At 64.3% G+C, this 56554-nt stretch carries 54 protein-coding genes (1 of these 54 cut by a window edge); 30 read left to right on the forward strand and 24 right to left on the reverse strand.

Translation table 11 applies throughout. From position 1 onward, the window contains the following. Positions 1 to 39: 39 nt before the first annotated feature. The gene (locus B4L76_RS09940; RefSeq protein WP_296232147.1) at positions 40 to 801 is read right to left on the reverse strand and encodes a YdcF family protein; all 762 of its coding nucleotides are present in this window, start codon (positions 799 to 801) and stop codon (positions 40 to 42) included. Between the two features lie 136 nt (positions 802 to 937). Beyond that, positions 938 to 1252, reverse strand: coding sequence for a hypothetical protein (locus B4L76_RS09945; protein ID WP_170032865.1), 315 nt, complete (start codon positions 1250 to 1252; stop codon positions 938 to 940). Positions 1253 to 1479: 227 nt separating this feature from the next. On the opposite strand from B4L76_RS09945, the gene leuS reads away from it, so the two are divergent. The 5 genes from leuS to B4L76_RS09970 all read left to right on the forward strand — a co-directional run bounded on the left by leuS (position 1480) and on the right by B4L76_RS09970 (position 7551). Then, positions 1480 to 4086, forward strand: coding sequence for a leucine--tRNA ligase (leuS, locus tag B4L76_RS09950; RefSeq protein WP_296232148.1), 2607 nt, complete (start codon positions 1480 to 1482; stop codon positions 4084 to 4086). A 61-nt stretch (positions 4087 to 4147) separates the two neighbouring features. Continuing rightward, positions 4148 to 4753: an LPS assembly lipoprotein LptE gene (gene lptE, locus B4L76_RS09955; protein ID WP_296232149.1), complete on the forward strand. Its 606-nt coding sequence runs from the start codon at positions 4148 to 4150 to the stop codon at positions 4751 to 4753. 39 nt (positions 4754 to 4792) lie between these two features. Then, a complete protein-coding gene (holA, locus tag B4L76_RS09960; RefSeq protein ID WP_296232150.1) occupies positions 4793 to 5830 on the forward strand; it encodes a DNA polymerase III subunit delta in 1038 nt (345 codons plus the stop codon). Between the two features lie 179 nt (positions 5831 to 6009). Beyond that, positions 6010 to 6174 (forward strand): alternative ribosome rescue factor ArfA, encoded by a 165-nt coding sequence (gene arfA / locus B4L76_RS09965; RefSeq protein ID WP_296232151.1) that lies wholly within the window; start codon positions 6010 to 6012, stop codon positions 6172 to 6174. A gap of 60 nt (positions 6175 to 6234) precedes the next feature. Next, entirely contained in the window at positions 6235 to 7551 is a 1317-nt protein-coding gene (locus B4L76_RS09970) for a lytic murein transglycosylase (protein ID WP_296232152.1), read from the forward strand. A gap of 33 nt (positions 7552 to 7584) precedes the next feature. Here B4L76_RS09970 and B4L76_RS09975 read toward each other — a convergent pair whose 3' ends face one another. The 13 genes from B4L76_RS09975 to B4L76_RS10035 all read right to left on the reverse strand — a co-directional run bounded on the left by B4L76_RS09975 (position 7585) and on the right by B4L76_RS10035 (position 20013). Then, entirely contained in the window at positions 7585 to 8487 is a 903-nt protein-coding gene (locus B4L76_RS09975; protein WP_414707185.1) for a S66 peptidase family protein, read from the reverse strand. A gap of 168 nt (positions 8488 to 8655) precedes the next feature. Next, positions 8656 to 9672: a lipoyl synthase gene (gene lipA / locus B4L76_RS09980; RefSeq protein ID WP_296232155.1), complete on the reverse strand. Its 1017-nt coding sequence runs from the start codon at positions 9670 to 9672 to the stop codon at positions 8656 to 8658. Between the two features lie 2 nt (positions 9673 to 9674). After that, positions 9675 to 10322 carry a lipoyl(octanoyl) transferase LipB gene (lipB, locus tag B4L76_RS09985; RefSeq protein ID WP_296232156.1) on the reverse strand — a complete coding sequence of 216 codons (648 nt, stop codon included), beginning with the start codon at positions 10320 to 10322 and terminating at the stop codon, positions 9675 to 9677. Beyond that, complete coding sequence (locus B4L76_RS09990) at positions 10322 to 10597, reverse strand: DUF493 domain-containing protein (protein WP_186686585.1); 276 nt, start codon at positions 10595 to 10597, stop codon at positions 10322 to 10324. Before B4L76_RS09990 ends, lipB begins: the two co-directional genes overlap by 1 nt. Before the next feature lie 73 nt (positions 10598 to 10670). Next, complete coding sequence (locus B4L76_RS09995) at positions 10671 to 11831, reverse strand: D-alanyl-D-alanine carboxypeptidase family protein (RefSeq protein ID WP_296232157.1); 1161 nt, start codon at positions 11829 to 11831, stop codon at positions 10671 to 10673. Positions 11832 to 12059: 228 nt separating this feature from the next. Next, positions 12060 to 13064, reverse strand: a complete 1005-nt coding sequence (locus B4L76_RS10000) for a septal ring lytic transglycosylase RlpA family protein (protein WP_296232158.1) — start codon at positions 13062 to 13064, stop codon at positions 12060 to 12062. Then, a complete protein-coding gene (gene mltB / locus B4L76_RS10005) occupies positions 13064 to 14074 on the reverse strand; it encodes a lytic murein transglycosylase B (protein WP_296232160.1) in 1011 nt (336 codons plus the stop codon). The genes B4L76_RS10000 and mltB overlap by 1 nt, the downstream gene beginning before the upstream one ends. 17 nt (positions 14075 to 14091) lie before the next feature. After that, entirely contained in the window at positions 14092 to 15195 is a 1104-nt protein-coding gene (gene rodA, locus B4L76_RS10010) for a rod shape-determining protein RodA (RefSeq protein WP_225780751.1), read from the reverse strand. A gap of 38 nt (positions 15196 to 15233) precedes the next feature. Beyond that, entirely contained in the window at positions 15234 to 17123 is a 1890-nt protein-coding gene (gene mrdA / locus B4L76_RS10015) for a penicillin-binding protein 2 (RefSeq protein ID WP_296232162.1), read from the reverse strand. A gap of 16 nt (positions 17124 to 17139) precedes the next feature. After that, on the reverse strand, positions 17140 to 17607 hold the full coding sequence (rlmH, locus tag B4L76_RS10020; RefSeq protein ID WP_296232165.1) for a 23S rRNA (pseudouridine(1915)-N(3))-methyltransferase RlmH: 468 nt from the start codon (positions 17605 to 17607) through the stop codon (positions 17140 to 17142). Between the two features lie 10 nt (positions 17608 to 17617). Beyond that, a complete protein-coding gene (rsfS, locus tag B4L76_RS10025) occupies positions 17618 to 18037 on the reverse strand; it encodes a ribosome silencing factor (RefSeq protein WP_170032886.1) in 420 nt (139 codons plus the stop codon). A 43-nt stretch (positions 18038 to 18080) separates the two neighbouring features. Further along, positions 18081 to 18740 carry a nicotinate-nucleotide adenylyltransferase gene (gene nadD / locus B4L76_RS10030; RefSeq protein WP_296232166.1) on the reverse strand — a complete coding sequence of 220 codons (660 nt, stop codon included), beginning with the start codon at positions 18738 to 18740 and terminating at the stop codon, positions 18081 to 18083. Position 18741: 1 nt separating this feature from the next. Beyond that, positions 18742 to 20013 (reverse strand): glutamate-5-semialdehyde dehydrogenase, encoded by a 1272-nt coding sequence (locus tag B4L76_RS10035; RefSeq protein WP_296232167.1) that lies wholly within the window; start codon positions 20011 to 20013, stop codon positions 18742 to 18744. 248 nt (positions 20014 to 20261) lie between these two features. On the opposite strand from B4L76_RS10035, the gene B4L76_RS10040 reads away from it, so the two are divergent. Both B4L76_RS10040 and B4L76_RS10045 read left to right on the forward strand, forming a co-directional pair. Beyond that, positions 20262 to 20930 (forward strand): DNA-3-methyladenine glycosylase, encoded by a 669-nt coding sequence (locus tag B4L76_RS10040; protein ID WP_296232168.1) that lies wholly within the window; start codon positions 20262 to 20264, stop codon positions 20928 to 20930. Between the two features lie 3 nt (positions 20931 to 20933). Further along, entirely contained in the window at positions 20934 to 22250 is a 1317-nt protein-coding gene (locus tag B4L76_RS10045; protein ID WP_296232169.1) for a bifunctional DedA family/phosphatase PAP2 family protein, read from the forward strand. 57 nt (positions 22251 to 22307) lie between these two features. On the opposite strand, the gene B4L76_RS10050 is transcribed toward B4L76_RS10045, so the two are convergent. Genes B4L76_RS10050 through B4L76_RS10060 form a run of 3 tightly spaced genes read right to left on the reverse strand, consistent with a single transcriptional unit; the run spans position 22308 to position 23983 of the window. Then, the gene (locus B4L76_RS10050) at positions 22308 to 22898 is read right to left on the reverse strand and encodes an LON peptidase substrate-binding domain-containing protein (protein WP_296232170.1); all 591 of its coding nucleotides are present in this window, start codon (positions 22896 to 22898) and stop codon (positions 22308 to 22310) included. A gap of 9 nt (positions 22899 to 22907) precedes the next feature. Continuing rightward, the gene (locus B4L76_RS10055) at positions 22908 to 23624 is read right to left on the reverse strand and encodes an LrgB family protein (protein WP_296232171.1); all 717 of its coding nucleotides are present in this window, start codon (positions 23622 to 23624) and stop codon (positions 22908 to 22910) included. Beyond that, positions 23621 to 23983, reverse strand: coding sequence for a CidA/LrgA family protein (locus tag B4L76_RS10060; RefSeq protein ID WP_296232173.1), 363 nt, complete (start codon positions 23981 to 23983; stop codon positions 23621 to 23623). The genes B4L76_RS10055 and B4L76_RS10060 overlap by 4 nt, the downstream gene beginning before the upstream one ends. A 144-nt stretch (positions 23984 to 24127) precedes the next feature. On the opposite strand from B4L76_RS10060, the gene B4L76_RS10065 reads away from it, so the two are divergent. The 9 genes from B4L76_RS10065 to B4L76_RS10105 all read left to right on the forward strand — a co-directional run bounded on the left by B4L76_RS10065 (position 24128) and on the right by B4L76_RS10105 (position 35345). Next, on the forward strand, positions 24128 to 24583 hold the full coding sequence (locus B4L76_RS10065) for a MaoC family dehydratase (RefSeq protein ID WP_296232175.1): 456 nt from the start codon (positions 24128 to 24130) through the stop codon (positions 24581 to 24583). A gap of 123 nt (positions 24584 to 24706) precedes the next feature. After that, positions 24707 to 25585 carry a 50S ribosomal protein L11 methyltransferase gene (gene prmA / locus B4L76_RS10070; protein WP_186686556.1) on the forward strand — a complete coding sequence of 293 codons (879 nt, stop codon included), beginning with the start codon at positions 24707 to 24709 and terminating at the stop codon, positions 25583 to 25585. 42 nt (positions 25586 to 25627) lie between these two features. Further along, positions 25628 to 26977, forward strand: a complete 1350-nt coding sequence (locus B4L76_RS10075; protein ID WP_296232176.1) for a DUF3426 domain-containing protein — start codon at positions 25628 to 25630, stop codon at positions 26975 to 26977. Between the two features lie 243 nt (positions 26978 to 27220). Continuing rightward, complete coding sequence (gene dusB, locus B4L76_RS10080; protein WP_296232178.1) at positions 27221 to 28234, forward strand: tRNA dihydrouridine synthase DusB; 1014 nt, start codon at positions 27221 to 27223, stop codon at positions 28232 to 28234. Continuing rightward, complete coding sequence (gene fis / locus B4L76_RS10085) at positions 28231 to 28551, forward strand: DNA-binding transcriptional regulator Fis (protein WP_012274390.1); 321 nt, start codon at positions 28231 to 28233, stop codon at positions 28549 to 28551. The genes dusB and fis overlap by 4 nt, the downstream gene beginning before the upstream one ends. Positions 28552 to 28632: 81 nt before the next feature. Then, entirely contained in the window at positions 28633 to 30240 is a 1608-nt protein-coding gene (gene purH / locus B4L76_RS10090) for a bifunctional phosphoribosylaminoimidazolecarboxamide formyltransferase/IMP cyclohydrolase (protein ID WP_296232185.1), read from the forward strand. Between the two features lie 135 nt (positions 30241 to 30375). Next, positions 30376 to 31671 (forward strand): phosphoribosylamine--glycine ligase, encoded by a 1296-nt coding sequence (gene purD, locus B4L76_RS10095; protein WP_296232186.1) that lies wholly within the window; start codon positions 30376 to 30378, stop codon positions 31669 to 31671. A 150-nt stretch (positions 31672 to 31821) separates the two neighbouring features. Then, positions 31822 to 34593: a hybrid sensor histidine kinase/response regulator gene (locus B4L76_RS10100; protein ID WP_296232187.1), complete on the forward strand. Its 2772-nt coding sequence runs from the start codon at positions 31822 to 31824 to the stop codon at positions 34591 to 34593. 158 nt (positions 34594 to 34751) lie between these two features. Continuing rightward, the gene (locus tag B4L76_RS10105) at positions 34752 to 35345 is read left to right on the forward strand and encodes a MarC family protein (RefSeq protein WP_296232218.1); all 594 of its coding nucleotides are present in this window, start codon (positions 34752 to 34754) and stop codon (positions 35343 to 35345) included. A 148-nt stretch (positions 35346 to 35493) separates the two neighbouring features. Here B4L76_RS10105 and B4L76_RS10110 read toward each other — a convergent pair whose 3' ends face one another. From B4L76_RS10110 to cobG, 6 genes are all read right to left on the reverse strand, one after another. After that, a complete protein-coding gene (locus B4L76_RS10110) occupies positions 35494 to 36168 on the reverse strand; it encodes a hypothetical protein (protein WP_296232188.1) in 675 nt (224 codons plus the stop codon). Between the two features lie 60 nt (positions 36169 to 36228). Beyond that, positions 36229 to 36909, reverse strand: coding sequence for a hypothetical protein (locus B4L76_RS10115; RefSeq protein ID WP_296232189.1), 681 nt, complete (start codon positions 36907 to 36909; stop codon positions 36229 to 36231). Positions 36910 to 37001: 92 nt separating this feature from the next. Then, positions 37002 to 38684 (reverse strand): precorrin-3B C(17)-methyltransferase, encoded by a 1683-nt coding sequence (gene cobJ / locus B4L76_RS10120; protein WP_296232190.1) that lies wholly within the window; start codon positions 38682 to 38684, stop codon positions 37002 to 37004. A gap of 2 nt (positions 38685 to 38686) precedes the next feature. After that, complete coding sequence (locus tag B4L76_RS10125; protein ID WP_296232191.1) at positions 38687 to 39421, reverse strand: precorrin-2 C(20)-methyltransferase; 735 nt, start codon at positions 39419 to 39421, stop codon at positions 38687 to 38689. Further along, positions 39418 to 40044: a precorrin-8X methylmutase gene (locus tag B4L76_RS10130; protein WP_296232193.1), complete on the reverse strand. Its 627-nt coding sequence runs from the start codon at positions 40042 to 40044 to the stop codon at positions 39418 to 39420. Before B4L76_RS10130 ends, B4L76_RS10125 begins: the two co-directional genes overlap by 4 nt. Continuing rightward, entirely contained in the window at positions 40037 to 41368 is a 1332-nt protein-coding gene (gene cobG, locus B4L76_RS10135) for a precorrin-3B synthase (RefSeq protein WP_296232220.1), read from the reverse strand. Before cobG ends, B4L76_RS10130 begins: the two co-directional genes overlap by 8 nt. A gap of 145 nt (positions 41369 to 41513) precedes the next feature. Here cobG and cbiE point away from each other — a divergent pair, with 145 nt between their 5' ends. From cbiE to urtC, 14 genes are all read left to right on the forward strand, one after another. Next, positions 41514 to 42725, forward strand: coding sequence for a precorrin-6y C5,15-methyltransferase (decarboxylating) subunit CbiE (gene cbiE, locus B4L76_RS10140; RefSeq protein ID WP_296232194.1), 1212 nt, complete (start codon positions 41514 to 41516; stop codon positions 42723 to 42725). Beyond that, positions 42718 to 43812, forward strand: coding sequence for a cobalt-precorrin-5B (C(1))-methyltransferase (locus tag B4L76_RS10145; RefSeq protein ID WP_296232195.1), 1095 nt, complete (start codon positions 42718 to 42720; stop codon positions 43810 to 43812). Before cbiE ends, B4L76_RS10145 begins: the two co-directional genes overlap by 8 nt. Beyond that, the gene (locus B4L76_RS10150; protein ID WP_296232198.1) at positions 43809 to 44528 is read left to right on the forward strand and encodes a cobalt-precorrin-6A reductase; all 720 of its coding nucleotides are present in this window, start codon (positions 43809 to 43811) and stop codon (positions 44526 to 44528) included. The genes B4L76_RS10145 and B4L76_RS10150 overlap by 4 nt, the downstream gene beginning before the upstream one ends. Positions 44529 to 44684: 156 nt before the next feature. Next, positions 44685 to 45119, forward strand: coding sequence for an NfeD family protein (locus B4L76_RS10155; RefSeq protein ID WP_296232200.1), 435 nt, complete (start codon positions 44685 to 44687; stop codon positions 45117 to 45119). 26 nt (positions 45120 to 45145) lie between these two features. Next, positions 45146 to 46000, forward strand: a complete 855-nt coding sequence (locus B4L76_RS10160; protein ID WP_296232201.1) for an SPFH domain-containing protein — start codon at positions 45146 to 45148, stop codon at positions 45998 to 46000. Positions 46001 to 46203: 203 nt separating this feature from the next. Next, the gene (locus B4L76_RS10165) at positions 46204 to 46593 is read left to right on the forward strand and encodes a DUF2946 domain-containing protein (protein ID WP_296232202.1); all 390 of its coding nucleotides are present in this window, start codon (positions 46204 to 46206) and stop codon (positions 46591 to 46593) included. Between the two features lie 48 nt (positions 46594 to 46641). Further along, positions 46642 to 47127: a copper chaperone PCu(A)C gene (locus B4L76_RS10170; protein WP_296232203.1), complete on the forward strand. Its 486-nt coding sequence runs from the start codon at positions 46642 to 46644 to the stop codon at positions 47125 to 47127. A gap of 26 nt (positions 47128 to 47153) precedes the next feature. Further along, on the forward strand, positions 47154 to 47582 hold the full coding sequence (locus tag B4L76_RS10175) for a DUF2946 domain-containing protein (protein WP_296232204.1): 429 nt from the start codon (positions 47154 to 47156) through the stop codon (positions 47580 to 47582). 66 nt (positions 47583 to 47648) lie between these two features. Next, complete coding sequence (locus B4L76_RS10180; protein WP_296232205.1) at positions 47649 to 49715, forward strand: TonB-dependent copper receptor; 2067 nt, start codon at positions 47649 to 47651, stop codon at positions 49713 to 49715. 60 nt (positions 49716 to 49775) lie between these two features. After that, positions 49776 to 51143, forward strand: a complete 1368-nt coding sequence (locus B4L76_RS10185; RefSeq protein WP_296232206.1) for a PepSY-associated TM helix domain-containing protein — start codon at positions 49776 to 49778, stop codon at positions 51141 to 51143. A gap of 185 nt (positions 51144 to 51328) precedes the next feature. After that, positions 51329 to 52735, forward strand: coding sequence for a D-serine/D-alanine/glycine transporter (cycA, locus tag B4L76_RS10190; protein WP_296232207.1), 1407 nt, complete (start codon positions 51329 to 51331; stop codon positions 52733 to 52735). Positions 52736 to 52921: 186 nt separating this feature from the next. Further along, positions 52922 to 54187: an urea ABC transporter substrate-binding protein gene (gene urtA / locus B4L76_RS10195; RefSeq protein WP_296232208.1), complete on the forward strand. Its 1266-nt coding sequence runs from the start codon at positions 52922 to 52924 to the stop codon at positions 54185 to 54187. Positions 54188 to 54307: 120 nt separating this feature from the next. Continuing rightward, positions 54308 to 55795: an urea ABC transporter permease subunit UrtB gene (gene urtB / locus B4L76_RS10200; RefSeq protein ID WP_296232209.1), complete on the forward strand. Its 1488-nt coding sequence runs from the start codon at positions 54308 to 54310 to the stop codon at positions 55793 to 55795. Further along, positions 55795 to 56554: the 5' portion of an urea ABC transporter permease subunit UrtC gene (gene urtC / locus B4L76_RS10205; protein WP_296232211.1), read on the forward strand. The gene runs 320 nt beyond the window's last position; the window shows 760 of its 1080 coding nt (coding positions 1–760); it begins with the start codon at positions 55795 to 55797; its stop codon lies off the right edge, out of view. The genes urtB and urtC overlap by 1 nt, the downstream gene beginning before the upstream one ends.

Raw genomic sequence — 56554 nt, forward strand, 5'->3', positions numbered from 1 at the left:
GGGTTACCCGCGAAGAGGCCGGTACACGCAGTACAAGGCTCAGTAGAACAGCCGATATCCCACCAACCCCACCACCTCGTTGAGCAACTGCCCGCTCTGCCACAGCGCCCGGCTTTCCGGCAGCAAGCCGGCAAACGGCCGCGCATGATCACGCCCGAGGAAGCCGACCGGCGCCGGCACCACCTGGAACCCCGCCTGCTCGAAACTCCAGCGCGAGCGCTGCATGTGCCACGCCTGGGTCACCACGACCACCCGGCGTATCCCCAACGGCTGCAGCACCTTGGCCGACAGTTGGGCATTCTCCCAGGTCGTACGGCTGCCCTCCTCCCGCCATTTCACCTCGACGCCGAAATCTTCCCGCAGGTAGTCCGCCATCAACTGCGCCTCGCTCGGTGGCGAGCCATAGTGCAAGCCGCCACTGGTCAGCACCGGCAGGCCCGAGGCCTTGGCCAGCCGTGCGGCAAAGCGCATGCGTTCCAAGGCGATGGCCGTGGGCTGGTCACTACCGCCCCAGGCCGGGTCGCCGCGTTCACGCCCAGCTCCCAGCACCACGATGGCATCTGCCCGGCTTGCCAGCCCCGCCCAGTCATTCAATGCCAGCGGCGGCTCCGTTTCCAGCACACGCGCCGTTTGCTGCATGACCAGCGGCAAGCTCATCGACCATAGGCCGGCCAGGCCCACCACAAAGCACAACGCAGCCAGCCGCGGCCGGCGCGCACGCAGCCACCACGCCGCCAACAGCAGCAGGAACAGGATGCCCGGCGGCATCAACCATTGTTTGATGAAGAATCGAACAGCCATCGGCCACACCTCCTGGTCAGGCGTGCAGCCTAGAAGGATCGACGCCGGTCAACAAGGCTGCCGCCGGCGCCGATCATGATATGTGCAAGGTTGAAAGAACCGGCGCCCTATAGCCTGCGCCTGGCGTCCTGAACGGCTAGCGATGCGGCAGCGTCCTGGATCTCGCCGAACTGGCGGGGCGTTTCTTGTCCTTGAGCCAGATGATCTTGGCCGATGTCGGCTCCGCTTGTGGGTAACTGCCGACACAGGCGTTGTGGCGCTCCGGGAGGGAATCCAGGTAGGCCTTGATCAGTTCGAACTCCGCATGGCTCAGGCCACGCAACTCCAGTTCGGCTGGCATTTCGTCGCGCAATCGCACCGAGGTCCTGGCCACTTCCAGTGCCAGGCCAAGCCGGTCGATCAGGCGTTCGTATAGCTCCGGTTTGATTGCGGGTAGCTGCGTCTCTCCCATCCGTTCACCTCATTGAAGATAAGAATATCTCCCCCCACACCTGAGCTTAGCGTTGTTGCGAAAAGCAGCCGTGTGCCGCGACCAGCGGGCATAAGCAACGAAGGTTTCCCACGATGCGCGGCGCTGCTGTATGCTACGGCGTTCACTCTAAATGAAGCCGGAGTGCCGGACGCAGCGAGGTTCCGCTGCCTGGAACAAGGTCTCTTTCCTCTCAGCAAAAAGTAGCCATGCACGAACAATACACGCCCCGTGATATCGAAGCCGCCGCCCAGAAGTTCTGGGACGAGCAACAATCGTTCGCTGTTACCGAACAGCCAGGCAAGGACACCTACTACTGCCTGTCGATGTTCCCGTACCCGAGCGGCAAGCTACACATGGGCCACGTGCGCAACTACACCATCGGTGACGTGATTGCCCGCTACCAGCGCATGCTGGGCAAGAACGTGCTGCAGCCGATGGGCTGGGACGCTTTCGGCATGCCCGCGGAAAACGCGGCGATGAAGAACAACGTTGCTCCGGCCAAGTGGACGTACGAAAACATCGACTACATGAAGACCCAGCTCAAGAGCCTGGGCCTGGCCATCGACTGGGCACGTGAAGTCACCACCTGCAAGCCGGACTACTACCGCTGGGAGCAGTGGTTGTTCACCCGCCTGTTCGAGAAAGGCATCATCTACCGCAAGAACGGCACCGTGAACTGGGACCCGGCGGACCAGACCGTACTGGCCAACGAGCAGGTCATCGATGGTCGCGGCTGGCGTTCGGGCGCGCTGATCGAGAAGCGCGAGATCCCGATGTACTACTTCCGCATCACCGACTACGCCGACGAGCTGCTGGAGAGCCTCGACGAGCTGCCGGGCTGGCCTGAACAGGTCAAGACCATGCAGCGCAACTGGATCGGCAAGTCGCGCGGCATGGAAGTGCAGTTCCCCTACGACCAGGCGAGCATTGGCCACGCAGGTACGCTCAAGGTCTTCACCACCCGCCCCGACACGCTGATGGGCGCTACCTACGTCGCGGTCGCCGCCGAGCACCCGCTGGCCACCCAGGCCGCCCAGGGCAACCCGGCGCTGCAGGCGTTCATTGACGAATGCAAGAGCGGCAGCGTTGCCGAAGCCGACATGGCCACCCAGGAGAAGAAGGGCATGGCCACTGCCCTGCTGGTCGAGCACCCGCTCACCGGCGAGAAGCTGCCGGTGTGGGTCGCCAACTACGTGCTGATGCACTACGGTGACGGCGCTGTAATGGCCGTGCCGGCCCACGACGAGCGTGACTTCGAGTTCGCTCACAAGTACAACCTGCCGGTCAAGGCGGTGGTGCGCACCAGCGCGGGCGACGAAGTCGGCAGCGAATGGCTGGCCGCCTATGGCGAACATGGCCAACTGATCAATTCCGGCGAGTTCGATGGCCTGGATTTCGCCGGCGCCTTCGACGCCATCGAAGCGGCCCTGATCCGCAAGGAGCTGGGCAAGTCGCGTACCCAGTTCCGCCTGCGCGACTGGGGTATCAGCCGCCAGCGCTACTGGGGCTGCCCGATCCCGATCATCCACTGCCCGTCCTGCGGCGACGTACCGGTGCCGGAAGACCAGCTGCCGGTCACCCTGCCGGAGAACGTGGTGCCGGATGGCGCCGGTTCGCCGCTGGCGCGCATGCCGGAATTCTACGAATGCAGCTGCCCGAAATGTGGCGCCGCAGCCAAGCGCGAAACCGACACCATGGACACCTTCGTCGAATCGTCCTGGTACTTCGCCCGCTACGCCTCGCCGAACTACGAAGGTGGCATGGTCGACCCGAAAGCGGCCAACCACTGGTTGCCGGTCGACCAGTACATCGGTGGTATCGAGCACGCGATCCTGCACTTGTTGTACGCGCGCTTCTTCCACAAGCTGATGCGTGACGAAGGCCTGGTCACCTCGAACGAGCCGTTCAAGAACCTGCTGACCCAGGGCATGGTCGTCGCAGAAACCTACTACCGTGTGGCCAGCAACGGCGGCAAGGACTGGTTCAACCCGGCGGATGTCGAGGTCGAGCGCGATGCCAAGGCCAAGATCATCGGTGCGCGCCTGAAAACCGACGGCCTGCCGGTGGAAATCGGCGGCACCGAGAAGATGTCGAAGTCGAAGAACAACGGCGTCGACCCGCAATCGATGATCGACCAGTACGGCGCCGACACCTGCCGCCTGTTCATGATGTTCGCCTCGCCACCCGACATGAGCCTGGAATGGTCCGACTCCGGCGTCGAGGGGGCCAGCCGCTTCCTGCGTCGCGTCTGGCGTCTGGCCCAGGCTCACGTCGCCCAGGGCCTGCCGGGCAAGCTGGACGTCGCCGCCCTGGACGATGCGCAAAAGGTCATCCGTCGCGCCATCCACGCCGCCATCAAGCAGGCCAGCACCGATATCGGCCAGTACCACAAGTTCAACACCGCCATCGCCCAGGTGATGACCGTGATGAACGTACTGGAAAAGGCCCCGCAGGCCACCGAGCAGGACCGCGCCCTGCTGCACGAAGGCCTTGAAGCCGTCACCTTGCTGCTGGCCCCGATCACCCCGCACATCTCCCACGAGCTGTGGCAACAGCTGGGTCACCAGCAGGCGGTCATCGACGCCAGCTGGCCAGCCGTCGACGAAGCGGCCCTGGTTCAGGACAGCGTCACCCTGGTGGTGCAGGTAAACGGCAAGCTGCGTGGCCAGGTGGAAATGCCGGCCGCCGCCAGCCGTGAAGAAATCGAAGCAGCCGCGCGCAGCAATGAGAACGTCCTGCGCTTCATCGATGGCCTGACCATCCGCAAGGTCATCGTGGTACCGGGCAAGCTGGTCAACATCGTCGCCAACTGATGGCAACGCCCGCCCGCAGCCATTGCGGGCGGGCGGAACAGGCCCACAAGGGAGCAACAACATGATCAAACGCAATTTGCTGGTAATTGGCCTGGCGGCCATGCTCAGCGCCTGCGGTTTCCAGCTGCGCGGCACCGGCTCCACCGAGCTGAGCGTGAAGGAAATGGACGTCAGCGCACGCAACGCCTACGGCCCGACCGTGGTCCAGCTGCGTGAAACGCTGGAACGCAACGGCGTCAACGTGCACGCCGGCGCACCGTACCGCCTGGTGCTGACCAACGAGCAGGAGCGCGAGCGCTCGGCGACCTACAACAGCGGCAACCGTACCGCCGAGTACGAGCTGACCACCGTGCTGAACTACAGCATCCAGGGCCTGAACAACCTGGAGCTGACGAGCGACAAGCTGGAAGTGCGCAAGATCTACCTGCGTGACGGCTCGAACATCACCGGTTCGGAGCAGGAAGCCAACCGCGCCCGTGAAGAAATGCGCCGCGATCTGGTCAATGCAATGGTGGCTCGCCTGCAGCTGCTGACCCCGTCGCAACTGGACGAACTGCAGCGTCAAGCCGATGAGCGTGCCAAGGCCGAAGCCGCCGCGCTGGAAGCTGCCCGCCGCCAGCAGGCCGAAACGCCTCAGCAGTCGCCACTGGAAGTACCGGGCAACTAAGCCCGAACGGGGTACCTTCGGGTACCCCGCCTGCTCGCCATGAAGCTCGCCCCCGCCCAACTCAACAAGCACCTGCAAGGCGCGCTGGCACCGGTCTACGTGGTCAGTGGCGACGACCCGCTGCTGTGCCAGGAAGCCGCCGACGCCATCCGTAACGCCGCACGCCAGCAGGGCTTCGACGAACGCCAGGTGTTCAGTGCCGACGCCAACTTCGACTGGGGCACCCTGCTCCAGGCCGGCGCCAGCCTGTCGCTGTTCGCCCAGCGGCGCCTGCTGGAACTGCGGCTACCCTCTGGCAAGCCCGGTGACAAGGGTGCCGCTGCACTGATGGAGTACTGCGCCAACCCCGCCGACGACACCCTGCTGTTGGTCAGCCTGCCCAAGCTCGATGGCAGCGCGCAGAAGACCAAGTGGGGCAAGGCGCTGATAGAAGGCCCTCATTGCCAGTTCATCCAGATCTGGCCGGTGGATGTGCAGCAGCTGCCGCAGTGGATCAACCAGCGCCTGCAACAGGCCGGCCTGTCGGCACAGCGTGACGCTGTCGAGCTGATAGCTGCGCGCGTCGAAGGCAACCTGCTGGCGGCCGCGCAGGAAATCGAGAAGCTCAAGCTGCTGGCCGAAGGCAACCAGATTACCGTGGAGACCGTGCAGGCCGCTGTCGCTGACAGCGCCCGTTTCGATGTCTTCGGCCTGGTCGATGCCATTCTCAATGGCGAAGCTGCGCACGCGCTGCGCATGCTCGAAGGCTTGCGTGGTGAAGGCGTGGAGCCCCCGGTGATTCTCTGGGCGCTGGCCCGTGAACTGCGTCAACTGGCCGGGCTGGCGCAGCAGTTCAGCCAGGGCGTGCCGCTGGACAAGGCCTTCAGCCAGGCCCGTCCGCCGATCTGGGACAAACGCCGCCCCCTGGTCAGCAAAGCCCTGCAGCGCCTGTCGGCACAGCGCTGGGCGCAGTTGCTGCAGGACGCCCAGCGTATCGATGCGCAGATCAAGGGGCAGGCCGAGGGCTCGCCGTGGACCGGCCTGGCGCGGCTGTCGCTGTTGATGGCTGGACAGCGGCTGGCGCTTCCCCCCGAGTAATCGGGGCCGCTTCGCGCCCCATCGCAACACAAGGCCGCTCCTGCAGGGCTCCGCGATCCCTTGTCGCGATGGACTGCAAAGCAGCCCCAGCCTCTCGACCATATACACAATCAATTGGCCCCTGATTATCCGGGGCCCTACAGTGCGCGGCGAAACCCACCCAACCGGGGAACCCCGCCATGAGCAAACCGCTGAAAAAGCACGGTCCCAACAAGGCCAAGTCCATCGTCGCCCAGCCCCTGTTCCGCTGCCGCCAGGAACGACCGGACAAGGGCAAAGGCAGCTACCGCCGCGAAGCCTTCCAATCGAGAGATTGGGAGGCTTTCTACTTTTTGGCCGCATGAAAGCATCGCAAGCGCAGGCATGATATGGTCGTCACCTGACCTGCAATTCTGGATCTGTGCATGCTTCTCAGTCTTCTCCCCCGCTGGAAAACCCGTCAGCTGATCGCGGCCTCCAGCTTCATTCTGCTCGTCGCCTGCGCGGAAAAACCCACCGCCGCCGATGCCCTGCCGCTGGCCCCCGCCCAGCCCGCCCCGGTGGTAACCCTGCCCGGCACCACGCCCGACGTCAGCACTGAAATCCAGCCTCTGCAAACCTTCGCACAATGGCAAGCCGACTTCCGCCCGCAAGCCCTGCAAGCCGGTATCGCGCCGGATACCTTCGACCGTGCGTTCCTTGGCATTACCCCTGACATGGACGTGATCAAGGCCGACCGCAGTCAGCCGGAGTTCACCCGTCCGGTGTGGGAATATCTCGAAGGCGCCCTGTCACCGCTGCGCGTACGCAACGGCAAGAAGCTGCTGGAACAGCATGCAGACCTGCTTACGCTCATCGAACAGCGCTATGGCGTCGACCGCCAGGTGCTGGTCGCCGTGTGGGGAATGGAAAGCAACTTCGGCCAGTTCCAGGGCAACAAGTCGGTCATCCGCTCGCTGGCTACCCTGGCCTATGAAGGGCGTCGCCCGCAATTTGCCCAGGACCAGCTGATCGCTGCGCTGCAGATCATCCAGCATGGCGATATCCAGCCTGAAGCCATGCGTGGCTCGTGGGCCGGCGCCATGGGCCAGACCCAGTTCATCCCGACCACCTATAACACCCATGCCGTGGACTTCGACGGCGACGGCCGCCGTGACATCTGGAACAGCACCGCGGATGCCCTGGCCTCCACCGCGCACTACCTGCAGAGCTCGGGCTGGAAACGTGGCCAGCCTTGGGGCTTCGAAGTGCAGGTGCCGCCAGGCTTCGATTACTGGCAAGCCGACGGCTCGCTGCGCAAGCCGGTGAGCGACTGGCTGGCGCTGGGCGTGAAACTGCCTGCGGGCACCCAGCTGCCGGTGGGCAGCAACCAGCTGTCTGCCGCCCTGCTGCTGCCGGCGGGCGCGCGTGGGCCGGCGTTCCTGGTGCTGGACAACTTCCGCGCCATTCTCAAGTACAACAACTCGTCGTCCTATGCGCTGGCGGTAAGCCTGCTGGGGGATCGCTTCACTGGCTGGGGTTTCATCGCCGGCAGCTGGCCGAAGGAAGACCTGCCACTTAGCCGCAGCGAGCGCATGGAGTTGCAGAACCTGCTGAACAGCAAGGGGCATGAAGCGGGGAACCCTGACGGTATCATTGGCGCCAATACCCGCAAGGCGATCCGTAATGCCCAGCAGGGACTGGGGTGGCCAGCGGATGGATATCCGACCCACAAGCTGCTTGAGAGCCTGCGTCAGCAGTGAGAGTCCTGGGGCCGCCGTGCGGCCCCGGCAATCTCAAGCCCTGAACAGATCCTGCTCCAACACCAATGTTTGTTCAACACTATCCAGCCGCACCCTGGCCCCCAGCGGCAAGCACACATTCGGATCACAATGGCCACTGCGCCACCCGGCCAGCACCGGCACACCCTGCGGCCCGAAGATATCCTGCAGCAACGGCGTCAGTGCCGCCGTGGTAATACCGGCAAAGTCCCCCACCAGCACGCCCCTGATCCCTTCCAGCTTGCCCGCCAGGCGCAGCTGGGTCAGCAGACGGTCCACCCGGTACAACGGTTCGTTGACGTCCTCAATGAACAAGATACAGCCCTGTGTCTCCAGTTCGGCAATCGTCCCGAGGGTCGCTCCCAGCATCGACAGGTTGCCACCTAGCAGCGGCCCGCTGGCCACGCCCGGCAGCACGCTGGTCAAAGCGAAGTTCGCCGGGTGTGCGATCGGCGCGCCGCTGCGCAGCTGCCCGCCCAGTTGCGCCAGCAGCGAAGCCTCGGTCGGCTGCAGCTTGGCCCCTAGCAGGTCGGCATTGAGCATTGCGCCATGGAAGGTGAGCAGCCCGGTGCTGCGGTAAATGGCCGTGTGCAATGCGGTGATGTCACTGTATCCGATCAACGGCTTGGGGTTGTGCCGGATCAGCTCGAAATCGAGCTGGTCGAGCAGGCGCATGCTGCCGTACCCACCCCGCATGCACAGGATGGCGTCGATAGTCGGGTCGGCAAAGGCGTCATGCAGGTCCTGCAGCCGCTGCCGGTCCGCCCCCGCCAGGTAGCCCTGGGCCTGGAGGGTGCCTGGGTAGATCCGGCACCGGTAGCCACGGTCGGCAAACCAGCGGGTGGCCTTCTGGGTATCCAGCCGAGCCGGGCCAGCAGGCGCGACGATGGCAAAACAGGCATTGTCTGGCAGCGCCATCGGCAAACAGGGTTCGTTACGCTCAAGGCAATTCACATGCAACTCCTTGCGGGTCGAGGGAGCGTCATTCTGCGCGCCGGGGCCTAACCCTGCGATCGGGAAGCTCCATCAACAAAAATGCCGATGCCGCCTTTCGGCGCGCATCGGCATGTGTGGCCCACGCTTTGATCAGAGCTTGATCTTGGCTTCGTGAGCCTGCTGGTCGGCGTGGTACGAAGAACGCACCAGCGGCCCGGAAGCGACGTTCTTGAAGCCCATCTTGTAACCTTCCTCGGCGAACCAGGCGAAGGTGTCCGGATGGACGAAACGCTGCACCGGCAGGTGACTGCGCGATGGTTGCAGGTACTGGCCGAGGGTGAGCATGTCAATGTCATGTTCACGCATGCGGTGCATCACTTCGATTACCTCGTCGTCGGTCTCGCCCAGACCCAGCATCAGGCCCGACTTGGTCGGAACGTGCGGTACCAATTGCTTGAACTTCTGCAGCAGGTCCAGCGACCAGTCGTAGTCCGAACCCGGACGCGCGGCCTTGTACAGGCGCGGTACGGTCTCGAGGTTGTGGTTGAACACATCCGGCGGCTCTTGCGCGGTGATTTCCAGGGCAACGTCCATGCGGCCACGGTAGTCCGGCACCAGGGTTTCCAGCTGTACGCCCGGCGAAAGCGCGCGGATTTCGCGGATGCAGTCAGCGAAGTGCTGGGCCCCACCGTCGCGCAGGTCGTCGCGGTCCACCGAAGTGATCACCACATACTTAAGGCGCAGGTCGGCGATGGCGATGGCCAGGTTCTTCGGCTCATCCTGGTCCAGCGGCTTCGGCCGGCCATGACCGACGTCGCAGAACGGGCAGCGGCGGGTGCAGATGTCACCCATGATCATGAAGGTCGCGGTACCGCCGGAGAAGCACTCGCCCAGGTTCGGGCAGGACGCCTCTTCGCATACGCTATGCAGCTTGTGCTTGCGCAGCAGTTGCTTGATGCGGTCCACCTCGGGCGAGACCGGGATGCGCACGCGGATCCAGTCGGGCTTCTTCGGCAGCTCGTCGGTGGGGATGATCTTCACCGGGATGCGCGCCACCTTCTCGGCACCACGCAACTTGACCCCGGCTTCCACCTTTTTCGGCGCTGGGCGCGCGGTGGCATCCTGGGTAGGTATCAGGTTCGGCACGGCTTCTTGCACAGTTGTCATATTCAGTCGATTCCGCCCGTGAGGGTCGTCTGCTCAGCGTAGTCGAGGTGCTTGACCAGCTGTCCGCGCAGCCTTGTCCTGACCTCGTCGAGTTCGATCGGACCTGCCAGGTCGCGCAGCTGGGTCATCGCCAGCCCCGCATAGCCGCAGGGGTTGATTCGGCGGAATGGCGCAAGGTCCATGTCCACGTTCAGGGCAAGGCCGTGGAACGAACGGCCATTGCGGATTCGCAGGCCGAGGGAGGCGATTTTCGCTCCGTCGACATAGACGCCCGGGGCATCGGGCTTGGCCGCAGCCTGGACATCATAACTGGCGAGCAGGTCGATGAGGGTCTGCTCGATACGGCTGACCAGCTCACGCACGCCAAACCCCAGCCGACGCACATCCAGCAGCAGGTAGGCCACCAGTTGCCCGGGGCCATGGTAGGTCACCTGGCCACCGCGGTCGGTCTGTACCACCGGGATGTCGCCCGGCACCAACAGGTGCTCGGCCTTGCCGGCCTGGCCCTGGGTGAAGACTGCGGGGTGCTCGACCAGCCAGATTTCATCCTGGCTGTCCGGGCTGCGCTGCTCGGTGAAACGCCGCATGGCCTCCAGCACCGGTTCATACGGCTGCAGGCCAAGCTCGCGGAAACCGAGGCAGGTGGACATCAGAGCACCATTTTCACGATGCCGGTAGCGCGCAGGGCGCTGTTGATATCGTGCAGCTGGTTCTCGCTTTCGGCAACGATGTGCAGTTGCACGGTGGTGTACTTGCCTTCCTTGCTCTGGCGCTCGGCCAGCGTGGCAAGGTCGACCTTGGCGTGCTTGCTGAGGATCTCGATCACGGTGTCACGGAAACCGACCACGGTATCGCCGATGACCTTGATCGGGTAATCGTCGCAGGGGAATTCGATCTTGTGCGACTTGACGTCTGGTTCGCTCATGGCGGAAACGGCCTCGTAAGCCGTGGCAACAACAACGCCCCCGCAGGATACGCGGGGGCATGCAGGTCACGTATCAGTTGAACAACCCGTAGAAGAATAGACGGATGCTATCCCACATACGGCGGAAGAAACCACCTTCCTCGACGCCGTCAAGGGCAATCAGGTCGGCGCTGTGAACCACTTTCTCGTCCAGTTTGACTTCCACTTTGCCGATCACGTCACCTTTGGCAATCGGTGCAGTGAGTTGCGGGTTCATGGTCATCGAAGCCACCAGACGTTTAAGCTGTCCTTTAGGCATGGTCATGGTCAGGTCTTCGGCCAGGCCAGCTTTGACCTCGCCGGTGGCGCCTTTCCAGACTGGCGCCTTGGTCAGCTCGGTGCCTTTCTGGTAGAAGGTCTGGGTTTCGAAGAAGCGGAAGCCGTAGGTCAGCAGCTTCTGGGTCTCTGCCGCACGCGACTGCTCGCTGTTGGTGCCGAATACCACGGCGATCAGGCGCTGGCCGTCGCGAACGGCCGAAGCCACCATGCAGTAGCCGGCTTCTTCGGTGTGGCCGGTCTTCAGGCCGTCTACCGTCTTGTCACGCCACAGCAGCAGGTTGCGGTTCGGCTGCTTGATGTTGTTCCAGAAGAATTCCTTCTGCGAATAGATGGCGTAGTGGGCCGGGTCGACATTGATGATCGCGCGGGCCAGGGTCGCCATGTCATGTGCCGACGAGTAGTGGTCCGGATGAGGCAGACCGGTCGGGTTCATGAAGTGGCTGTTGCTCATGCCCAGGTCGGCAGCAGTCTTGTTCATCATGTCGGCGAAGGCGTCTTCGCTGCCGGCGATGTGCTCGGCCAGGGCGACCGAGGCGTCGTTGCCGGACTGGATGATGATGCCGTGCAGCAGGTCGCTGACGGTCACCTGGCTGCCCACCTTGATGAACATGCGCGAACCGCCGGTACGCCAGGCGTTTTCGCTGACGGTAACCGGATCGTTTTCGCCGATCTGGCCGCGACGGATGTCCAGGGTGGCGATGTAGGCGGTCATCAGCTTGGTCAGGCTGGCCGGCGGCAGGCGCTCGTCACCGTTGTTCTCGACCAGCACGTTGCCGCTGGACGCGTCCATGAGTACGTAGGACTTGGCTGCCAGTTGCGGTGGTGCCGGTGTCATCTGCTCAGCCGCGAAGGCGGCCGGCGTGATCATCAGCAGTACGGGCAGGCAAAGTCGTTTGGCAAGGTTGGTGATGTTCATCCGTCTCTCGAAAATCGCTAATGGTCTGAATTTCCCTGGGCAAGATCATGTGCCCAGCGCCAGTCAGTCTAGTTTTGTGGCCGTAGGCCTGGCCCGGCAAAATGCGGCGTTATGTCGCTGCGGGCAAAAGCCGACATTGTACATGCCTGCGTCCGGCAATTCATGACAAAACCGACAGCTTGGTATTGCCTTCTTTTGCGGGTGCGCCCGGCAAAGAAGGCAATACGGTCAGTCGGCAGTGACCAGCTTGGCCTGCCCCAGGTTCGCCAGACGGATGCTGTCCTGCGCCTGCTGGATCTCGCCCTGGCTGCTGATCGGCCCGAGACGCACACGGTGCAAGGTCTGCTGGTTGCGCACGATCGAGCTGATGAACACCGGCGCACTCACCATGCTGCTGAGCTTGGAGCGCAGCAGTTCGGCGGCGTCCGGGTTGGCGAAGGCGCCCACCTGCAGGAAGCTGCCACCATTGTTGCCGGCCGGCACGTTATTGCCGCCAACCTGCACCGGCACCACAGGTGCTGCGTGCTGTTGCGGCGGTGGCGTCCATTGCTCGACGCGCCCGGTGCTGGCCGGGATCGCCTGGGTCTGGGCCACTTGCGGCTCTTTCAGCACCATTGGCGGCGTCTGGCCACGTTGCGCCCACCATTGCTGCGGGTCGATGCCCTCGACGCGCACGTGCGCCGTACCGATCTCGGCGTAACCGAGTTTTTTCGCCGCGGCGTAGGACAGGTCGATGATGCGATCGGAATAGAACGGCCCCCGGTCGTTCACCCGCAGGATCACGCTGCGTCCGTTGGCCAGGTTGGTTACCTTCACGTAGGCCGGCAGCGGCAGGGTCTTGTGCGCCGCACTCATGCCGTACAGGTCGTAAAGCTCGCCGTTGGCGGTGTTCTGGCCGTGGAATTTGGTGCCATACCATGACGCAGTCCCCTCGGCGCGGTAGTTGCGCGCGTCCTGCATCGGGTAGTAGGTCTTGCCCAGCACCGTGTAGGGGTTGGCCTTGTAGTTGCCGGTGTGCACCGTCGGTGTGGCATCGGGGATCTTGCTCACATCCACGTCCCACCACGGCGCACCGTCCTTGTGTGCCCGGTTGATGTCCAGGCCTGGCTGGGTGCGCACCACATTACCGCTGCCTTGCTGGGCCGGGCGATTGGAAGAACAACTGGCCAGCAGCACGCCCACGGTGATACAGGTCAGCAGCTTGAAAGCGTTGGTAGAGATGATTGCGCGCATTACTTGACGCCCCGTGCTTGAACCAGCTGTTCCGATAGCTGATGCACCGCCATGGCATACATCACGCTGCGGTTGTAGCGAGTGATCGCGTAGAAGTTCTTCAGCCCCATCCAGTATTCGGGGCCATTGTCGCCCTCGAGACGGAAGGCGGTCACAGGCAGATCATCGCGCAACGAATCATGAACCGACCAGCCAAGCGCGCGCAACTCCCCTACCGTCTTCACCGGCTCGATGCCGGTGGTCAGGCCCTCGTCGGCCCGCCCGCCGTCGACCCAGGCGCGGCTGACCACGCCTTCGCCGGCCACCCAGCCGTGGCGCTTGAAGTAGCTGGCAACGCTGCCGATGGCATCGTCCGGGTTGTTCCAGATATTGATGTGGCCGTCGCCGTCGAAGTCCACCGCAAAGTTGCGGAAGCTGCTCGGCATGAACTGCGGCAAGCCCATGGCCCCGGCGTAGGAGCCTTTGAGCGTCAACGGGTCGAGCTGCTCCTCGCGTGACAGCAGCAGGAACTCGCGCAGCTCCTTGCGGAAGAACTCGGCCCGTGGCGGGTAATCGAAGCCCAGGGTCGACAGGGCGTCGATCACCCGGTAGTTGCCGGTGTTACGACCGAAGAAGGTTTCCACGCCAATGATCGCGACAATGTACTGCGCCGGCACGCCGTATTCCTGCTCGGCACGGGCCAGGGCCGCCTCGTGCTGGCGCCAGAAATCCACGCCACGGGCGATGCGCGCATCGGTGATGAACATCGGCCGGTAGTCCTTCCACGGCTTTACCCGTTCGGCCGGGCGCGAAATGGCATCGAGGATCGCCTGCTTGCGTTGCACCTCACCGAATACAGCCCTCAACTGTTCGGGGGCAAAGCCATAGTCACGGCCCATTTCGCCAATGAACTGGGCCACCTGCGGCGAGTCCCCATAGTCGCCGGCATGGGCCACCTGTACAGCGCCGAACAGGCCCACCGCGCCGATCCACGGCGCACAACGGGCAGCCCAGTTACGCACTGCTTGCATGAAATTCTTCACCTTATTCAAACCTGTGCGATCCATTTGCGGTGCGTGTGGATCGACATCAGAACGCCAAACGCTGACAGCAGCGTCACCAACGAAGTTCCGCCATAGCTGATGAAGGGCAGCGGCACGCCCACCACGGGCAGAAGGCCGCTGACCATTCCGATATTGACGAACACATATACAAAGAAGGTCATGGTCAGGCTGCCGGCCAGCAGCTTGCCGAACAGGGTCTGCGCCTGGGCAGTGATCATCAGGCCGCGGCCAATCAGCAGCAGGTAGACAATCAGCAACAGGCAGATGCCGACCAGCCCGAATTCCTCGCCGAGCACGGCAATGATGAAGTCGGTATGGCTTTCCGGCAGGAAGTCCAGGTGCGACTGGGTACCCAGCAGCCAGCCCTTGCCGAACACGCCGCCCGAGCCGATCGCCGCCTTGGACTGGATGATGTTCCAGCCGGTGCCCAACGGGTCGCTCTCCGGATCGAGGAAGGTCAGCACCCGCTGCTTCTGGTAGTCGTGCATGACGAAGAACCACATCGCTACCGCCACCGGGACCGCCGCCGCCAGCACGCTGAGGATCCAGCGCCAGCGCAGCCCGCCCATGAACAGCACGAAGGCGCCGGAGGCGAGAATCAGCAGCGCGGTACCCAGGTCGGGCTGGCGCACGATGAGGATGAACGGCACGCCAATCAGCACCAGGCTGATCGCCACGTGCTTGAGATGCGGCGGCAAGGTACGCTTGGACAGGTACCAGGCGATGGTCGCCGGCATGATGATCTTCATGAATTCGGAGGGCTGGAAGCGAATCACCCCGGGAATGTTGATCCAGCGCGTGGCCCCCATGGCGTTGTGGCCCATCACGTCCACCACCACCAGCAGCATCACCCCGACCAGGTAGGCCAGCGGCACCCAGCGTGCCATGAACCGAGGCTCCAGCTGGGCAATGACGAACATCGAAGCGAGGCCGATGCCGAATGAGGTGGCCTGCTTGAGCAGCAGGTCCCAGTTCTTGCCACTGGCCGAGTACAGCACGAACAGGCTGCCCGCCGCGAGGGTCAGCAGAATGACCAGCAAAGGACCGTCGACATGAATGCGCTGCAGAAAGCTGGCGCGCCGACGCATCACATCCTCGCTGGAGAGCATGCGGTCGAAATTGTTCATCACAGGGCGGATTCCTGGGTAACGGTGGCGGGCGCGAACTCGGGCTTGAGCCGGCCGTTTTCGTCGAGCAGCCAGGCGTCCATCACCTGACGTACCACCGGTGCGGCGACGCCCGAGCCCGACTCACCGTTCTCGACCATCACCGATACCACGATTTTCGGGTCGTCGGCCGGAGCGAAGGCGACGAACAGAGCATGGTCGCGGTGGCGTTCCTGGAGCTTGTTGCGGTCGTATTTCTCGCCCTGCTTGATCGCCACCACCTGGGCGGTACCGCTCTTCCCGGCAATGCGGTACTGCGCACCGATGGCCGCCTTGCGCGCGGTACCGCGTGCGTTGTGCATCACCTGCTCCATGCCATGGGTGACCTTGGCCCAGTCGGACTTGTCACGCAGCACGATGTTGTCCATGGGGTTTTCGTCCACCGGTGGCTGGCCTTCGATGGTCTTGGCCAGGTGCGGGCGGTTCCACACCCCCTTGTTGGCGATAAGCGCGGTGGCCTGGGCCAGTTGCAACGGCGTGGCCTGCATGTAGCCCTGGCCGATACCGAGGATCAGGGTTTCGCCGGGGAACCAGGCCTGACGGCGCGTGGCGCGCTTCCATTCACGCGACGGCATGAGCCCGGCGGATTCCTCGAACATGTCCAGGGAAACCCGCTGGCCGATGCCGAACTTGTTCATGTAGCTGGACAACCGGTCGATGCCCATCTTGTGCGCCAGGTCGTAGAAGTAGGTGTCGTTGGAGCGCATGATCGCGGTGTCCAGGTCGACCCAGCCATCGCCGCTGCGGTTCCAGTTGCGGTACTTGTGGTCGTAGTTCGGCAGTTGGTAATAGCCCGGGTCGAACACCCGGCTACCGGCATTGACCACGCCACTGTCCAGGCCGGCAATGGCCACGGCCGGCTTGATCGTCGAACCCGGCGGGTACAGGCCGCGCAGCACGCGGTTGAACAGCGGCCGGTCGATCGAGTCGCGCAGCTCGGCATAGGCCTTGAAACCAATGCCGGTGACGAACAGGTTGGGGTCGAAGCTGGGCTGGCTGACCATCGCCAGCACTTCGCCGGTACGCGGATCAAGCGCCACCACCGCACCGCGCCGGCCACCCAGGGCAGCCTCGGCGGCTTCCTGCAGCTTGATGTCGAGGCTCAGCACAATGTCCTTGCCCGGTTTCGGGTCGGTACGCTTGAGCACGCGCAACACCCGGCCACGGGCGTTGGTCTCGACTTCCTCGTAGCCGACCTGGCCGTGCAGGGCATCTTCGTAGAACCGCTCGATGCCGGTCTTGCCAATGTGGTGGGTGCCGCTGTAGTTCACCGGGTCGAGCGTTTTCAGCTCCTTCTCGTTGATCCGCCCCACGTACCCCACCGAATGCGCAAAGTGCGCGCCCTGAGGGTAGTGGCGCACCAGCTGGGCCACCACTTCCACCCCCGGCAGGCGGAACTGGTTCACGGCCACCCGGGCGATCTGCTCTTCGTTGAGCTCGAACAGGATCGGCACCGGCTCGAACGGCCGACGACCCTGGCGCATGCGCTTCTCGAACAGGGCGCGGTCGTCCGGGGTCAGCTCGAGCACTTCGACGATGTTGTCCAGCACTTCCTGCCAGTTGCCCGCACGCTCGCGCGTTACGGACAGGCTGAAGCTGGGACGGTTGTCGGCAACGATCACCCCGTTACGGTCGAAGATCAGCCCGCGGGTCGGCGGGATCGGCTGCACATGCACCCGGTTGTTCTCCGAGAGTGTCGAGTGGTAGTCGTACTGGATGATCTGCAGGTAGTACAGCCGCGCGATCAGCACGCAGACAAGCATGACGATCGCCACCGCGCCGACCACGACGCGGTTGCGCACCAGGCGGGCGTCTTTCTCATGGTCCTTGAGACGGATCGGCTGCGACATCGGGCTGCTTAGAGGTTCATTTGTGATAAGGATGCCCGGACAACACGGTCCAGGCGCGGTAGATCTGCTCGCCGATGAGTATCCTTACCAACGGGTGCGGCAGGGTCAACGGCGACAGCGACCAGCGTTGCTCGGCGCGGGCACAGACCTCAGGCGCCAGGCCCTCCGGGCCGCCCACCATCAGATTCACCGTGCGCGCATCCAGGCGCCAGCGGTCCAGCTCTGTCGCCAGTTGCTCGGTACTCCAGGGCTTGCCATGGACTTCGAGGGTGACGATGCGCTCCCCCGGCTGAACCTTGCTCAGCATGGCCTCGCCCTCCTGACGAATCAGGCGGGTGACATCGGCATTCTTGCCCCGGGTATTCAGCGGGATTTCCACCAGCTCCAGCGACAGCTCGGCGGGCAGGCGCTTGGCATACTCGTGCCAGCCTTCCTCGACCCACTTCGGCATGCGCGAGCCGACCGCGATCAGGCGCAGACGCACAGCGCTATCCTTATTCCCGGTCCTTGAGCTTTTCGGAGTACTCGTGGGCCTGGTCAGGGCTGTGGTGCTTGCCATCAGCGGCACGGCTTTGCTCGGCTCCTTGCCACAGGCGTTCCAGATCGTAGAACTGGCGGGCAGCGGCGGTCATCATGTGCACGATGACGTCGTTCAGGTCCAGCAACACCCAATCGCTGTCGCCCTTGCCTTCTTCGCCCAATGGCTGGGCGCCCTTGGCCTTGACCGCTTCGCGAACCTTTTCCAGCATCGCGTTGATCTGACGGTTGGAGGTACCGGTGGCAATGATCATGTAATCAGTCAGGCTGTGCTTATCGCGGACGTCGATGACCTGGATGTCCTGGGCCTTGACGTCTTCCAGCGCTGCCTTGGTCAGGGCAACCAGTTCTTCGCCGTGGATTTTCTGCTTGGTCATATAAAACTCGTTCAACTCGTTGGATGAGGCGCCAGAGGCACCGTCAGTTAGGCGCACGATACAGTTCGTGCGCCTCGATGTAGGCCAGTACGGCGTCCGGCACCAGGAACCTCACCGACTTGCCGCTGGCCAGCAGCTGTCGGATCTGTGTAGCCGACACCGCAAGCGGCGTCTGCCAGACGAACGAAATGTTTCCCGCCGGGCCGGACATGGCGGTGGGATCGCTCTCCGAGCGCGCAGCCAGCAGGTTGCGTAGCTCGTCAGGGGGTTCGACGTCGGCATCCGGGCGTTGCAGTACCAGGATGTGACAGTGTTGCAGCAATTCTTCCCAGCGGTGCCAGGCGGGCAGGGCGCAAAAGGCATCCCAGCCCAGCACCAGGAACAGCTGGTCGTTGGCGCCGAGCTCGGCACGGATCGACTCCAGCGTATCGATGGTGTACGAGGGCTTGTCGCGCGCCAGCTCACGGGCATCCACGCTCAGGCAGGGCACGCCCTGCACGGCGCCTTGCACCATGGCCAGGCGGTCCTTGGCAGCCACTTGCGGGGTGTCGCGGTGCGGCGGCCTGGCATTGGGCAACAGGCGCAGCTCGTCCAGCCCCATGAACTCGGCTACTTCCAGCGCGCTGCGCAGGTGGCCGATGTGCACGGGGTCGAAGGTGCCGCCTAGAATGCCGATGCGCCGGACTGCCTGGGCCTTGCTCAATTCAGCAGGACTCCTGGCCGCGCAGCTGGCCGTCGCCGATCACCACATACTTCTCGCAGGTCAGGCCTTCCAGGCCGACCGGGCCGCGCGCATGCAGCTTGTCGGTGGAAATACCGATCTCGGCACCCAGGCCGTACTCGAAGCCGTCGGCGAAGCAGGTAGGGGTATTGAGCATGACCGACGCCGAGTCGACTTCGGCCATGAACTGGCGAGCTTCGCCCTGGTGCTCGCTGATGATCGAATCGGTGTGGTGCGAGCCATAGTGGTTGATGTGTTCGATGGCCTGGTCCAGGCCATCGACCACGCGGATCGACAGGATCGCATCCAGGTATTCGGTGTGCCAGTCGGCCTCGGTGGCCGGCCTGGCGTCGATGATCGCCCGGGTGCGCTCGCAGCCACGCAGCTCGACGCCCTTCTGCTGGAAGCGGCGGGCCATTTCTGGCAGGAAACGCTCGGCCATCTGCTGGTCGACCAGGAGGGTTTCCATGGCACCACAAATGCCGTAGCGGTAGGTCTTGGCGTTGAACGCCACGCGCCAGGCCTTGTCCAGGTCGGCATGCTGGCTGACATAGATATGGCAGATGCCATCCAGGTGCTTGATCACCGGTACGCGGGCATCACGGCTGATGCGTTCGATCAGGCCTCGGCCACCGCGTGGCACGATGACGTCGACGTACTCCGGCATGCTGATCAGGGCACCCACGGCCTCGCGGTCGGTGGTCTCGACCACCTGCACCACCGCCGCCGGCAGGCCGGCTGCCGCAAGGCCACGCTGGATGCAGGTGGCAATCGCGCGATTGGAATGGATGGCTTCGGAGCCGCCACGCAGGATGGTCGCGTTGCCCGACTTCAGGCACAGACTGGCGGCATCTATGGTCACGTTCGGACGCGATTCGTAGATGATCCCGATCACCCCCAGCGGCGTACGCATCTTGCCCACCTGAATACCCGAAGGGCGGTAGCTCATGTCGCGGATGGCACCGACCGGGTCCGGCAGGCTGGCGACCTGGCGCAGGCCGGTGATCATGCCATCGATACGCGCCGGGGTGAGTGCCAGACGGTCGAGCAGTGCCGGCTCCAGGCCGTTGGCGCGACCGGCAGCCAGATCCAGCTCGTTGGCAGCGGTCAGCTCGGCACGGGCGGCATCCAGCGCGTCGGCGGCAGCCTGCAGGGCGCGGTTCTTCTGCGCAGTGCTGGCGCGACCGATCACCCGGGAAGCCTCGCGGGCAGCGCGACCCAGGCGGGTCATATAGTCAAGAACGGACTCAGTCATGGGTTCGATGTCTTGGCGAAGGGGAAATCGGCTGATTATAACTGCCGCGCAGGTGTACGCCCAGCGGTGGCTGGCGGATGGTCGAAAATGGGCGGGGTTATCGGGTAGAAAAGATGTAACAGGGTTATCGAAAATCTTCCCCCTGTTACCGGCAACGAGGCCGGAGCTATCGACATCGCATCCGATTCAGCCTCGATTAAGCCATTCATTGCTATCATCCCCGCCTTCCCCAGCCGCGAACTGCCCGCATGCCAGCACTGCCCGACAGCTTCTTCGATCGCGACGCCCAGATCCTGGCCAAGGCCTTGCTGGGCAAAGTCATTCGTCACCGCCACGGCAACCTGTGGCTGGCCGCACGGATCATCGAGACCGAGGCCTATTACCTCACCGACAAAGGCAGCCACGCCTCGCTCGGCTACACCGAAAAGCGCAAGGCGCTGTTCCTCGATGGCGGGCACATCTACATGTACTACGCGCGTGGCGGCGACTCGCTGAACTTCAGTGCACACGGGCCGGGCAACGCGGTGCTGATCAAGTCCGCCTATCCTTGGCAGGATGCGATCTCAGGACCGAACAGCCTGGCGCAGATGCAACTGAACAACCCCGACGCCAGCGGCAACCTGCGCCCGGCCGAGCGCCTGTGCGCCGGGCAGACGCTGCTGTGCCGCGCCCTCGGCCTGAAAGTGCCGCAGTGGGACGCCCAGCGCTTCGACCCCGAACGCCTGTACGTGGAGGACTGCAGCATCGCCGTGCCGCGGGTCATCCAGACGGCCCGCCTGGGCATCCCGCATGGCCGCGACGAGCATCTGCCCTACCGTTTCGTCGACGCCGGGTACGCCCGTTTCTGCACGCGGAACCCGTTGCGTCGAGGCCAAGTCGAAGGCCGCGACTTCTTCATTCTCGAACAAGGAAGCTGAACCATGGGCCAATGGCTTGACAGCCTGACCGGCTGGCTCAGCGCCAACCCGCAGTGGCTTGGCCTGGCAATTTTCCTGGTGGCGTGCATCGAATGCCTGGCCATTGCCGGCATCATCGTGCCAGGCACCATCCTGTTGTTCGCGGTCGCGGTGCTGGCCGGCAGCGGCACCTTCAGCCTGGGCGAAACGCTGCTGCTGGGCTTTCTCGGCGGCCTGCTCGGCGACGCCGTGTCCTATGCAGTGGGCAAGCATTTCCACCAGAACATCCGCCGCCTGCCGTTGCTGCGTCACCACCCGGAATGGATCGGCAGCGCCGAAACCTATTTCCAGCGCTACGGCATCGCCAGCCTGCTGGTGGGACGCTTCATCGGGCCGTTGCGCCCCATGCTGCCGATGGTCGCCGGCATGTTCGACATGCCGCTGCCGCGCTTCATCGCCGTCAGCCTGGTGGCCGGCGCGGGCTGGTCGGTGGCCTACCTGCTGCCCGGCTGGGCCACGGGTGCAGCCATGCGCCTGCCATTGCCGGAAGGCTTCTGGCTGGATGCCGGCATCATCGCCGGCACCCTGGCAGTGACCATCGGCTTGAGCCTGAACACCAGCATTCGCGACCAACGCCACGGCACCCGCCTGATCGCCGGCATGAGTTTCGTCGCCCTGGCCGGGGTGTTCCTGGGCTGGCCCTACCTGCACGAATTCGACCAAGGCGTGATGACACTGGTACAGGAGCACCGCAGCCAGGCAATCGATGGCGCCGTGGTGTTGGTGACCCGGCTGGGCGATTTCCGCACCCAGCTGGTCCTGGGCGGCCTGCTGACCGGCCTGCTGCTGCTTGCCCGGCAGTGGCGCCACGCGCTGTTTGCCGCAGGCGCGCTCATGGGCACGGCGTTTGCCAACGGCAGCCTGAAATGGCTGTTCGCCCGGGCCCGTCCTGAAGTACTCAGTGACCCCTTGACCAGCTACAGCATGCCCAGCGGGCACAGTTCGGCATCGTTCGCGTTTTTCCTGGTGCTGGCCGTGCTGGCAGGACGCGGGCAGCCGCCACGGATGCGCCTGACCTGGGTCACGCTGGGCTGCATTCCGGCACTGGCGATCGCCCTGTCGCGGGTGTATCTGGGGGCGCACTGGCCTACCGACATCCTCGCCGGGGCCCTGCTGGCATGCTGCGTATGCGCGCTGAGCCTGGCTTTGGCGCAGCGACAGCAGACCCTGCCGGCCTTGCCGCTGCGGGTGTGGTGGCTGGTATTGCCGGCGTGCATCGCGTTACTGGCGTTCTTTGCCTTGCATGCGTTGCCGCAGGCGTTGTTGCGCTATCAATACTGATAGCGCCGTGCAGGAGCGGCGTGGTGTCGCGAAAGCGCCAGCGCACGCGACATCGGGTCAGGCAAACAGCTCGCCCTGAATCCGCTCCAGAAGTCTCTGGATCTCGCCCAGCCGCTGCTGCGGCGAGTCGAGGGTCAGCAGGTCCAGCTTGTCCTCCTCCATGAACGGCAACAGGTAGGCCAACTGGTTGGCCAGCGCCTGCCGCCCGCCTACCGGACGCGGCATGTCCAGGGCCTCCACCATCGGGTGCTCGCCCAGCGCTACCAGCAATGCCAGCAGGTCGTCGTCGGCCTCGAGCAACGGGCTGTCCGCCTGCTCCGGCAACCATTGCACCTGCCCCACCAGCAGCTGGTCCTTCTGCACCTCGGTGCTCTCCAGGCTGAAGCGCCGCATACCTTCGACGCGAATGCCCAACAAACCGTTATCCTGCTGCACGAAATCGCGGATCACCGCCTCGCAGCCGATCGAGGCCACCACCGGCGGCGCCTTGCCGACCTGTTCGCCTTCCAGGATGCACACCACACCGAAACCTTCGCCCTGCTTCATGCAGCGGCCAATCATGTCCAGGTAGCGCGCCTCGAAAATCTGCAGATCGAGAAAGCAGCCAGGAAACAGCACGGTATTGAGCGGAAACAGCGGTAGCGTCATTGCAAGTCCTCAAGCCACCAGGCTGACCGCCAGCGGCAGGAATACCGCCGTGGCCACCCCCATCAGGCTCATCGCCAGCGCGGCAAAGGCGCCGCATTCGTCACTTTCCTGCAGGGCCACCGAAGTGCCCACCGCATGCGCGGTCACACCCAGCGCCATGCCCCGCGCCTCGGGGCTGTGCACGCCGCAGCGGCTCAGCAGCGCCGGGCCGAAGATGGCCCCGAGCACCCCGGTGATCAACACGAACACCGCCGCCAGGGCCGCCACCCCGCCAATCTGTTCGGCCACCAGCATGGCGATCGGCGAAGTCACCGACTTCGGCGCCATGGTCATGAGGATCATGTGTTCGGCACCGAACCACCAGCCGAGCACCAGGCAGAACAGCGTGGCAAACAGGCCTCCGATTACCAGCGTAGTAAAGATGGGCCAGAACAGCTGCCGGATACGCCGCAGGTTCAGGTACAGCGGCACCGCCAGGGCCACGGTGGCAGGCCCCAGCAGGATGTTCATGATCTCCGTGCTCTTGCGGTACTCGCGGTAGTCGATGCCGAACAGCAGCAGCACGCCGATCACCAGCAGCATCGATACCAGCACCGGCTGCAGGAAGATCCAGCGGGTCTTCTCGTAGGCGGCCAGCACCACTTGGTAGGCACCGAGGGTAATACCTATACCGAACAAGGGATGGTGCACCACCGCGTCGAGCGCGCCTTGCCAGTCAGGAATCATGGCTGCTCCTCGCGGCGGCCCTGGCGCTGGATGAGCTTTTGCATCAACACGCCAACAAACGCCAGGGTCACCAGGCAGGAAATCAGCAACGCCCCGACGATGGCCCAGAAGTCAGCGGCAATGTCTCTGGCATACACCATCACCCCCACCGCCGGTGGCACCAGCAACAGCGGCAGGTAGCGCAGCAGGCTGCTGGCCGCCTCGTTCAGCGGCTTGCCAACCTCTCCACGGGCCATGAGAAAACACAGCAGCAGCAACAGGCCGATGATCGGCCCCGGCAGAAACGGCACCACCAAGTGGTTGATCGCCGTACCCAGCAACTGGAACAGCACCAGCCAGGTCAGACCACGCAACAGCATAAGCATCTCCCTCGTGCACGACTGCCATTATAAGCATGCGGCCGCTTTATACCGATATTCGCCGAAATACCTGCAACTTGACTGAAACGGTTCGCCGTGCTGATCTTGCACATTCGTACCAACTGACAACTTGGAGAGCCCGCGATGCCCTATGTACCGGTTACAGAGCTTTCGCAGTACGTTGGTAAGGAACTGGGCCATTCGGCCTGGCTGAAGATCGACCAGCAGCGCATCAATCTGTTCGCCGAAGCCACAGGCGATTTCCAGTTCATCCATGTGGACCCGGCAAAGGCGGCGCAGACGCCGTTCGGCAGCACCATCGCTCATGGTTTCCTGACGTTGTCGCTGATACCCAAGCTGATCGAGGACATCCTGGTCCTGCCGCAAGGGCTGAAGATGGTGGTGAACTACGGACTGGACAGCGTGCGTTTCATCCAGCCGGTCAAGGTCGATAGCCAGGTGCGGCTGAAGGTGGAACTGGCAGAGGTGTCGGAAAAGAAGCCGGGGCAGTGGCTGCTCAAGGCGATTGCCACGCTGGAGATCGATGGCCAGGACAAGCCGGCCTATATAGCTGAATCGCTCTCCCTGTGTTTTGTCTGATGGATTTCGGGGGCGCTGCACGCCCCCATGCCAAGCCGATCCACAAATCCCCCGCACTCGCGTAAACTGCCAGCCTTCGCGCAGCCTGGGGCTGCCCCTGTCGATTTACCAAAGGTGCCCGCCATGCCCTGGCTGCAAGTACGCCTGGCCATCAGCCCGGAACAAGCCGAAACCTACGAAGATGCCCTGCTCGAAGTGGGCGCTGTTTCGGTCACGTTCATGGACGCCGAAGATCAACCGATCTTCGAGCCAGACCTCAACACTACCCCGCTGTGGTCGCACACCCACCTGCTGGCCCTGTTCGAGGCCGATGCCGAGCCCGAGCAGGTGTTTTCCCACCTGCGCCTGCTGACCGGTGCCGAGCTGCCCGAGCACCAGGCCGAGGTGATCGAGGACCAGGACTGGGAACGCAGCTGGATGGACAACTTCCAGCCAATGCGCTTCGGCCGCCGCCTGTGGATCGTGCCCAGCTGGCACGAAGCTCCGGAAAAGGACGCGGTGAATCTGCTGCTCGACCCGGGCCTGGCGTTCGGTACCGGCACCCACCCGACCACAGCCCTGTGCCTGGAATGGCTCGACGGCCAGCAGCTGGAAGGCACCCAGGTGCTGGACTTCGGTTGCGGCTCGGGCATTCTGGCCATCGCCGCGCTGCTGCTGGGCGCCCGCGAGGCCGTCGGTACCGACATCGATGTACAGGCCATCGAGGCTTCGCGCGACAACGCCCAGCGCAACGGCATCGCCGATGAAAAGCTGGCGCTGTACCTGCCCGAACACATGCCGGCGATGCAGGCCGACGTACTGGTCGCCAACATCCTCGCCGGCCCGCTGGTGTCGCTGGCGCCGCAGCTGTCCGGGCTGGTCCGCCCCGGGGGCCTGCTGGCGCTGTCGGGCATCCTCGCCGAACAGGGCGAAGAAGTGGCTGCGGCCTATGCCGCCGACTTCGAGCTGGACCCGATCGTCGTGCGCGACGGCTGGGTACGCATCAGTGGTCGCCGCCGTTAAGCCGGCCTAGAATACTTTTCTGCACAGTTCCCGGATTGCCGCATGACCGACAGTTTCGTCACCCAGTGCCCGCATTGCCAGACTAGCTTTCGCGTCACTCACCACCAACTGAGCGTGGCTCGCGGCGTAGTGCGCTGCGGCAACTGCCTGCAGGTATTCAACGCTGCCAGGCAGTTGCTGGAGCAGAATCGCGCCAGCACGGCGACTGCACCTGTGGTGGCGGAACCGGCGCTGAAAGCGCCTGACGAGCCGGCGGCCAAGCCAACGGTCTCGCCAGAGCCGGATGTCACCGAGCGCAGCAGTGCGCCAGACCAGGACTGGGCGCTGACTGCCCAGGCGCTGGACGCCCTCGATCTCGACAAGGAGCTGGAGCGCCTGGAGCGTCGCGGCCAGCCGGCAACGGCGCACCCGGCCAAGCAGGATGACGGGCTGCAGGCAAGGCGCGACGAATTGCAGCCGGACGAGCACGCCGACGACCTGTTCGGCACGGCCACCGATGAACCCCTCGAGCCACCACAGGCAGATGAGCCGGCCGTGGAGCGGCAGCCGCTGGAGCTGGATCTCGAACCTGCCCCGGGCGAGCGCACCGAGCCGACCTTGGGCGGCAGCCTGGAACTGGACCTTGACGATGGGCCGCCGGTACACCATGCCGCGGACGATGACCACCCTGCCTTCGCCGAACCGCTGCGTGCCGACGACGACGCAATCCCGGAAAAAGGCCTGAGCGCGCGCGACGACGAACCCTTGGCGCTGAGCCTGTCGGCGCACGATGACGACCCTGTCGAGCCGCTGCCTGGCGCACGCCTGGAACCGGGCTTTGCCGCCAAGCCAGAGCGCCCGGCACGCAAGGAGCCGCTGGTCGACGTGGTCGACGACCCATTGCAGCTGGGCTGGGAGAAGCCCGCACCGAACTGGGGCAAGCGCCTGCTGTGGGGCTTTCTGACCTTGCTCGCCGCCGGCCTGCTGGCGTTTCAGTACGTGTGGTTCCACTTCGACGAAATGGCCCGTCAGGACCAGTACCGGCCGCTCTTCCAGCAAATCTGCCCGTTGGTCGGGTGCGAAGTCCCGACTCGCGTCGATATTGCCCGGATCAAGAGCAGCAACCTGGTGGTGCGCAGCCACCCGGACTTCAAGGGCGCGTTGATCGTCGATGCGATAATCTACAACCGCGCGCCGTTCGCCCAGCCGTTCCCCCTGCTGGAGCTGCGCTTCGCCGACCTCAATGGCCAGCTGATCGCCAGCCGGCGCTTCAAGCCCAGCGAGTATCTTTCCGGAGAACTGGCCGGGCGTGGCGAAATGCCCAGCCAGACCCCGATCCATATCGCCCTGGACATCCTTGATCCTGGGCCGAAGGCAGTCAACTACAGCCTCAGCTTCCGTTCACCAGAATAAGCAATAGGCTTGTGGGGCGCCTGGCGCTCCTTTCGCGACCCAAGGCCGCCGCTCCTGATGGTGATCGCAGCCCTGTGTCGCGAAAGGCGGCAAAGCAGCCCAAGCCTTTCCTCCATACCAAATGTCATAAGCCGACAGCTGTTCAGATTTTATCCAAATCCATCTTTATCCGGTCACCGAGAGCGGGTATCATGCCAACCCTTTTTCGAACTCCAAGATTCGGCCCCACAACAGGGATCACCTATGTCGGCGGTACGCATCGGCCAATACACACTACGTAACAACCTGATCCTCGCGCCAATGGCCGGGGTCACGGACCAGCCTTTCCGGACACTTTGCCAGCGCCTGGGCGCCGGCATGGTGGTGTCGGAAATGGTCTCCAGCGACATGAGCCTGTGGAACAGCCGCAAGTCGAGCCTGCGCCGCATTCATGAAGGTGATCCCGAGCCACGCTCGGTGCAGATAGCCGGCGGTGATGCGCAGATGATGGCAGCAGCGGCACAAGCCAACGTCGAAGCGGGTGCCCAGATCATCGATATCAACATGGGTTGCCCGGCAAAAAAAGTCTGCAACAAAGCTGCAGGCTCTGCTTTATTGAGAGATGAAGCCTTGGTCAGCGAGATCCTCCACGCCGTGGTCGGCGCAGTGGACGTTCCGGTGACCCTGAAGATTCGCACCGGCTGGGACCGGGCGAACAAGAACGGCCTGAACGTGGCGAAAATCGCCGAACAGGCCGGCATCCAGGCACTGGCGGTGCATGGCCGCACACGTGCCGACCTGTATACCGGCGAAGCCGAATACGACACCATCGCTGCCATCAAGCAGGCGGTGTCGATCCCGGTTTTTGCCAACGGCGATATCACCTCGCCAGAAAAGGCCAGGGCGGTACTGGACGCCACCGGCGTCGATGGCTTGCTGATTGGCCGGGCTGCCCAGGGGCGGCCATGGATCTTTCGCGAGATCGAGCATTACCTGCGCACCGGCGAACACCTGCCGGCACCGCAGCTGGAGGAAGTGGAACGCATCCTGCTGGAACACCTGGCCGCGCTGCATGCCTTCTATGGCGATGTGATGGGCGTACGTATCGCCCGCAAGCACGTTGGCTGGTACCTGGCAACACGACCCGGCGGCAGGGAGTTTCGCGCCCGGTTCAACGCTTTGGAAGACACACAAGCGCAGTGCGCCAACGTTCGTGCGTTTTTCAGCGAACGTCGACAGAGCCTTGGGACAGAGGACGGACAAGGGGTGGCCGCATGACGATGATGACCGAGACATTTGTGAGTGGAACAACGCCCGTGAGCGACAACGCCAACCTGAAACAGCACCTGAACACGCCGAGCGAAGAGGGCCAGACCCTTCGCGACAGCGTCGAGAAGGCGCTGCACAACTACTTCGCCCACCTGGAAGGCGCGACTGTCACGGACGTGTACAACCTGGTGCTCTCCGAAGTCGAGGCGCCACTGCTCGAAAGCGTGATGAACTACGTGAAGGGCAACCAGACCAAGGCCAGCGAGATGCTCGGGCTGAACCGAGGCACCCTGCGCAAGAAGCTCAAGCAGTACGACCTGTTGTAAGCCAGAATCCCAACCAGAAAAGGCGGCTCCCTGAACAGAGGCGCCTTTTTTGCTGACTCCACCGCGTTATTGGAACCCGAAATGACCGACCAGACTACCCGCCTGCCAGTCCGCCGCGCCCTGATCAGCGTCTCCGACAAGACCGGTATCCTCGAATTCGCCCGTGAGCTGCAGCAGCTCGGTGTCGAGATCCTGTCCACCGGCGGCACCTACAAGCTGCTCAAGGACAACGGCGTCAATGCGGTGGAAGTGGCCGACTATACCGGCTTCGCCGAAATGATGGATGGCCGGGTCAAGACCCTGCACCCGAAAATCCACGGCGGCATTCTCGGCCGTCGCGGCGTCGACGACGCCATCATGAACGAGCACGGCATCAAGCCGATCGACCTGGTGGCGGTCAACCTGTACCCGTTCGAGGCGACCATTTCCAAGCCTGGCTGTGACCTGCCGACCGCCATCGAGAACATCGACATCGGCGGCCCGACCATGGTCCGTTCGGCAGCCAAGAACCACAAGGACGTGGCCATCGTAGTCAATACCAGCGACTATGCCAGCGTCATCGAAGGCCTCAAGGCCGGCGGCCTGACCTACGCCCAGCGCTTCAACCTGATGCTCAAGGCGTTCGAGCACACCGCTGCCTACGACGGCATGATCGCCAACTACATGGGCACCATCGACCAGGCCAAAGAGAACCTGAGCACCGAAGGCCGTAGCGAGTTCCCGCGCACCTTCAACAGCCAGTTCGTCAAGGCCCAGGAAATGCGTTACGGCGAGAACCCGCACCAGAGCGCGGCGTTCTACGTCGAAGCCAGAAAAGGGGAAGCCAGCGTTTCCACTGCCATCCAGTTGCAGGGCAAGGAGCTGTCGTTCAACAACGTGGCCGACACCGACGCAGCGCTGGAATGCGTGAAGAGCTTCGTCAAGCCGGCCTGCGTCATCGTCAAGCACGCCAACCCGTGCGGCGTTGCCGTGGTGCCTGAAGAAGAAGGCGGCATCCGCAAGGCCTACGACCTGGCCTACGCGACCGACACCGAGTCGGCGTTCGGCGGCATCATCGCCTTCAACCGCGAGCTGGATGGCGAAACCGCCAAGGCCATCGTCGACCGCCAGTTCGTCGAAGTGATCATCGCACCGAAAATCTCCCAGGCAGCCCGCGAGGTGGTTGCTGCCAAGCAGAACGTACGCCTGCTGGAATGCGGCGAGTGGCCAGCCGAGCGCGCTGCCGGTTGGGACTTCAAGCGCGTCAATGGCGGTTTGCTGGTGCAAAGCCGTGATATCGGCATGATTACTGCCGATGACCTGAAGATCGTCACCAAGCGTGCCCCGACCGAGCAAGAGATCCACGACCTGGTGTTCGCCTGGAAAGTGGCCAAGTTCGTCAAGTCCAACGCCATTGTCTACGCCAAGCAGCGCCAGACCATCGGCGTCGGTGCAGGCCAGATGAGCCGTGTCAACTCCGCACGCATCGCAGCCATCAAGGCTGAGCATGCCGGCCTGCAGGTACAGGGTGCAGTCATGGCATCGGATGCGTTCTTCCCGTTCCGCGATGGCATCGACAACGCAGCTAAAGTGGGTATCAGCGCCGTGATCCAGCCGGGTGGCTCGATGCGCGATGCCGAGGTGATTGCTGCCGCTGACGAAGCCGGCATCGCCATGGTCTTCACCGGCATGCGTCACTTCCGCCACTAATTAAGATGGTCAGCCGAACCTCGGCCTCTGTGGGAGCGGGTTCACCCGCGAATACGATGGTGCAGTCACCGCCGAATTCGCGGGTAAACCCGCTCCCACAGGGGATAAGGTTCGCCGCCAAACAGAGGTTTTGACATGAAAGTTTTGATCATCGGCAGCGGCGGTCGTGAGCACGCCCTGGCCTGGAAAGTCGCCCAGGACCCACGTGTCGAGAAAGTCTTCGTTGCCCCGGGCAATGCCGGCACCGCCACCGAAGCCAAGTGCGAGAATGTCGCCATCGACGTCAACGCGCTGGAGCAACTGGCCGACTTCGCCGAAAAGAACGTGCAAATGACCATCGTCGGCCCGGAAGCGCCGTTGGTGGCCGGTGTCGTCGACCTGTTCCGCAGCCGTGGCCTGGATTGCTTCGGCCCGACCAAGGGTGCCGCCCAGCTCGAAGGCTCCAAGGCCTTCACCAAGGATTTCCTGGCGCGGCACAAGATTCCGACCGCCGACTACCAGAACTTCACCGAGATCGAGCCGGCCCTGGCCTACCTGCAGGAAAAAGGCGCACCGATCGTGATCAAGGCCGATGGCCTGGCCGCCGGCAAAGGCGTGATCGTCGCCATGACCCTCGAGGAAGCCGAGGCCGCCGTACGCGACATGCTGGCCGGCAATGCCTTCGGTGACGCCGGTTCGCGCGTGGTGATCGAAGAGTTCCTCGACGGCGAGGAAGCCAGCTTCATTGTCATGGTCGATGGCCACAATGTGTTGCCAATGGCCACCAGCCAGGACCACAAGCGCGTCGGCGACAAGGACACCGGCCCGAACACCGGCGGCATGGGTGCCTACTCCCCTGCCCCGGTGGTCACCGCCGAGGTACACCAGCGCGTGATGGACCAGGTGATCTGGCCGACCGTGCGTGGCATGGCCGAGGAAGGCAATGTCTACACCGGCTTCCTCTACGCCGGCCTGATGATCGACAAGGCGGGCAACCCCAAGGTCATCGAGTTCAACTGCCGCTTCGGCGACCCGGAAACCCAGCCGGTCATGCTGCGCCTGGAGTCGAGCCTGGTACTGCTGGTCGAGGCGGCATTCGCCAAGGCGCTGGACAAGGTCGAAGCCCAGTGGGACCCGCGGCCGAGCCTGGGCGTGGTGCTGGCCGCCGGCGGTTACCCGGGCGACTACGCCAAGGGTGACGTGATCAACGGCCTGGATGCAGCGGCGAAGATCGAAGGCAAGGTATTCCATGCCGGCACTTCGCTCAAAGACGGTCAGGTGGTCACCAACGGTGGCCGTGTGCTGTGCGCCACCGCCATGGGTGCCAGCGTGGCCGACGCCCAGCAGCAGGCCTACCGCCTGGCCAAGGAAGTCAGCTGGAACGGCAGCTTCTACCGTACCGACATCGGCTACCGGGCGATCGCCCGCGAGCGCGGTGAGCACCAACAGTAAGCACTACCGGAGCGCCGTGGCGACCCGGGCAGCAAAAACCCGGGCGCAGCGTACCCGGCTCGTCGACAGGGCCCCGCCCGGGCCTTGCCTTCGACTCGGCGCGCCGCGCATAGTTAGCACCTGGCACCTAGGCTAAGAAGGGATTTCGTTGTGCGTCGGCTTCGGATTGCCTCAGCTCTGATCGTCAGCTTGCTGACCCTGCTCTGCATGTTCCCGGCTGCAGCCGAACATGACGGAGGCTGGACTGTGCTGCTCGACGAACAGGCCAACCTGCAGCTGAGTGACGTGCGCTCCGAGCGTTACCGCAACCAGTTCAGCCCGCTGGCCCTCACCGACCTGGATGCCGCGCCTGCGGAGCAAGCCCTGTGGCTGCACTACCGCCTGCCCCCGGCGGAACAGGAACAACTACTGCGGGTGTTCGCCCCGGACCTGTCTGGCCTGGACCTTTACGCCCTCGAAGGCGACCAGCTTCTGCGTCAGCTGCACCATGGTCGCCAGGCTGGCAATGCCAGCCCGACCCTGCGTGGCAGCGACCATGTCTTGCCCTTGCCCAACAGCAAGCAACCCCTGGACATTTACCTGCGCCTGGTCTCCGAGCACCAGCTGCGTCCGGCCATCAGCCTGGAACCGGCGGCCGTGGCCGCCTCCGACCAGCGCCAGCCTCTGCTGTTCGGCATGCTGTTTGGCGGCCTGGTGATGCTGATCATGCACAACCTGATCCGCTTCTTTTACAGCCGCTCCAGCACCGCCCTGATTCTGGCGCTCTACCATGGCCTGATGCTGCTCAGCGGCCTGATCCTGCTGAACCTCAGCGGCCCCTGGTGGCACGTCTGGCACAGTGCACAGACCCCTGCCGCCTATCTGACGCTGGTCCTGGCCGGCCTGGCCGGGCTGTATTTCACCCAGCATTTCTTCTCACCGTGCAACTCGCCACGGCTGAATCGCCTGCTACAGGGTGACATGCTGGTGGTCGGCGTCAGCGGGTTGGTACTGCTATTCGTCGACACCCTGCCCCTGAACCTGATGACCTACGCCCTGATGGCCCTGGGCAGCATCAGCATGCTGCTGGTCAGCAGCTACCACTGGTACAAGGGTTATGCGCCCGCACGGGTGTTCTGCCTGGCCATGGTGGTTTTCAACCTCGGGGGCCTGGTGCTGCTGCCAGCACTGCTTGGCCTGACCCGCACCCCGACGCCCTGGCTGCTGTGCATCCTGCTGGGCTTGACCGTGGCCAGCGGCCTGCTGCTCAACCTGGCCGTCAGCGAACGCTTGCGGCGCATCAGCGAAGAGCGCTTCAGTGCCAGCCGCGCACTGGCCGCCAGCGATGCCGAGATCAACGCCAAGGCCGAATTCCTGGCCAAGATCAGCCACGAGATCCGGACCCCCATGAACGGGGTGCTGGGCATGACCGAGCTGCTGCTGGGCACACCGCTGTCAGTCAAGCAGCGCGATTATGTGCAGACCATTCACAGCGCCGGCAACGAGCTGCTTACGCTGATCAACGAGATTCTCGACATCTCCAAGCTGGAATCCCGGCAGATCGAACTGGATGACGTGCAGTTCGACCTCAACGCGCTGGTCGAGGACTGCCTGAACATCTTCCGCGCCAAGGCCGAGCAGCAGAACATCGAGCTGATCAGCTTCACCCAGCCACAAGTGCCGAGGGTGATCAGCGGCGACCCGACACGCCTGCGCCAGGCCCTGTCCAGCCTGCTGGAAAATGCCTTGAAGAACACCGACCAGGGCGAAATCCTGCTGGTAGTGGCACTGGACCAGCGGGGCGAGGCACCCCGCCTGCGTATTGCCGTGCAGGACAGTGGCGAGCCGCTGCCCGCCGCCGAACGCGAAGCCCTGCTGCAGGCCGAGTTGCACAGCCACCACTTCCTGTCCAGCAACAAGCTCGGCGGCCACCTCGGGCTGGTCATTGCAAAGCAGTTGATCGGCCTGATGCAAGGCGAGTTCGGTATCAAGAGCAGCACTGGCATGGGTAATACCCTGTGGCTGGCCCTGCCGCTGGACCCTTCGCGCCTGGAGCAGCCGCCGGCCGACCTCGAGGGCCCACTGCGTGACGCTCGCGTGCTGGTGGTTGACGACAACGATACCTGCCGCAAGGTACTGGTACAGCAGTGCAGCGCCTGGGGCATGAACGTCAGTGCGGTGCCGTCGGGCAAGGAAGCCCTGGCCCTGCTGCGCACCAAGGCCCACCTGCGCGACTACTTCGACGCCGTGCTGCTCGACCAGAACATGCCAGGCATGACCGGGATGCAGCTGGCTGCCAAGATCAAGGAAGACCCGAGCCTGAACCATGACATCCTGGTGGTGATGCTCACCGGTATCAGCAACGCACCGAGCAAAGTCATTGCACGCAACGCCGGGGTCAAGCGGATCCTCGCCAAACCGGTGGCCGGCTACACGTTGAAGACCACCCTCGCCGAGGAGCTGGCCCAGCGCGGTCGCGAGCCTGCGGTGCCTGCCGGCCAGCCCGGCACGGCACAGACGCTGGACCTGCCGGAAGACTTCCGCGTATTGGTCGCCGAGGACAACAGCATTTCGACCAAGGTGATCCGTGGCATGCTGGGCAAGCTCAACCTCGAGCCCGACACCGCCAGCAATGGCGAAGAGGCCTTGCAGGCAATGAAGGCGCAGCGTTATGACCTGGTGCTGATGGATTGCGAAATGCCGATACTCGACGGCTTCTCCGCCACCCAGCAGCTACGCGCCTGGGAAGCTGCCAACCAGCGCCAGCGTACCCCGGTGGTGGCACTGACCGCGCACATTCTTGCCGAACACAAGGAACGCGCACGCCTGGCGGGAATGGACGGGCACATGGCCAAGCCGGTGGAGTTGTCGCAACTGCGCGAGTTGATCCAGTACTGGGCCAGTCATCGGGAAACCCATGTGGACCCTGCGCATACTCACTAGCTGACAGCGGATATCATTGCCGGCTCCTGGTGTCACGACAAGGCTATGCCCCCTGGGTCTATGCTACAGGTTGCAAGGCCGGGGGCTGCCGTGCAGCCCGATCGCGATACAAGGCCACTCCTACACATCCCCATCTCTGCCAAGGATCAGTGCTCATGCTGCATGAGTTGTCCAGCGTCTACCTCAAAATGCTCGTGCTCTACAGCCCGTTCTTCGTGTTGTCGTGCTTTATCAGCCTGACCCGTGGCCACTCCAGCAAGGAGCGCAAGCAACTGGCCTGGAAGGTGGCCATTGCCGTGCTCATTGCCAGTGTCCTGCTTTATCTGTTCGGGCGGGCGATCTTCGGCATCTTCGGCATCACCGCCGACGCCTTCCGCATCGGCGCCGGCAGCGTGCTGTTCATCTCCGCCCTGGGCATGGCCCAAGGCAAGTCGGCAGTCCAGGCAGACAACGTGCAGCAGGACGTCACCATCGTGCCGCTGACCATCCCGCTGACAGTGGGCCCCGGTACCATTGGTGCGCTGTTGGTCATGGGTGTGGGCCACCCGCACTGGGACGACAAGGTGCTGGCCATTATCAGCATCGCACTGGCCAGCTTCACCGTCGGCCTGGTGCTGTATCTCTCGCACCGCATCGAACGCATCCTCGGCGACCAGGGGCTGCAGATCGTCAGCCGTCTGATGGGGCTGTTCGTCTGCGCCCTCGCCGCACAGATCATCTTTACCGGTATCAAAGGCTACCTGGCGCCCTGATAGCCATACTCCAGTATGCGCTGCAAGCAGACCTGATCCCCATGGTCCTGCACCTTGGGCAAGAAACTCTGCTGCAAAGCCAGGATGTGCAACGAATCAACTCCGCCCGCACGTTGCTGTGACTGCGCCACCGCTCAACTGGTCTCATTCAGGATGTGCTCCTGGCCGCAGCGTAGGGGTCAAAGCGATAATCTGCGTGTACATCCTTGTTTTTCATCAGCGCCTGCAGCTCTTCTCGCCGGCCTTGGAAACGCCTGTCATCCAGCACCAGAGATACCCCCCTGAACTCGGCCTGGCCCTTGAATGCCTGCTCGCGCAACAACATGTCCTGCGGGATATCAGCGATTGGTCTATCGAATTGCAAAGTGATACTGCAAAGGTCAAGCGCCGGGCCCGGCTTGAGCAAACCAAGCTCAAGCACCAGATCCGCCCCCTGAGCGGTGAATTTCAACAAGTGGGCAAAACCTTCGTTTGAACGGTCCAGGCCCGTCTTCACAGCAGCCAATACGGCCTCCTGCCGAATCGAACGCATCCTCAGCCATGCTTCCAGCGGCTGAATCCGCGTGCTACGCGAAGGTTGCCCCAGCTGTTTGCAGTCGTGAATATTGGCCAGCTTGATCCAGCCCAGCTGGCTATAGGCCTCTAGATAGGCGTGGTACCAGCTCTGGTAGTCGTCAAAGCGCGGGCCGAGGTTCCGGTTGGCCACCAACTGCGCGTAGAGTATCGAGTCGAAAGCGGCCTGGCGCTGAATCGCGCCTATGTCTGCGGGATACAGCAATGCCGTTCCGCCCACCAACATCAGTTGCTCAACTGCTTTATCCATAAGTGTTGCCTTGTCACCCTGAAATGAATGAGGCGACGTCACTACAACGCCGCCCAGCAGTCAGATGTCGTACTGCAGAACATTCCTGATACTGCGCTCGCCGAGTCTTTTTTCCACGTGTTCGCGGACATGGCCGTAGATGAAGTTGTTGAGCGTGAATACTGCCTGGCCGGAGTAGTACTGGGTTTTCTCCAGCTTCCACTGGATACCCAGGATGTCGTCATCGAGTTGCGGAGCAGAAGTCTGGATGCAGGTCACCACCAAAACCACATCCTTGTTTGCGGTTTCGATACAGGCAGCCACGCCGACCATGCCGCGGGCCTTGTTCTTGCGTTTGTGTTCGATGATCTTGGCGTCATGCTCGACGGTGGTCAGCTTGTTGAACGCCGACTTCGCAAGGTCCCCCAGCTTGGTACCGCCCAGCATCGCAGAACCCGCCGCACCGATCGTTCGTATGGCCACAGCGCCTACGGTGACAGACAGTTCCGCCGAAGTTTCCTGCTCGTAGCTACGCGACGGGAGGGTAAAGCCGATTTCCTTCAGGACATCGACGAACCGGTTGAACCATTCGCGGCTCTGCGTTACGGCATCGAAGGCTTGGTCGGCCGCCACGGTGGCGAAATGGTATGCGTTCTTTACATCATGACGGCTTTGCGCAGACATGCCTGCGCCACAGGCCAGCAGGTTGCCTTCAACCAGAATGGCGGCGTCGCTGGTGGTGATTTGCTTTTCACCGGTCATGCGAAAACTCCTTGGTAGTGCCCCTCGGTTCAGGGGCCACCACCGTAGCCAGCGCGCTGGCGATACAGCGCACTGAAGGGTTTCCGAAGCAATCAGCTGGCCGAGGGGTACCAGCGTGGCGTGTAGGCCCACACCCCGCCAGACAAGCGAGGAAACACGCAGGTTGTAGAGGAGCCCACCAACACCATGGTGCGCATGTCGACCATTTCCGGCATCAGCTCGGCCAACGTGACTACCTTCAGCGTCTGCCCCGGCCTACCGATGTCGCGGCCAAGGACTACGGGCGTATTCCCCTCGCGGTGCCGGCGTACCACCTCCAGCGCCACACCCAGCTGATGCGGCCGGGCTTTGGAAATCGGGTTGTAGAACGCCAGCACCAGGTCGGCCTGCGCCGCCAGGTCCAGGCGCTTTTCAATGATCGACCAAGGCTTGAGGTTGTCCGACAGCGACATCACGCAGAAGTCATGCCCCAGCGGCGCTCCTGCCTGCGCAGCCGTCGCCAGCGAAGCCGACACCCCCGGCAGGATCGCCAGGTCAACACGGTGCCAGGCCGGGTCGCCGGACTCATGCAGTGCTTCAAGCACCGCCGCCGCCATGGCGAATACGCCTGGGTCGCCCGACGACACCACCACCACCGAACGGCCCTGGGCCGCCAGTTCGAAGGCATGCCGGGCGCGCTGCATCTCTTCGCGGTTGTCGGTGCAATGCAGCACCTGATCGTCACGGAACGGGCCGGCCATGCGCACGTAGGTTTCGTAACCCAGCACATCTTCGGCACGCACCAGCTCGGCCTTGACCGCCGGGACCATCAGCTCGGCAGCGCCCGGACCCAGGCCGATCACCGCCAGACGGCCACGACGGCGGCCAACCCGCGCCACCTCGACTGGTGCAGGTGCCACCGCGATGACCATGTCGGCCACCTCGATCAGTTGAGCATCCGGCAACGCTTCGGCCACCATGCCGGCCACATCCTGCGGCTTGGCGGCAAAACGCAACGCAACGCCCAGCGCCTGCGCGGCCTCGTGCAGTGCGGTATCGGCCATGGCTTGCTCATCCGCCAGTACACAGGCCAGCGAAGGCTCGGCGATACCAGCCTGCTGCAAGGCGGCGCGAATGCCGTGCAGATCGCCGCCTGCCATACCGATTACCACCGAGCGCGGGTGAATCAGCAGTTCGTTGCGGTCGGCTGGACGCGCCTGATGCCCAACATGGATGGTGCGCCGGGCCTGGTCACTGGCTGGCAATTGTGCCTGCTGCAACCACGGCGCATCGCCTTCGATACGCACCGTTTCGCCAGCCAGCAGGTCGGAAACAAAGCGCTTGCCTTGCTCGATATCCGCCAGCGCATAGCCCTGCGGCGGGCTCAACAGGCAGGTACCGAAACGCAATTCGCCACTGGTGGTAATCGCCGCAGCAACGCCCAACGCTTCGCCGATTTCGCGCGCCATCAGGTTCACGCCAGCCAGGCCACCGAGTAGCGGTACCACGGCGCTGCCGTCTTCAGCCACCGCCAGGACCGGTGGCTCCACGCCCTTCTCGCTGAGCAGGCTGGCCAGGCTGCGAATCACGATCCCTGCGGCGCACACGGCAATGATCGGCGTGTCCTGCAGGTATAGCGCACGTAGGGTATCGCCGAACACACTGTAGGAAAGGTCGGCACCGTCGACCCGACCCTCCAGTCCGTGGATCGACGCCTGTGGATAACATTGCCGGATACGCTGCGCCGTGGCCAGGCTGCCCTGGCCCAGAATGACGATCGCCGGAACCTTGTGCATGTTCAGCCCTGCCATTTTTCACCCGGCACGATGATCAGCGAGAAGTAGGGCGACGACTGCGGGTCCACTCGGTCCAGCGGCACGATCTTCTGGTTGGCCATGGTCGCCCGCTCTACATACAGCGCGCGGCCATCCAGGCCCAGTTCAGCCAGCACCTCGCGCACCTTGGGGAAATTGCGGCCAAGCTTCATGATCACCGCCGCATCGGCGTCGGCCAGGCGACGCCGAAGCTCTTCGGCGGGCAACACGCCAGACAGCACCGACAGGCTCTGGTTGCGATACACCAGCGGCGCGCCCAATACCGAGGCACCACCGAGCATCGAACAGACGCCGGGAATCACTTCGGCCTCGTATCGCTGCGCCAGGCGATCGTGCAGGTACATGTAGGAACCGTAGAAGAACGGGTCGCCTTCGCAGATCACCGCCACGTCGCGGCCGGCATCCAGATGCTCGGCCACCTGTACGCTGGCCTCGTCATAAAAGTCGCTGATCACCTGTTCATAGGACAGCGGCGCCGGCAGGGCTTCGGTAGTGACCGGGTACACCAGCGGCAGCAAGGTCTGCTCGGGCTGCAGGTGCGCTTCGATGATGCCGAAAGCATTGCCGCGCTTGCCCTTGGCCACGAAATAGCCGACCACCGGCGCCTCACGCAGCAGGCGCAGGGCTTTCAGGGTAATCAGTTCAGGGTCGCCAGGGCCTACGCCCAGGCCGAGCAGACGTCCACGCGGCGCCATCATTCCACCTCCGTGGCCAGGGCGTTGACCGCAGCGGCGGCCATCGCGCTACCGCCCAGGCGGCCCTGCATGATCACGAACGGCACGCCACGGCTGTCGGCGGCGAGCATCGCCTTGGACTCGGCGGCGCCGACGAAGCCGACCGGGAAGCCGAGGATCAATGCCGGCTTGGGGGCGCCGGCGTCGAGCATTTCCAGCAGGTAGAAGAGTGCAGTGGGGGCATTGCCGATCACCACCACGCTGCCTTCCAGGTACGGTCGCCAGAGCTCCAGGGCCACGGCTGAACGGGTATTGCCGGCGTCTTTCGCCAGGCCCGGCACGCTCGGGTCGCGCAGGGTGCAGATCACTTTGTTGTCCGCTGGCAGGCGTGCCCGGGTGATACCTTCGGCAACCATGTGCGCATCGCACAGGATCGGCGCGCCACCCAGCAGCGCTTCACGCCCGGCGCGACCAGCACCTTCGGAGAACTGCAGGCCATCGATGGCCTCGACCATGCCGCAGGCGTGAATCACGCGCACGGCGAGCTTTTCGAGGTCTGCGGGAATCCGCTCGAGTCTGGCTTCCTCACGGATGATCCGGAAGGAATTGCGATAGATCTCCTGGCCATCGCGGATGTAGTCAATCATCAAGGTGCTCCGTCGGCAGGTCGAGCATGGCGCCTGCTTCATTCAAGGTGAGGTCGGTGGCGCGCAGGGCGCCGAAGCCCGGCTGGCTTGCGTCACGCAGGTACAAGTCATAACGGCCCGGTGAGCGCGCCAGCAGGGTGGCCGGGGCAACATGGGCCACGGCGCAAGATCGGGTGCAACCGGACAAATGCACGCTGCCGGGCGCGCCCGGGCCGAGCAGCGCCGCCAGGGTCACGGCGTCGGCCTTGGTTTCGCCCAGGGCCTTGGCGCAGCCACTGCTGCCGGTACAGGCGTGGATACGCGCAAGCGGCTCCTGCTCGTGGCACAGCAGGCCCAGGGCGGACAGGGCGGCCTGGGCCTGGCTGACGACATGCGCCTGGACATTGGTCAGCACCAGGCTTTGCCAGGGGCTCAGGCGCAGGCTGCCATCGCCCAGTTCACGGGCGACACGGGCAGCCCCACGCAGCATGGCCGGGGTCAGGCGGCCCTGCGGCGGGGCAACGCCCAAGGCCAGCCCCTGCGCCTGGGGTAACACACCCAGCCATGCGGCGTTGTACGCTTCACGTCGCCAGCCGAGGACGGCGGCATCGCGGCGGATGGCCAGGCCAAGGCCGTCGATGAAGTCGCCTGGCGAGCACACTTCGAGCAACTGGCGCATGCGCGATTGGGCCGGGGTGGCCAGGTCGAGGAAGCGCTCCAGCACGGCACGCACCAGGATCAGGCCCTGCTCCAGTGGCACCGCGCCGAGCACACGGCCGTCAGCCGGGCAGCCGGCCAGGCCGAACGCCAGCCAGGCCTGCTGCTCCAGGTGCAGGGCCGACAACCACAGGTCATGAGGATGCTCAAGCATGGCCAGGCGCTCGCCGGCATCCAGCTGCACGGCGAACTTGGCCGACAGCTGATGAAAGCGCGGCGTACCTTCCAGCAGGCCGAGGATCTGCCCGGCCAGCGGCCGCGCGTCCAGCAGCATGGCCGGATCGTGGCCAGCCAGCGGGCTGAGCATGAGGTTACGCACATCGTCGCCGGCGGCCTCACGCGGGCCCAGCCCGGCTGCGAGCAAGCTCTCGACCAGGCCGTGGTGGTCGCTGCCGATGCCGCGGATCTGCAGGTTGCCGCGGTTGGTCGCCTCGATCACACCCTCGGCGAAACGCTCGGCGGCCATCGCCACCGCGTCGGCCTGGTCGGCGAGCAGCAGGCCACCCGCCAGCTTGATGCGGCAAATGCCGCCATCCCGGGCACTGACGATACGCCACAACCCCGGACAAGCCGAGGGGCGGGGCGTTACATGGGGGCTATGGGCCTGCGTCAATGGGCTATCCGGCAGTCTGTGAAAATGCGCTTGAGTGTAGAAGGCGCGGTATTATGCCTGCTTTGTCCGGCGGCATGAAAAGCCGGTGGTCGAGCATCATTCCAGTTTGCGCTGAAATTCTGGGCGCGCTGTGCTCCTCCAAGATCCTGAAGAGGTATACATGGCACCCTGGCTGACAGTAGTAGGCATCGGCGAAGACGGCTTCAGCGGCCTCGGCAAGCAAGCCCGGCGCGCGTTGCTGGGCGCGGCGCGGATCTTTGGCAGCCCGCGCCAGCTGGCCCTGCTGCCGCGCTGCGTGGCCGGCGAGCGGCTGGGCTGGCCGAGCCCGTTTTCCCTTGCCCCGGTGCTGGCCCTGCGCGGCGAGCCGGTGTGCGTACTGGCCAGCGGCGATCCGATGTTCTACGGTGTCGGCGCCAGCCTCGCGCGCCAGGTGCCTGACGAAGAAATGCACGTGCTGCCGATGCCCTCGTCGTGTGCCCTGGCCGCCGCCCGCCTGGGCTGGCCACTGCAGGATGTGCAGGTGCTGTCGTTGGTCGCCCGCCCGCTGTCTGCACTGAATGCCCATCTGCACGGTGGCGTGCGCCTGCTGGTGCTGAGCAACGATGGTGACAGCCCGGCGGCGATTGCCGCACTGCTGCGCGAGCGTGGTTTCGGGCCGAGCCGGCTAAGGGTATACGAGCATCTGGGCGGGGCAGCGGAGCGTGAATTGTCCGGCTCCGCCGAGGATTGGCCACATGCCCAGGTCGCTGCGCTCAACCTGGTGGCCATCGAATGCCGGGCTGCCCCACACGCCCCGCGCCTGCACCGCCTCGCCGGGCTGCCGGACAGTGCCTTCCGTCACGACGGCCAGCTGACCAAGCGCGATGTCCGCGCCATCACCCTCGCCCGCCTGGCGCCACAGCCCGGCGAACTATTGTGGGACGTCGGTGCGGGCTGCGGTTCGGTCGGTATCGAATGGATGCGCGCCCACCCCGCCTGCCGAGCCCTGGCCATCGAGGCCGACGAGGGTCGCCAGGGCTTTATCGAACACAACCGCGATGCACTGGGGGTCCCCGGCCTGCAACTGGTCCGCGGCAAGGCCCCGGCGGCCCTGCAAGGCCTGGAACAGCCCGATGCCATCTTCATTGGCGGCGGCGTCACCCGCGTCGGCGTGCTCGACCTGTGCTGGGCAAGCCTGCGCCCCGGCGGCCGCCTGGTGGCCAACGCAGTGACCCTGCAGAGCGAACTGGCCCTGGCGCAGTTCCGCGAACGCCACGGCGGCGAGCTGACCCGCATCCACGTCGCCCATGCCCAGCCGCTGGGCGCCTTCGACACCTGGCGCCAGGCGCTGCCGATCACCCTGCTGGAGGTCGTGAAGCCCGCCGATGCGTGAAGAAACCCGTGAACAGCCTGCGCCCCTGCGCAGCGGCCTGACCACCGGCAGCTGCGCCACCGCCACCAGCCTGGCAGCCGCTCGCCTGCTGCTGAGCGGTACAAGCAGCGATGCCGTGCATATCACACTGCCCAAGGGCAAGGTGGTGCAGATGCGCCTGGAGTTCTGCCGCCTGAACGGTGAAGGCGCCGAAGCAGGCACGCTCAAGGATGCCGGCGACGACCCGGACGTGACCCACGGCGCCCTGCTCTACAGCCAGGTGCGCCTGCTGGCCGAAGCGGGCATCCGCTTTGTCGCCGGCACTGGTGTCGGCACCGTGACCCGCCCGGGGCTGGTGCTGGCCGTGGGTGAGCCGGCCATCAACCCGGTGCCGCGGCGGATGATCAGCGAACACCTGCAAGGTCTGGCGGACGAATGCGGTTATGCCGGTGGCTTCGAGGTCACCGTCAATGTTCAGGGCGGTGAGCAGCTGGCGCTGAAAACCATGAACCCGCGCCTGGGTATCCTCGGCGGGCTGTCGATCCTCGGTACCAGCGGCATTGTGCGGCCGTTCTCCTGTGCGGCCTACATTGCCTCGATCCACCAGGGCATCGATGTCGCCCACACCAATGGCTACACGCACATTGCGGCATGCACCGGCAACGCCAGCGAGGACACCATGCGCCGGGTCTATGGCCTGCCGGAAATTGCCCTGATCGAAATGGGTGACTTCGTCGGCGCGGTGCTCAAGCACCTGCGCAAGGTGCCGGTAGCGCGCCTGAGCCTGTGTGGCGGCTTCGGCAAGATCAGCAAGCTGGCGGCCGGGCACATGGATCTGCACAGCCGCCATTCCAGCATCGACTTGCCGCAACTGGCCGGCTGGGCTGCAGACATCGGCGCTGACGAAGCGCTGCAGGCGGCAATCCGGGCAGCCAATACCAGCCAGCAGGCCTTGGCGCTGGCGCATGCCGCCGGCGTTGCTCTGGGCGATGCGGTGTGCGCGCATGCCTTGGCCTTCGCCCGCAGCGTCGTACCGGCCCAGGTACATGTGGAAGTGTTCGCCATCGACCGCCAGGGCGGCATCGTCGGCCGGGCGGGTGCCCAATGAACCGGCGTATCCTGCTGCTGGGCGGCATAACGGAAGCCTTGGCCCTGGCCCGCCGCCTCGGCCCGCAGCACGTCTACAGCCTGGCCGGCATCGGCCGGGTGCCGCAGGACCTGCAGTGCCAGGTTCGGGTTGGCGGTTTTGGCGGCGCCGAGGGCCTGGCGGGCTACCTGCGCGAGGCAGGCATCAGCTTGCTGATCGATGCCACCCACCCCTACGCCGCGCAAATCAGCCGTAATGCCGCCAAAGCCGCGCGCAGTACCGGCATCGCCTGCTGGGCATTGCGGCGCCCGGCCTGGCAGGCGCAGAAGGGGGACGACTGGCGCGAGGTCGACGACTGGGCAGGGTTGATCGGGGCGCTCAAGCCGTTCCGCAGGCCGTTGTTCACCCTGGGGCGCGAGCCGCTGCAACACCTGGATGAAATTCCGCCCGGGCAGTTCTGGACCTTGCGTGCGCTGGAGGCGTGCCCGGGCAATGCCCGCTGCGAAGTGATTGGCGCGCGCGGGCCGTTCCGTATCGACGATGAACGGGCCTTGTTCCAACGTCGTTGCATCGATGTGCTGATCAGCAAGAACAGCGGCAGCGTGGCGACCGAGCCGAAGCTGGAGGTGGCGCGGGAGCTGGGCTTACCGGTGCTGGTGCTGAGGCGCCCGGTGCTGCCTGGCGTAGACCGGATATTCGAATCGCTGCATGACCTGGCCGCAGCACTCGATCTGTAAGAACGACAGTCACAAAAACCGCCTCCCCCTGTAGGAGCGTCACTCTTCCGAAGATAGTCCCACAGCCATTTCGGGCTTTTCTTTCAAGGCTTCAGGTGGCCCTCTGCCGCCCTGTTGCCATAAACTCGCCTCTCCCCCCTGGAAGGCGCTACCCATATGGACATGCAATGGTGGATCTGGCTGGTTTTCGGCATTGCGCTGATGCTGCTCGAGCTGGTTCTGCCGACGTTCTTCATCCTCTGGTTCGGCATTGGTGCCGTGCTGGTTTCGCTCATCTCGCTGGCTGCCCCCAGCCTGCAGCTGGACATGCAGGTGCTGCTTTGGGTGCTGCTTTCATCAGTCACCACGGCGCTATGGTTCAAGCTGTTCCGGCGCAAGCCGGACGTGCGCTGGACAGCAGACAGCGTGATCGGTGAAGTCGGGCTGCTGACCGCTGCGGTCTCGGAGTTCCACAAAGGCCGGGTACGCTTCCAGAAGCCGGTACTCGGCAACGAAGAATGGACCTGCATCGCCGACAGCGAGATCGCCGCCGGCGAGCGGGTACGCCTTACCGCCATCGAAGGCAATACCGCCCGGGTCATCCGGGCCTGAACCTGTATCAAAAGGAATTGCGCACCATGACCAGCCTCATCGTAGTCGCCGCCATCGCCCTGTTCGTCCTGATCACCGTGTTCAAGGGGGTGCGTATCGTGCCCCAGGGCGAGGAATGGATCGTCGAGCGCCTGGGCCGTTACCACAGCACGCTCAAGCCCGGCCTGAACATCGTCATTCCCTACATGGACGTGGTTGCCTACCGCCTGCCGACCAAGGACATCATCCTCGATGTGCAAGAGCAGGAAATCATCACTCGGGACAACGCGGTGATCGTCGCCAACGCCCTGTGCTTTGCCAAGGTGATCGACCCGCAGAAGGCCTCCTACGGCGTGCAGAACTTCTCGTTCGCGGTCACCAGCCTGACCATGACTTCGCTGCGCGCCATCGTCGGTGCGATGGACCTGGACGAAGCGCTGTCCAGCCGCGAGCAGATCAAGGCGCGCCTGCGCGAGGCCATGTCCGAGCAGACCGAAGACTGGGGCGTGACCGTGCGTTCGGTGGAAATCCAGGACATCAAGCCGTCCGAGAACATGCAACTGGCCATGGAGCGCCAGGCCGCTGCGGAACGTGAGCGTAAAGCCGACGTGACCCGTGCCGAAGGTGCCAAGCAGGCGGCGATTCTCGAAGCTGAAGCACGGCTGCAGTCGGCCAAGCTGGATGCCGAGGCGCAGATCAACCTGGCCGAGGCCTCGGCGCGGGCGATCTCGCTGGTCAAGGAAGCAGTCGGCAATGAGACGGTACCGGCCATGTACCTGCTGGGCGAGCGCTACGTCGGCGCCATGGAGAACCTGGCAAACAGCAACAACGCCAAGGTGGTGGTGCTGCCGGCGGATCTGCAGGAAACCGTCCGTGGCCTGATGGGCCGCAACAAGCCTTGATATCACCGGGGCAGCTGTGCGGCCATGCGCGCGACAAGCCCGCTCCCACAGCTGACCTCTGGAGGTGGGAGCGGGCTTGCCCCGCGAATGGGCTGCATAGCAGCACCAGATGTCATCCCACCTGCGTCACTTCACCGCACCCCGCCATTTTTACCTATACTCCGCCTTACAATACCCGTCACGATTCCTGACCGGATCTCTCCATGCCCCCACGTCGGCACATTGCCTGGATAGCCTGCCTAGCAGTGCTGTTCAACCTGCTGGCCATGCCGCTGTCCTCTGCCGCGCCCAAGGGCCCGGCCGAACAGCTGCTGTGGGGGGCTTTCTGTTCGAGCCTGGCCGGTAAGGCCAAGGTCGATGTCCAGGCCCTGGCCAAGATCGACCTCGGCACCCAAAGCGACCAGCATTCCAACATGCAGCACTGCTGGTGCTGCTCTGGCGCCGCACCGCTGCTGGCGCTGCCGGGCTATCCGCCGCAGCTGCACAACCCGCCCACGCTGCTGGCCGGGTATCTACCGCCGCTTGCCACCTACCAACCGACACCGCGCCAGCTATGGCCTGCGCTCAACCCCCGTGCCCCTCCCCTGGTCTGAGTTCATCACACTGTCTGCCTGAACCTGAACAGAACGGAGACTCACACCATGCTCAAGCAAGCTCTCATCGTGGCCGCCTTGCTGCTGCCCGGCGCCTTCGCCAATGCCCATGAATACACCGTGGGCGACCTGCACATCGCCCACCCGTGGTCGCTGGCGTTGCCACCGAATGCGCCCAACGTCGCTGCCTATTTCATCGTGCACAACAACGGCAAGGCAGACGACCGCCTGCTGAGCGTCGACAGCCCGATCACTGCAGATGCACAACTGCACGAGCATACGATGAGCGCCAGCGGCGCCATGAAGATGCAGCAGGTGCCCAACGTGACCGTGCCGGCCGGCAAGGACCTGGTCTTCGCCCCCAGCGCCTACCATGTAATGCTGATGCAGCCCAAGGACCGCAGCCTGCTAATCGAAGGCAAGCGCTTCCCGTTGACACTGCACTTCGAAAAGGCCGGCGACATCACCGTCGACGTGGCTGTACAGAAGCAGCCGCCGGCGGACCAGCCGCAAGGCCACGAACACGCGCACTGACCGCTAGCTGACCGGCGCTCGCCAACATGAGCCTGCCCCGCAACGGCCGCAGCCGTACCACCCGCCCTGAACGCAGGCGCGTCGGTGGCGGCTGGCTGAGCCTGTTCGCCATGTGGATGATCTTCATCGGCCCGCTGGTTTCCCAGTCGATGCCGATGGAGCACCATGCGGGCATGAGCATGCCGATGGACATGAGCATGTCCATGGAGCATCAGCATGGCGACGCAAATAACGGCCACGGCGATGATGGCCAGCTGCATGTGATGTGGGAAAAGTGCGGCTACTGCAGCCTGCTGTTCAACTGCCCCGCGTTACCACAAACCCTCAGCCCGCTCAGCGCCGGTCACGTCACCCCGGGCACCCTCACCGCCACGCCCACGCACCAAGGCCATGCCCGGCAGGCCGTTTTCCCCGGCGCGCGCAGCCGCGCACCGCCGCTTTCGATCAGCATCTGACATCACCTTTTGCCGCACGAAGCCTGGAGCTTCGCGCCGACTCATGACTGATCGACTGGAATCACTATGTCCGGCTGCACCCCTGTTTTCGCACCCGCCCTGCGCGGGACATTCGCCGCGTTGTGCGGCTCGCTGCTCGCGCCCATGGCCATCGCCGCCGCCCCTGGCCACGAAGGCCACGAGCAAACGCTACCCGAGCTTAGCCCGACGGTGATCACCGCCATTGCGCCAAGCTCGCCGCTGACCGTGGTCACCGACCCGAAAGACCCACGCCAGCCCGTACCGGCCAGCGATGGCGCCGATTACCTCAAGACCATCCCAGGCTTTTCGGCCATCCGTGCCGGAGGTACCAACGGTGACCCGGTGCTGCGCGGCATGTTCGGCTCGCGCCTGAACATCCTCACCAACGGCGGCGTGATGCTCGGTGCCTGCCCCAACCGCATGGACGCACCGACTTCGTACATCGCACCCGAAACGTACGACCGCCTCACCGTCATCAAGGGCCCGCAAAGTGTGATCTGGGGCCCGGGCGGCTCGGCGGGTACCATCCTCTTCGAACGTGAGCCGGAGAAGTTCGGCCCCCTTGGTAGCCGCGTCAACGCCAGCCTCCTGGCCGGCTCCAACGGCCGCTTCGACAAAGTGCTCGACGCCGCCGCTGGCAACAGCCAGGCCTACGCACGCTTCGTCGGCAACCAGTCGCGCTCTGACGACTACCACGATGGCAACGGCGACACCGTGCCCTCACGCTGGGACAAATGGAACGGCGATGTAACCCTGGGCTGGACGCCAGACCAGGACACCCTGCTGGAACTCACTGCCGGCAAGGGCGACGGCGAAGCCCGCTATGCCGGACGTGGCATGGACGGCTCGCAGTTCAAGCGCGAAAGCCTGGGCCTGCGCTTTGAAAAGTCCAACCTCGGCGAGGTTCTCGACAAGGTCGAGGCGCAGGTTTACTACAACTACGCCGACCACGTGATGGACAACTACAGCCTGCGCACGCCATCGGGCAGCGGCATGATGGGCATGCCCATGGTCAGCAACGTCGACCGCCGCACGATGGGTGCACGGATCAAGGCAACCTGGCGTTGGGCAGACGTGCAACTGATCAGCGGCATCGACGCACAAACCAACGAACACCGCCAGCGTGGCGGCATGGGCGTCGATGCGCACAAGGGCCAGCCCTGGACCAAGGACGCCGACTTCCACAACTACGGCGCCTTCAGCGAACTCACCTGGTACGCCACAGATGTTGACCGGCTGATCACCGGTGCCCGGCTGGACCGCGCCTCGGCCCGCGACTTGCGCACGGGTAGCGCCACCGAAGGCGATACCCGCGCCGACACCCTGCCCAGCGGCTTCGTGCGTTACGAGCACGACCTGGCGGCGATCCCCGCCACCACATACATCGGCCTTGGCCACGCGCAGCGCTTCCCGGACTACTGGGAGCTGTTCTCGCCCAAGCTGGCGCCGCCTGGTGCGGCCAACGCCTTCGACGGTATCAAGCCCGAGAAGACCACCCAGCTCGATTTCGGCATCCAGTACCGCGATGAACGCCTGGAGGCCTGGGCCTCGGCCTATGTCGGGCAGATCCGCGATTACATCCTGTTCGATTACCGCACCGGCATGATGGGCATGAGCACCTCCCAGGCGCAGAACATCGACGCCCGCATCATGGGCGGCGAGCTGGGCGCCGCCTACAAGCTGACGGAAAACTGGAAAGCCGATGCCACGCTGGCCTACGCCTGGGGCAAGAACAGCAGTGACGGCAAGGCGCTGCCGCAGATGCCGCCCTTGGAAAGCCGCCTTGGCCTGACCTACAGCCGTGACACCTGGAGTGCAGGGGCATTGTGGCGGCTGGTGTCGGCGCAGAACCGTATCGCCGAGAACCAAGGCAATGTGGTGGGCAAGGACTACGACAACAGCGCTGGCTTCGGCGTGTTCTCGCTCAATGGTGCCTACAAGGTCAGCAGCCAGCTCAAGCTCAGCGCCGGGGTCGACAACCTCTTCGACAAGACCTACGCCGAGCACCTGAACCTGGCCGGCAACGCTGGGTTCGGCTACCCGGCCACAGACCCACAACCGGTGACCGAGCCAGGCCGGACCTTCTGGACCAAGGTCGATTTCAGCTTCTGACAACCACCGCGGGCGCAACCAGGTGTTGCGCCCTTCAGTTGGCAAACACTGGAGGTTCCCATGAGAGGAACACGCATCAATTTCTACAACCTGGCCTGGCGTTGGCACTTCTATGCCGGGCTGTTCGTGGCCCCGTTCATGATCCTGCTGGCGGTTACCGGGATCATCTACCTGTTCAAGCCGCAACTAGACCCGCTGCTTTACCGCGACCTGATGGTGGTCGAAGCCGGAAACCATCGGCAGGGCGCCGACACGATGCTGGCCGAAGTGCGCCAGGCCTATCCCAAGGGGCACGTCGGCCAGTACCTGCCGCCGCTGAACGCCGAACGCAGCGCGCAGTTCGTGGTGCATGACGGCGGGCGGGAACTGAACGTGTTCGTCGACCCTTACAGCGGCAGGATCCTTGGCGAGCAGGACGCCAAGCAAAACCTGCAGGCCGTCGCCCGCGCCCTGCATGGCGAGCTGATGGTCGGCACGGTGGGTGACCGGCTGGTGGAGCTGGCTGCCGGCTGGGGCATCGTGCTGGTGGTGTCCGGCCTGTACCTGTGGTGGCCGCGGGGGCGCAATGGCGCTGGCGTGCTCTGGCCACGCCTGAGCGCACGCGGTCGGCTGTTGTGGCGCGACCTGCATGCGGTGACCGGGTTCTGGGGTTCGGCGTTGCTGTTGCTGATGTTGCTTAGCGGCATGACCTGGACCGGCCTGTGGGGCAAGCAGTACGCCGATTTGTGGAACCGCTTTCCAGCCGCCATGTGGAACGACGTACCCAAGTCCGATCAACAAGCTGGTGAACTGAACCATGCCCACCGCCAGACGGTGCCCTGGGCCATGGAAAACACACCGATGCCGCAATCCGGCGCGCATGCCGAACACGCCGGGCATCACGTGATGTCGACCGCTCCGGCGGCACCGCAGGTGAGCGTGCAACAGGTCGAGGACATCGCCAGTGCGCGCCAGGTCGAGCCGGGCTACAGCATCACCCTGCCGACCACAGCTGACGGTGTATTCACCATCGCGGTGTTCGCCGACGACCCACGCAACGACGCCACCCTGCACGTCGACCAGTACACCGGCAAGGTCCTGGCCGACGTGCGCTGGCAGGACTACAGCCCGGTGGCGCGGGCCACCGAGCTGGGGGTGATGCTGCATGAAGGCAAGATGTTCGGGGTGCTGAACCAGGTCATCATCCTGCTCGTGTGCCTGATGATCCTGCTGGGCTCGGTGAGCGGCCTGGTGATGTGGTGGAAGCGCCGGCCGGCAGGAGGGTTGGGGGTGCCGCCGCTGCGCCATGACCTGCCGCGCTGGAAGGCGGCAGTCGGTGTGATGGTGCTGCTGGGGGTGATGTTCCCGCTGGTTGGGTTGTCGATGGTGGTGATGTGGGTTGTGGATAGCCTGGTGGTGCGACGCCGTCGGGTATTGGCCAGCGCCTGACCCTTGCAGTGGTCTCACTGGCCACTTCGCGGGGCAAGCCCGCTCCCACAGAGTGGACTGCCCCCGCGAAGCGGCCAGTAAGCGCTGCACAAAGGTCGTGTCGATCTGTCGCGCCCCGAATTGGGACGCCCGTGTTAGCCTACTCGGCTTTCACAAAAAGACTGACCATCAATGGAATGCAGCCAATGACCCGGACCTCTTCCCCTCCTGCTGAAGACCAGCACCTGCAGCGCAACCTTACCAACCGGCACATCCAGCTGATCGCCATCGGCGGCGCAATCGGCACCGGCCTGTTCATGGGCTCGGGCAAGACCATCAGCCTGGCCGGGCCGTCGATCATCTTTGTCTACATGCTGATCGGCTTCATGCTGTTCTTCGTCATGCGCGCGATGGGCGAACTGCTGCTGTCGAACCTCAACTACAAGTCGTTCATCGACTTCTCTGCCGACCTGCTGGGCCCTTGGGCCGGCTATTTCACCGGCTGGACCTACTGGTTCTGCTGGGTGGTCACCGGCATCGCCGACGTGGTCGCCATCGCCGCGTACACCCAGTTCTGGTTCCCCGAACTGCCACAGTGGATCCCGGCACTAGCCTGCGTGGGCGTGCTGCTCTCGCTCAACCTGGTGACGGTGAAGATGTTCGGTGAACTGGAGTTCTGGTTCGCCCTGGTCAAGATCGTCGCCATTCTCGGCCTGGTCGCGACCGGCCTGTACATGGTTATCAGCGGCTTCACTTCGCCCAGCGGGCGCACTGCGCAGCTGGCCAACCTGTGGAACGATGGCGGCATGTTCCCCAACGGCCTGATAGGCTTCTTCGCCGGGTTCCAGATCGCCGTGTTCGCCTTCGTCGGTATCGAACTGGTGGGCACCACCGCCGCCGAAGCGAAAAACCCGGAACGCACCCTGCCACGAGCGATCAATTCGATCCCGGTGCGGATCATCATGTTCTACGTACTGGCCCTGATCGCGATCATGGCCGTGACCCCTTGGCGCGACGTGGTGCCGGGCAAGAGTCCGTTCGTCGAACTGTTCGTGCTGGCCGGCCTGCCGGCCGCTGCAAGCATCATCAACTTCGTGGTACTGACCTCGGCGGCCTCGTCGGCCAACGGCGGCGTGTTCTCCACCAGCCGCATGCTATATGGCCTGGCGCAGGAGGGTGATGCACCCGGGGCATTCGAAAAACTGTCGAGCCGCTCGGTGCCGGCCAACGGGCTGTACTTCTCCTGCACCTGCCTGCTGCTGGGTGCGGTGATGATCTACCTGGTGCCCAACGTGATCGAGGCATTTACCCTGATCACCACCGTTTCGGCAGTGTTGTTCATGTTCGTCTGGACCTTGATCCTGCTGTCGTACCTGCGGTACCGCAAGCACCGACCGGCGCTGCACCAGGCGTCGAAATTCAGGATGCCTGGCGGGCGTTTCATGTGCTACGTGTGCCTGGTGTTCTTTGCCTTCATCCTGGTGTTGCTGAGCCTGGAGGCAGACACGCGCTCAGCATTGCTGGTGACACCGATCTGGTTCGTGCTGCTGGCGGTGACCTACCAGTTCGTGCGCAGCAAGCGCCATCCGCGCACGGCGGTGCGTAACGGCTGAAGCCTCGGGGCCGCAACGCGGCCCCAATCCTGTGCACACAGATGCGCTAGGCACCAAGCTGGATCCAACCCACGCCCCAACACCTCGCAAAACCCCTCTGATACGGGACTTGAGCCACCAGGCACACCCCTTGCAACACCCCCTCCGCTTGCCCAACACCCTAAAAAAACACAGCGGAGAGAGCACATGAAGCGTCGCAGTCTGATCAAGGCCTTTACCCTCAGCGCATCGATCGCCGCGATGGGCCTGAGCTGGAGTATCCAGGCCGCCGAGACCATCAAGGTCGGCATCCTGCATTCGCTGTCCGGGACCATGGCAATTTCCGAGACCTCGCTCAAGGACATGGCGCTGATGACCATCGACGAGATCAACGCCAAGGGGGGTGTTAATGGCAAGCTGCTCGAACCGGTGGTGGTCGACCCCGCCTCCAACTGGCCGCTGTTCGCTGAAAAAAGCCGCCAGCTGCTGACCCAGGACAAGGTCGCGGTGGTGTTCGGTTGCTGGACCTCGGTGTCGCGCAAATCTGTGCTGCCAGTGTTCGAAGAGCTCAACGGCCTGCTGTTCTACCCGGTGCAGTACGAAGGCGAAGAGATGTCGCCGAACGTGTTCTACACCGGCGCCGCGCCCAACCAGCAGGCCATCCCGGCCGTCGAGTACCTGATGAGCGAAGACGGCGGCACCGCCAGGCGCTTCTTCCTGCTGGGCACCGACTACGTCTACCCGCGCACCACCAACAAGATCCTGCGCGCCTTCCTGCACAGCAAGGGCGTGGCCGACAAGGACATCGAAGAGGTGTACACGCCGTTCGGTCACAGCGATTACCAGACCATCGTCGCCAACATCAAGAAATTCTCCGCCGGGGGCAAGACTGCGGTCATATCCACGGTCAACGGCGATTCCAATGTGCCCTTCTACAAGGAGCTGGCCAACCAGGGCCTGAAAGCCACCGACGTGCCGGTGGTGGCGTTCTCGGTCGGCGAAGAAGAGCTGCGCGGCATCGACACCAAGCCGCTGGTCGGCCACCTGGCGGCGTGGAACTACTTCGAGTCGGTGGAAAACCCGGTCAACCAGAAGTTCGTCGCCGACTGGAAGGCCTACGCCAAGGCCAAGGGCCTCCCGGGCGCCGACAAGGCGGTGACCAACGATCCGATGGAAGCCACCTACGTGGGTATCCATATGTGGGCCCAGGCCGCCGAGAAGGCCAAGTCCACCGACGTCGACAAGGTGCGCGAGGCTCTGGCCGGGCAGACCTTCAAGGCGCCGTCGGGCTTCACCCTGACCATGGACAAGACCAACCATCACCTGCACAAGCCGGTGATGATCGGCGAGATCCAGGATGACGGGCAGTTCAGTGTGGTATGGGAAACCGAGCAGCCATTGCGGGCGCAGCCTTGGAGCCCGTTCATTCCGGGCAACGACAAGCGCCCGGACTATGCCGTGAAAGGTAACTGAGTGCACCGGGGCTGCTGTTCAGCCCTGTCGCGGATGTATCCGCTCCTACCGTTCAGCGCCGCCCGAGTAGGAGCGGATTCATCCGCGATGAATCCACCGCCGAATTCCAGGATTGTTCGCATGCTCAGACTGCTGCTCTCCCTCCTGCTCGTGCTGCCTCTGGCAACCCACGCCAGCGAGGGCGAATTCTTCCTCAGCGCCAAGCCCGCCGAGCAGGCCCAACTGCTCGAAACCTGGGCGGCGCAGCCGGATGCCGCGCGCCTGCCGCTGCTACAGAACCTGCGTCAAGGCCGCATAGGCCCTGACGACACCCGCAAGGTCCGCTTGAACAACCGTCTGCGCGGCCTGATCGACAACGCCCTGGCCAGCCACCAGTTGCTCAGCGATGACAGCGCCACGCGCCTGGCTGCCGCCCAACAGTTGCAAAAGAGCGCAAAGCCAGCACAAATGGCCTTCCTCGACCGACGCTTCGCCACTGAGACGGACCCCGCCGTGCACGCAGCCCTCGGCCTGGCGCTGGCCAACCTGCAACTCGGCGCCAGCGAGCCGGCCGTACGCCTGGCTGCCGTGCGCCTGCTCGGCGAAACCGGCGACCCACTGGCGCGCACCCGCCTCGAAGCCCTGTTGCAACCGGGCGCGGAAACCGACCCGGGCGTGCGCACCGCCGCTGAAACCAGCCTGGCCCAGGTGCAGCGCAAGCTGTTGGTCGGCGAACTGCTCGGCCAGGCGTTCAGCGGCCTGTCGCTGGGGTCGATCCTGCTGCTGGCGGCCCTGGGCCTGGCCATCACCTTCGGCTTGCTCGGGGTGATCAACATGGCCCACGGCGAGATGCTGATGCTCGGCGCGTACAGCACCTACATGGTACAGGTACTGCTGCAGCGCTACGCCCCGGGCGCCGTCGAGTTCTACCCGCTGCTCGCCTTGCCGGTGGCCTTCGTCGTCAGCGCCGGGGTCGGCATGGCGCTGGAGCGCACGGTGATTCGCCATCTCTACGGCCGTCCCCTGGAAACCCTGCTGGCGACGTGGGGCATCAGCCTGATCCTGATCCAGGCCATTCGCCTGCTGTTCGGCGCGCAGAACGTCGAAGTGAGCAATCCGGCCTGGCTGTCGGGAGGCATCCAGCTGCTGCCCAACCTGGTGCTGCCGTACAACCGCCTGGTGATCATCGGCTTCGCCATCGCCGTGGTGCTGCTCACCTGGCTGCTGCTCAACCGCACGCGGCTGGGCCTGAACGTGCGTGCGGTCACCCAGAACCGCAACATGGCAGCCTGCTGCGGGGTGTCCACCGGGCGCGTCGACATGCTCGCCTTCGGCCTCGGCTCGGGCATCGCCGGGCTGGGCGGCGTAGCCCTGAGCCAGGTCGGCAACGTCGGCCCCGACCTGGGCCAGAGCTACATCATCGACTCGTTCCTGGTGGTGGTGCTCGGCGGTGTCGGCCAGCTGGCCGGCAGCCTGTGGGCAGCGTTCGGCCTTGGCATCGCCAACAAACTGCTGGAGCCGCAGATCGGCGCCGTGCTCGGCAAGATCCTCATCCTTGCGCTGATCATTCTGTTCATCCAGAAGCGCCCGCAAGGCCTGTTTGCCCTCAAGGGACGGGTAATCGACTGATGAACCAGCCACTGCTTGTCACTGCTACGCAAAAGGCCGGGCCGCGCCTGTCGCTGGCCATCGGAACGCTCGTCGTCCTGCTGCTGGTGGCCTTGCCACTGCTGTCGCTGTTGCCAGTGGGACATGCCCTGCAGGTGTCGGCCTATACCCTGACCCTGGTCGGCAAGATCCTTTGTTATGCCATCGTGGCCCTGGCGCTGGACCTGGTCTGGGGCTATGCCGGGCTGCTGTCGCTGGGCCATGGCCTGTTCTTCGCCCTCGGCGGCTACGCCATGGGCATGTACCTGATGCGCCAGGCCGCCGGTGACGGGCTGCCGGGCTTCATGACTTTTCTTTCGTGGAGCGAACTGCCCTGGTACTGGGTTGGCACCGAGCATTTCGCCTGGGCCCTGTGCCTGGTGGTGCTGGCGCCCGGACTGCTGGCACTGGTATTCGGCTGGTTCGCCTTCCGCTCACGGATCAAGGGTGTGTATTTCTCGATCATGACCCAGGCCCTGACCTTCGCCGGCATGCTGCTGTTCTTCCGCAACGAGACCGGCTTCGGCGGCAACAACGGCTTTACCAGCTTTCGCACCATCCTCGGCTTCGACATCGCCGCCCAGGGCACCCGGGCTGTACTGTTCCTGCTCACCGTCGGCCTGTTGTTGGCCAGCCTGTACCTGTGCTGGAGCCTGACCCGCAGCAAGTTCGGCCGCCTGCTCACCGCGGTGCGCGATGCCGAGAACCGCCTGATGTTCTGCGGCTACGACCCACGCGGAT

The organism is Pseudomonas sp. UBA4617 (genome assembly GCF_002386445.1).
In the GTDB taxonomy this organism is placed as follows: domain Bacteria; phylum Pseudomonadota; class Gammaproteobacteria; order Pseudomonadales; family Pseudomonadaceae; genus Aquipseudomonas.

Coding starts and splice junctions, on each gene's coding strand:
- B4L76_RS09940 (WP_296232147.1), bottom strand. CDS start 801: ATGGCTGTTCGATTCTTCATCAAACAATGGTTGATGCCGCCGGGCATC.
- B4L76_RS09945 (WP_170032865.1), bottom strand. CDS start 1,252: ATGGGAGAGACGCAGCTACCCGCAATCAAACCGGAGCTATACGAACGC.
- leuS (WP_296232148.1), top strand. CDS start 1,480: ATGCACGAACAATACACGCCCCGTGATATCGAAGCCGCCGCCCAGAAG.
- lptE (WP_296232149.1), top strand. CDS start 4,148: ATGATCAAACGCAATTTGCTGGTAATTGGCCTGGCGGCCATGCTCAGC.
- holA (WP_296232150.1), top strand. CDS start 4,793: ATGAAGCTCGCCCCCGCCCAACTCAACAAGCACCTGCAAGGCGCGCTG.
- arfA (WP_296232151.1), top strand. CDS start 6,010: ATGAGCAAACCGCTGAAAAAGCACGGTCCCAACAAGGCCAAGTCCATC.
- B4L76_RS09970 (WP_296232152.1), top strand. CDS start 6,235: ATGCTTCTCAGTCTTCTCCCCCGCTGGAAAACCCGTCAGCTGATCGCG.
- B4L76_RS09975 (WP_414707185.1), bottom strand. CDS start 8,487: ATGGCGCTGCCAGACAATGCCTGTTTTGCCATCGTCGCGCCTGCTGGC.
- lipA (WP_296232155.1), bottom strand. CDS start 9,672: ATGACAACTGTGCAAGAAGCCGTGCCGAACCTGATACCTACCCAGGAT.
- lipB (WP_296232156.1), bottom strand. CDS start 10,322: ATGTCCACCTGCCTCGGTTTCCGCGAGCTTGGCCTGCAGCCGTATGAA.
- B4L76_RS09990 (WP_186686585.1), bottom strand. CDS start 10,597: ATGAGCGAACCAGACGTCAAGTCGCACAAGATCGAATTCCCCTGCGAC.
- B4L76_RS09995 (WP_296232157.1), bottom strand. CDS start 11,831: ATGAACATCACCAACCTTGCCAAACGACTTTGCCTGCCCGTACTGCTG.
- B4L76_RS10000 (WP_296232158.1), bottom strand. CDS start 13,064: ATGCGCGCAATCATCTCTACCAACGCTTTCAAGCTGCTGACCTGTATC.
- mltB (WP_296232160.1), bottom strand. CDS start 14,074: ATGCAAGCAGTGCGTAACTGGGCTGCCCGTTGTGCGCCGTGGATCGGC.
- rodA (WP_225780751.1), bottom strand. CDS start 15,195: ATGCGTCGGCGCGCCAGCTTTCTGCAGCGCATTCATGTCGACGGTCCT.
- mrdA (WP_296232162.1), bottom strand. CDS start 17,123: ATGTCGCAGCCGATCCGTCTCAAGGACCATGAGAAAGACGCCCGCCTG.
- rsfS (WP_170032886.1), bottom strand. CDS start 18,037: ATGACCAAGCAGAAAATCCACGGCGAAGAACTGGTTGCCCTGACCAAG.
- B4L76_RS10035 (WP_296232167.1), bottom strand. CDS start 20,013: ATGACTGAGTCCGTTCTTGACTATATGACCCGCCTGGGTCGCGCTGCC.
- B4L76_RS10040 (WP_296232168.1), top strand. CDS start 20,262: ATGCCAGCACTGCCCGACAGCTTCTTCGATCGCGACGCCCAGATCCTG.
- B4L76_RS10045 (WP_296232169.1), top strand. CDS start 20,934: ATGGGCCAATGGCTTGACAGCCTGACCGGCTGGCTCAGCGCCAACCCG.
- B4L76_RS10050 (WP_296232170.1), bottom strand. CDS start 22,898: ATGACGCTACCGCTGTTTCCGCTCAATACCGTGCTGTTTCCTGGCTGC.
- B4L76_RS10055 (WP_296232171.1), bottom strand. CDS start 23,624: ATGATTCCTGACTGGCAAGGCGCGCTCGACGCGGTGGTGCACCATCCC.
- B4L76_RS10060 (WP_296232173.1), bottom strand. CDS start 23,983: ATGCTGTTGCGTGGTCTGACCTGGCTGGTGCTGTTCCAGTTGCTGGGT.
- B4L76_RS10065 (WP_296232175.1), top strand. CDS start 24,128: ATGCCCTATGTACCGGTTACAGAGCTTTCGCAGTACGTTGGTAAGGAA.
- prmA (WP_186686556.1), top strand. CDS start 24,707: ATGCCCTGGCTGCAAGTACGCCTGGCCATCAGCCCGGAACAAGCCGAA.
- B4L76_RS10075 (WP_296232176.1), top strand. CDS start 25,628: ATGACCGACAGTTTCGTCACCCAGTGCCCGCATTGCCAGACTAGCTTT.
- dusB (WP_296232178.1), top strand. CDS start 27,221: ATGTCGGCGGTACGCATCGGCCAATACACACTACGTAACAACCTGATC.
- fis (WP_012274390.1), top strand. CDS start 28,231: ATGACGATGATGACCGAGACATTTGTGAGTGGAACAACGCCCGTGAGC.
- purH (WP_296232185.1), top strand. CDS start 28,633: ATGACCGACCAGACTACCCGCCTGCCAGTCCGCCGCGCCCTGATCAGC.
- purD (WP_296232186.1), top strand. CDS start 30,376: ATGAAAGTTTTGATCATCGGCAGCGGCGGTCGTGAGCACGCCCTGGCC.
- B4L76_RS10110 (WP_296232188.1), bottom strand. CDS start 36,168: ATGGATAAAGCAGTTGAGCAACTGATGTTGGTGGGCGGAACGGCATTG.
- B4L76_RS10115 (WP_296232189.1), bottom strand. CDS start 36,909: ATGACCGGTGAAAAGCAAATCACCACCAGCGACGCCGCCATTCTGGTT.
- cobJ (WP_296232190.1), bottom strand. CDS start 38,684: ATGCACAAGGTTCCGGCGATCGTCATTCTGGGCCAGGGCAGCCTGGCC.
- B4L76_RS10125 (WP_296232191.1), bottom strand. CDS start 39,421: ATGATGGCGCCGCGTGGACGTCTGCTCGGCCTGGGCGTAGGCCCTGGC.
- B4L76_RS10130 (WP_296232193.1), bottom strand. CDS start 40,044: ATGATTGACTACATCCGCGATGGCCAGGAGATCTATCGCAATTCCTTC.
- cbiE (WP_296232194.1), top strand. CDS start 41,514: ATGGCACCCTGGCTGACAGTAGTAGGCATCGGCGAAGACGGCTTCAGC.
- B4L76_RS10145 (WP_296232195.1), top strand. CDS start 42,718: ATGCGTGAAGAAACCCGTGAACAGCCTGCGCCCCTGCGCAGCGGCCTG.
- B4L76_RS10150 (WP_296232198.1), top strand. CDS start 43,809: ATGAACCGGCGTATCCTGCTGCTGGGCGGCATAACGGAAGCCTTGGCC.
- B4L76_RS10155 (WP_296232200.1), top strand. CDS start 44,685: ATGGACATGCAATGGTGGATCTGGCTGGTTTTCGGCATTGCGCTGATG.
- B4L76_RS10160 (WP_296232201.1), top strand. CDS start 45,146: ATGACCAGCCTCATCGTAGTCGCCGCCATCGCCCTGTTCGTCCTGATC.
- B4L76_RS10165 (WP_296232202.1), top strand. CDS start 46,204: ATGCCCCCACGTCGGCACATTGCCTGGATAGCCTGCCTAGCAGTGCTG.
- B4L76_RS10170 (WP_296232203.1), top strand. CDS start 46,642: ATGCTCAAGCAAGCTCTCATCGTGGCCGCCTTGCTGCTGCCCGGCGCC.
- B4L76_RS10175 (WP_296232204.1), top strand. CDS start 47,154: ATGAGCCTGCCCCGCAACGGCCGCAGCCGTACCACCCGCCCTGAACGC.
- B4L76_RS10180 (WP_296232205.1), top strand. CDS start 47,649: ATGTCCGGCTGCACCCCTGTTTTCGCACCCGCCCTGCGCGGGACATTC.
- B4L76_RS10185 (WP_296232206.1), top strand. CDS start 49,776: ATGAGAGGAACACGCATCAATTTCTACAACCTGGCCTGGCGTTGGCAC.
- cycA (WP_296232207.1), top strand. CDS start 51,329: ATGACCCGGACCTCTTCCCCTCCTGCTGAAGACCAGCACCTGCAGCGC.
- urtA (WP_296232208.1), top strand. CDS start 52,922: ATGAAGCGTCGCAGTCTGATCAAGGCCTTTACCCTCAGCGCATCGATC.
- urtB (WP_296232209.1), top strand. CDS start 54,308: ATGCTCAGACTGCTGCTCTCCCTCCTGCTCGTGCTGCCTCTGGCAACC.